Below are 56486 nucleotides of genomic sequence, written 5' to 3' on the forward strand. Positions count from 1 at the left end.
CGAGACGCGCGAGGTACTGATCGCCTCGCTCGCGATGCTCCGCAACAAGCACGCCGACCTGCCGTCCCGCAAGCACGGCAACCCCCCGCAGTAGCCGCGGCCGCAACGGCGGCCCCGCCCCCGGCCCCCGCCCACGTGCCGCGACCATCTGCCCAGAAGACGGAGACATCCATGAACGCCACTCCCGCCGATTCGGTGCTGCGTGTCGAGAAGGGCCAGGCCGGCCCCGAGGAGCTGGCCGCGATCACCGCGGTCCTGCTCGCCCGGGCGGCCGCCCGGCCCGACGCGCCCGCTCGCAGGGGCCGCAGCACGGCCGGCTGGCGCCGGCTGGAGCGAACCCCCGGCTTCCGCGCCCCGCACAGCTGGCAGGGCTGAGAACGGCCGCTGAGGGCGTTCAGGGGCCCACCCGGGCCCCGCACGGCGAAGGCCCCGTACTCCTCCGAGGAGTACGGGGCCTTCGCCGTGCGGCGGCGGGGTCAGCGCAGGCGGGCCATCAGGGCGTGCTCGACCAGGGTGATCAGCGCGCTCTTGGCGTCCGCACGGTGCCGGGCGTCCGTCGTGAGGATCGGGGTGTCCGGCCCGATCTGGAGTGCTTCGCGTACTTCGTCGGGTGTGTAGGCCTGGTGTCCGTCGAAGCCGTTGAGGGCGATGACGAAGGGGAGGCCGCTGTTCTCGAAGTAGTCGACTGCGGGGAAGCAGTCGGCGAGGCGGCGGGTGTCGACGAGGACGACGGCGCCGATGGCGCCGCGGACCAGGTCGTCCCACATGAACCAGAAGCGGTCCTGTCCGGGGGTGCCGAACAGGTAGAGGATCAGGTCCTGGTCCAGGGTGATGCGTCCGAAGTCCATGGCCACCGTGGTGGTGGTCTTGTCCCCGGTGTGGGTCAGGTCGTCGATGCCCGCGGATGCGGACGTCATCACGGCTTCGGTGCGCAGCGGATTGATCTCCGAAACGGCACCGACAAACGTGGTCTTACCCACGCCGAAGCCCCCTGCCACCACGATTTTCGCCGAGGTAGTGGAGCGGGCCGCTCCGCCGCTAGAGCTTGCGAAGTCCACTGAGCACCCTTTCGAGCAGTGTCACATCTGGTTGGCCGCCGACGGTCTCGTCGCCGCCGGGCTGATGGATAGCGACGAGTCCGGCCTCGGCCAGGTCGGCGACGAGGATTCGGGCAACGCCGAGTGGGATCGAGAGAAGGGCCGAAATCTCGGCCACCGACTTGATCTCGATGCAGAGCCGGCAGATCCGCTGGTGCTCGGGCAACTGCCCTTGCAGCCGGGACGGATCCGCCGTGGTGCTGACCAGCGCCTCGATGGCGAGCTGGTACCGCGGCCGGGTCCGGCCGCCGGTCATGGCGTACGGACGGACCAGCGGGTTGTGCGCCTCGGGCTTCGCGGGCGCCGGGGCCTGCCGCTGGACGGGCTGGATGCGCGACGGCGGAGCCTTGTACCGCTGCTGGTCCTGCGGCTGGTAGTACGGCGGCTGCTGGTCCTGCGGCGGCTGGTAGTACGGCGGCTGCTGGTCCTGCGGCGGCTGGTAGTACGGCGGCTGCTGGTCCTGCGGCTGCTGGTGATGCGGCTGCTGGTAGTGCGGCTGTTGCTGCGGCCACCCGGACTCGGGTTGCCGGGGCCAGTCGTCCTCCTGCGAGCCTCGCTCGGACCGCTGGTATGGCTGGTACGGCTGATAAGGCTCTTGCGCGCCCTGGCCGCCGGGCGTGGAGAGGTCGTCGAAACGGTTGTCGCCCTGCTCCCCCGGAAGCTGACCGCCCTGGTACGGGTGTCCGCCTGTAGGTGCTGCCACGTTTCCTCCTCCGACTGCCGGTCGCCATCCCAGTGGTGCCACGCCACCGCACCTTATGGCGCGGTGACGAGAAACGCACTGTCTGTCTATTAGTTAAGAAGACTTCCCTGGAGTTCGGCACGGAGATCCGGGGTAAGAACACTTCCTGCACGGTCTACGAGAAGTGCCATTTCGTACCCAACCAGACCGATATCGGCGTCTGGGTGGGCGAGGACGGCGAGTGAAGATCCGTCAGAGATGGACATGAGGAAGAGGAATCCTCGCTCCATCTCCACAACGGTCTGATTTACGGCGCCGCCCTCGAAGATCCGGGAGGCACCCGCGGTGAGCGACGTCAGACCTGAGGCGACAGCCGCCAGCTGATCGGCGCGGTCCCGTGGGAAACCCTCGGACATCGCCAGCAGGAGTCCGTCGGCGGAGACCACCACCGTGTGCGACACCCCAGGGGTGTTGTCCACGAAGTTGGTGATCAACCAGTTCAGATTCTGCGCCGCCTGGCTCATCGGGCTCACACTAACGCTCCTGGTTGTAGGTATTACTCGTGTCCGTACCCGCGGTACGTCCCCGCAGGACACCACGGCGCAGGTTGCTCAACCTGCCCCGTATGTCCTCGGGGGCGCGGGAGACCTGTGGGCCGCCCTGCTGGGTCTGCTCCGCCGTGCCCTCGATCAGATTGGCCTTGGGTACACGCCGGGGGAGACCGGAGGGGGTGATTCCGCCCGCCTTCGGATCCCGCAGCTTCTCGGCCCGCTCCCAGCGCTCGTCGTTCGCCGAGCGCCAGCCGTCGGGGCCTTCCCTGTCGGCCTGCGCCGTCTGCGACGGGTCCTGCTGAGGCCGTTGCTGCTGCGCCGGCGCGGCAGGCTGATCGTTTCCGCGGCCGGTGGGCTGCCAGTGCTGCTGGCCCGCGCCGCGGCGCGGGAGACCCGCCTCGGTCAGGTCGTGACCGGGATTCGGAGTGGGCCCCGGACGGTCGAAGCCTACGTGTTCCTGCGTCGCGGCGGGAGCGCCCGGAACGGATCCGGCTCCGGGCTGTGCCAGGGGCTCGAAGGCCCCCTGGTAACCGCCCTGATCCGCCCATTCGTCCTGCTGGGAGTTGCCGTTCCGCGGGGCGAACTGGTCGGCGTACTGTTCCTGCAGACCGTCCGGAGCGGCGTACGCGGAGTCCGCATAGCCGTTGTTCTGCTGCGGACCCTGGTAGCCGTCGCCGTTGGCGTACGGGTCGTAGCCGCCCTCGTAGCCGGGCTGCGCGTACTCCTGCTGTCCCGGGGCGTACTGCTCGGGGGCGGGGGCGTGCTGCTCCTGGCCGTGCTGTCCCTGCGTGAACTGCTGCGGGGGGTAGCCCTGCGGCTGCCCGGCCCCGTCGTCCTGGAACGGCGGGGACTCGCCACCCGTCTGCGCCTCCAGCGCCGCCCGGCGCTCCTCGCGCATGAGCGAGCGGTTGACCGGGCTCAGCTGCGGGGAGTCCGCGACCGAGGTCTCGTAACGCGAGTCGTCGAAGCCGAGCTCCGCCGCCGTACGCACCCCGAGCTGCTGAGGCATCGGGTCGAACGCCTGCTGCTGCTCGGGCATGATCGAGGAGACGGTGAAGTCGTCCTGCGGCACACCCTCGCCCCCGCCACCATGGGTGATGGCGGCCGGCAGCATGACCAGCGACGTGGTCCCCGCCTGCTCGCCCGAGGGGCGCAGCTGGACCCGGATCTCGTGCCGGTCGGCCAGTCGGCCGACCACGAACAGGCCCATCCGCTGGGACACCGCGGCGTCCACCGTCGGCGGGTTGGCCAGCTTGTGGTTGATGTCCGCGAAGTTTTCGGCGGTGAGGCCGATGCCCTTGTCGTGGATCTCGACCATGACGCGTCCGTCGGGCAGCCGGGTCGCGGTGACCCGGACCTTGGTCTGCGGCGAGGAGAAGCTGGTGGCGTTCTCCAGCAGCTCGGCCAGCAGGTGCACGAGGTCGGTCACGGCCCGGCCGTGGATCTCGCTCTCCGGTACGCCGGTGAGCTCGATGCGCTCGTAGGACTCCACCTCGGAGGAGGCGGCCCGCAGCACGTCGACCAGCGGCACCGGCTGGTTCCAGCGGCGGCCGGGCTCCTCGCCCGCGAGGACGAGGAGGTTCTCGCCGTTCCGGCGCATACGGGTGGCCAGGTGGTCCAGCTTGAAGAGGGTCTCCAGCTGGTCCGGGTCGGCCTCGTTGTTCTCCAGATCGGTGATGAGGGTCAGCTGTCCCTCGATGAGCGACTGGTTGCGGCGCGACAGGTTGGTGAAGATCGCGTTGACGTTGCCGCGGAGCATGGCCTGCTCGGCAGCGAGCCGGACGGCCTCGCGGTGCACCTGGTCGAAGGCGCGGGCGACCTCGCCGATCTCGTCCTGGCTGTTGATCGGGATCGGCCGCACCCGGGTGTTCACCCGGCCCGGCTCGGTCCGCGACAGCTGGTCGACCAGCATCGGCAGCCCCTGCTCGGCGATGCCGAAGGCGGCCGTACGCAGCCGGCGCATCGAGCGGCTCATCTGGCGGGCCATGAGCCCGGCGATGATGAAGGCGGCCAGCAGCGAGATGATCACGATGGCGGCGTTGACGACGGCGTCGGTCCGGGCGTCCGCCGAGATCTCCGCCGCTTCGGTCACGGCCCTGTCCACCAGCTCGTTCTCGACCGTGGTGTAGCCGTCGAACTTCGCGGTGGCGGCGGCCATCCAGGTCTCGGGCGTGATGCCCTTGGCCTTCAGCTCGTCCGGCTGCTTGCCCTGTCCTATCTGCTGGGCCATGCCGTCGAAGACCGAACCGTCGACGCTCGGAGGCGCCACGAAGGGTTTGCCCGCGGCCTTGGCCTGCGCCTCGGCGGCCTTCAGCTGCTCGGCTCCCTCGGCGGCCTTGCCGGCCATGACTTCCCTGAGCCGGGCCGCGTCGGCCTCCGTACCGCCGGAGACGAACTCCCCGAGGGCGATCTGCTCGAGGTAGTTGTACGAGCTGAAAGCCGTGACCTGGCCGTTGAAGTTGCGCGCCTCCTGGCTCGGCCGCACCAGCAGGTGCATGCCTATAGAGCGCTGAAGCGATTCAGCAGCCTTGGCAAGCTCGATCGCGTACACCGTCCGGCCGTAGCTGGTGATGTTGCCGGTACCCAGGCCGAGCTCGTTGGAGAACTCCATCAACGAGTGCTGGACCTTGGTGTAGCCCTCTTCCGTCTTCACCGGGTCCATCGCCTCGGCGTAGGCGGTCTTGCGCAGCTCGGGGAGCAGGGGCTCCTCCACCTTGAACAGCTTCAGGCGGCGGTGGAGACCCTCCTTGTCCGGCATGTTCTGCACGGCGGCGTCGAACTTCGACGCGGCGCCGTCCGTGGTGGCGCGCACCTTCTCCACCTCGGCGGCGGTGCGCTTGTTGGACAGCAGGGGCTGAGCGGTGAGGTCACGCTCGTTCAGCAGCGCCTGTCCGTACGCCGCGGCCGCGCGGACGACCAGAGCGGTCTTCTCGGCCTCCTGGGCCTCGTTCCAGGTGTCGACCGACCCCTTCACCTGGAAGCCGCCCATGACCAGACCGACCAGGGCCGGGATCAGGAGGATCGCGTTCAGCCGGGTGGGCACCCGCCAGTTGCGCGGTGACAGCCGGCTGGTGCTGCCACCGGCCGGTTCCGCCTCGGACGACGTGTCTGCGGGCGGAGGCACCGCAGCGCGCGGCGGCGGCGTGAAGTTGCCCCGCTCCGAATGCGCCGCGGAGCCCTCGTTGCTTCGCCTCACTCGACCAACAACCTCTCGGCGTCGGCACCTACGTTGTGCCGGATTATCGTTCAGGGGCCGTACCACTGGCTAGTTCGAGGCATTGCAGCATGCGGACCGGGCGCGTTCCAAACAGTCGGAATGCGCGCTTCGGACCGGGGCAGGCGCCCGGCAAAACGGTCATAAAGAGCGAGCCCCGCCAAAAGGCGAGGCTCATGTGAGCGCAGCGGTACCGGCCGTGCGCGTCGGGTGTCGGTAAGGACCCAGATCTCTGTCGAAATGTTATGAACACGGGGGCGGATCGTGTCAAAGGACACAGGCCGCCCCCGCGCGCCTACAACAACTTCCGTAGATCACTACCGACTTGCGGCTACTTCAGCCGGGCCATCAGGGCGTGCTCGACCAGGGTGATCAGACCGCTCTTGGCGTCCGCGCGGTGCCGGGCGTCCGTCGTGATGATCGGGGCGTCGGGGCCGATCTGGAGTGCTTCGCGTACTTCGTCGGGTGTGTAGGGCTGGTGTCCGTCGAAGCCGTTGAGGGCGATGACGAAGGGGAGGCCGCTGTTCTCGAAGTAGTCGACTGCGGGGAAGCAGTCGGCGAGGCGGCGGGTGTCGACGAGGACGACGGCGCCGATGGCGCCGCGGACCAGGTCGTCCCACATGAACCAGAAGCGGTCCTGTCCGGGGGTGCCGAACAGGTAGAGGATCAGGTCCTGGTCCAGGGTGATGCGTCCGAAGTCCATGGCCACCGTGGTGGTGGTCTTGTCCCCGGTGTGGGTCAGGTCGTCGATGCCCGCGGATGCGGACGTCATCACGGCTTCGGTGCGCAGCGGATTGATCTCCGAAACGGCACCGACGAACGTGGTCTTACCCACGCCGAAGCCCCCTGCCACCACGATCTTCGCCGAGGTGGTGGCACGGGCCGTACCCGTACCGCCGCTAGAGCTTGCGAAGTCCACTGAGCACCCTTTCGAGCAGTGTCACATCCGGCGCGCCGCCGGCCTCTCCGTTGCCCGGCTGGTGGATGGCCACCATGCCGGCTTCCGCCAGGTCCGCCACGAGGATCCGCGCCACACCCAGAGGCATGGACAGCAGGGCCGACACCTCGGCCACTGACTTGACCTCGCGGCACAGGTGGCAGATCCGCTGGTGCTCGGGGAGCAGGGTCCCAAGGTGGGCAGGGTCCGCTGTGGTGCTGACCAGTGCCTCTATCGCGAGCTGATAGCGCGGCCGGGTCCGGCCGCCGGTCATGGCGTACGGACGGACCAGCGGCTGGTCACCTTCACTGTCGTACGACGCATGGTGCAGTGAGCCGTACGGATCAGGTGACGCGGGTGGCGGGGTCATAAATCCTCCGGGCGTGACAGCAGGGTGTCGGCTTGCCGTCTGAAGGTGGCCGGTGGGGAGCTGTGTCGGCCGGACGGGTGAGGGTTTTGAGTAGTACCTGGGGGGATCGTGTCAGGTGGCTGCCGCGTGGCCGTCTAGTGGAGCAGACTTCCTTGTAGTTCGGCACGGAGGTCAGGGGTGAGGACGGTCCCCGCACGGTCGACGAGGAGTGCCATCTCGTACCCGACCAGACCGATGTCCGCGTCGGGGTGGGCGAGGACGGCGAGTGAAGATCCGTCAGAGATGGACATGAGGAAGAGGAATCCCCGTTCCATCTCCACGACCGTCTGGCTCACGGCGCCGCCTTCGAAGATCCGGGAGGCACCCGCGGTCAGCGACGTCAGACCGGAGGCGACTGCCGCCAGCTGATCGGCGCGGTCGCGCGGGAAACCTTCGGACATCGCCAGCAGCAGGCCATCCGCGGAGACCACCACCGTGTGGGACACCCCTGGGGTGTTGTCCACGAAGTTGGTGATCAGCCAGTTCAGATTCTGCGCGGCCTGACTCATGGGGCTCAACTAACGCTCCTGCTGGTGAGTGGGGCCGAGTGGGAAACTGCCGGTAGACGAGCCGGTGTTGGCCTGTCGTCCCTGCTGGATGCCCCGGCGGAGATTGGTCAGACGGCCGCGTACGTCATCCGGCGCACGCGAAACCTGGGGTCCGGACTGATGATTCTGCTGCTGAGCAGTGCCCGGCACCAAATTGGCACGTGGGACACGGCGGGGCAGTCCGGAAGTGGTGATCCCGCCGGCGGCGGGCTTCTTGACCCGCTCCGCCTGCCGTACGAGTTCGTCGTTGGGTGAAGCGCGCCATGAACTGGTCGCGCCGGTGTCAGCCGCACCACGCCGTGGCATGGCCGGAGGCGGGGTGCCGTCGAAGGGCTGGGAGTCGGCCGGTTCCTGCGGCTCGGCAGCGGGCGGCTGCTGGCCGCCCTGCTGCACGCCGTGGAACCAGTTCGTCTCCAGCGTGTCGAACAGCGGCGTGCGCCCGTCACCGGGACCGGCCGGCGGCAGCGCCTCGGGCTGCTGCGGCAGCGCCGAGCGGCGCGGCGGCTCACCCGCGAAGAGGTCCGGCGGACGCGGTGCGCCGAATTCGGTGGTGTCGGGGTGGCGCGGTGCGGGCGCCTGCGGGCGCTGGGCGCCGAAGCCCTGGTCCTGCGGCATCGGGGCGTTGAAGTCGGGGCGGGCGAACTGTGCGGTGCTCGCCGGGCCCGGGGCATGCGGGACCTGAGGCGCCTGCGGTGCCTGCGGTGAGAAGTCCGGGCGGGCGAACTCCGCGGTGGCACCGGGGCCCTGACGGTCGTCCATCGGCGGGCTGAACGGCTGGTTCGGGCCGGAGGTCCCCGGCCGGGCGAACCGGCCGTTGTCGTGCTCCTCGTGCTCACGCGGAAGGTCCGGTTGCGTACGCCGGGGCGCACCCTGCTCCTCGACGCCCCAGCTCGTGTTCTGCGGGCGCTGCGGCTGCGGGTTGCCGCCGGGCAGCTCGGCACGGGGGCCGCCGGAGGGCGGCAGCTGGCGGCCGGGGCCGCCGGGCTGCTGCGGGCCGCCCTGGTTGCCCTGGGCCTGCTGCGGCTGTGAAGCACGGGGCGTGGGCTGGCCGGAGTGGCCGAAGAGGTTGGGCCGCCCCGAGTCCGTACCCGCCGAGGGGTCCTGCGGGGGGCGTGCCCCCGGACGGGCACCACCGGCGAAGGCACCGGCGAGGCCGCCGCCGTGACGCGGGCCATCGGGCCGGCCGGGCAGACCCGGACCCTGCCGGCTGTTGCCCGGCTGGCCGGGGCCCTGCTGGTTCCCCTGCTGCGGCTGGCGCGGTCCGCCGTCGCGCGAGGGCAGCGCGGCTCGGGGAGCCGAGCCCGCGCCGACCTGCCCGCGCGGCGCCGACGCACCCTGCCCCGTGTCGGGAGCCGACGCGGAACCGGCGAGTCCGGGACGCTGGCCGCCCGCGGCGGGAGCGCCACCGCCGAGGAGCCCGCCCGGGGCGCCGCCCTGCTGGCCCGGCTTCGGCGGCTGCTTGCCGCCGTGCGCGACCTCCATGGGCAGCATGACCAGTGCGGTCGTACCGCCGGAGTCGGAGGGCCGCAGCTGGATGCGGATGCCGTGACGCAAGGACAGCCGGCCGACCACGAACAGACCCATGCGACGGGACACCGAGACGTCCACGGTGGGCGGTGAGGCGAGCCGCTCGTTGATCGCGGCCAGGTCCTCGGGGGAGAGGCCGATACCGGTGTCGTGGATCTCTACGAGCACACGGCCGTCGGGCAGCGCGTGCCCGGTGACCCGGACCTTGGTCTGCGGTGAGGAGAACGACGTGGCGTTCTCCAGCAGCTCTGCGAGGAGGTGCACGAGGTCGTTGACGACGCGGCCGGCGACCTCGGTGGCGGGCACGGCGGACAGCTCGATGCGCTCGTACTGCTCCACCTCGGAGGCGGCGGCACGGAGCACGTCGACCAGAGGCACGGGCCGGGTCCAGCGGCGGCCGGGCTCCTCGCCCGCGAGGACGAGGAGGTTCTCGCCGTTCCGGCGCATACGGGTCGCGAGGTGGTCGAGCTTGAAGAGTGAGGACAGCTGGTCGGGGTCGGCCTCGCGGGACTCCAGCTCGGAGATGAGCGAGAGCTGGCGCTGGATGAGCCCCTGACTGCGGCGCGAGAGGTTGGTGAACATCGCGTTGACGTTGCCTCGCAGCAGCGCCTGCTCGGCGGCCAGACGGACGGCCTCGCGGTGCACGTCGTCGAAGGCCGCGGCCACCTGGCCGATCTCGTCCCGGGAGTGCACACCGACCGACTCGACGGAGGTGTCGACGTCCTGCGGGTCCGTCTCGGAGAGCTGCCTGACGAGCTCGGGCAGCCGGTCCTGGGCGACCCGGGTGGCGGTCTCCTGCAGCCGTCGCAGCGAGCGGATCATGGACCGTGCCACGACGAAGGCGCCGACCAGCGACACACCGAGGACGATGAGGATGACCGCACCGTTGAGGATCGCGTCGCGCCGCGACTCGTCACGGAGTTCGCGGGCCTTGCTCTCCATCTCGCCGAGGAGGGTTTCCTCGATGGTCTTCATCGCGTTGATCTTGTTGGAGCTCTGGTCGTACCAGTCCATGTACGTGCGGGTCTTGCCGCCGCTGCTGCCCTCCATGCCCAGCGGGCTGTCGAGCACCTTCTTCGCGTACATGTCGGCGGCGGTGATCTCGGGATTCCCGTTGTCCAGCGGTGCCAGCAGCTCGGCGGAGTTCTTGCCGGTGGACTCGTAGGTCGTCTCGAAGGTCTTGAGGGTCGTGTTCCCCTTGTTGAGCGCGTTGCGGCCGAACGCCTGGTCGTTGTCGCCCAGCTGCGTCTTCGTGCTGTCGCCGCCCGGCAGTGCCGCTGCGATGATGGCGCGCTCGACGGAGGCGTACTCCTTCGAGGACGAGAAGGCGGCGAGCGCACGCGTCCGCTTGATCATCTCCGGGTTGCTGGTGGCCTGCGCCATGTCCTGCGAAAGGCTCAGCAGCGAGGTGATCAGCTGGCTGTACTGGTCGACCGTGTTGAGACTCGGGCTGTCGCCGGCGTACGCGTCCTTACGGATGCTGGTGATGTTGCCCAGCTGGTTGCCGATCTGGCTGACGCTCGCGTGGATGCTGTCCAGCGCCGCGTCACCGGGGGAGTTGCCGATCTCGTCGGTGGCCTCGAAGAAGGCGTCCTTGGCGCGGTCGGTGCGCTCACGGGGCTGGGTGACCTTGTAGTCGGTGGCCTTCACGCCGTTCGACAGCGGGCCGGCCGACCTGTCGCGCTCCTCCTGGAGGGCGTTGGCGAGCGCGGTCGCCTTCTTGGTCATCTTGGTGAGCAGCTGCATGTGCTCCAGCTGGTCGATGTCGTTCATCGACTCGTTGATCCGCAGCCCGCCCAGGGTGGTCGCCGCGACCACGGGGAGAGCGAGCAGGGAGACCAGACGCGTGCTGATGCGCCAGTTACGCAGGGCCACGCGTGAGCCGGCGGTGGTGGGGACGGTCGGCTTGAGAGGGCTTGCGGCCTCCGCACTGCCGGAGCTCGTCGCGCCGGAGTGCTGTGCGCGGTCGCCGCCGTCACCGGCCGCACCGGGATTCTGGGCGTGCTGGGCCGAGGAACCGCGGTCGTTCCCACCGCGCGGTTCCTGGTCCGCCGGGGTTTCCCCTCGGCCCTGGCGGGGCTGGGGTGACCCCATGCCATCCCTCTTGAAACGTCCCTGCACTAGCGTCGCAACCTCTGGACCAGGCGTCCCTCCGCGCAGTCGCACGGCGTGACGGTGTCGGCGTCGTGGGGCGCTGGACGCGCCCCATGGTGGTCGTGAGTGACCGGCGTACTTCCCCCTCCCGCCGCCACTCGGCGCTGCGTTGCGCCCCTGCGCGTTGGGCCTGAAACCCGCGGCGGTGCGTGGAATTCCAGCACAGTGAAGGATCTCCAACAAGGCCCGCGTACCGGGCTGTGACCTGGATGACACGGTGTGATGGACGCGTAACAAGGCGTGGAGCGTGTTCGTGGTCAAACCGGGTGATAACGGGTTGGCTCCCGAGGGGTGCCGGGTGTCCCAGACGCCATGATCGGGAGCGGAATGACAGATTCAGTGACGTATTGTCTGATTTGCATACCGTGATCAACTGTCCATAATGCTCGATTTGTCGGCAACTTCGTGAGCAAACTCACATCATGATCGCTGCCTCATCTCGGCCGCGGTGGGGAATCGGATGTTTAGCCTGGCGCTTTACAGGGATAGCGAATCCGACAACCGGCGCACCTCCGGGCAGCGCCCCCAGCGGCAAAGGTCCATACGGCAGATGAAGACGACGATGACGTTCCGCAACATTGCCAACCCCCGGCGCACGACGCTCGTGGACCTCCAGGACGCCCAGGCGCTGCAGACGCCGGAGCTGCGGGAGCACACCGTCGACCTGCCCACGCAGACGGCCAACCCGCGCCGCACCATCCTCATGGAAGCCCCGGTCGCGGCGTCGAAGTAGCGGCCGCCCCTCGGCCTGGCGAGGCGATAACCTGGAGCGTCAGTCTTCAGCCAGCCAGCAAGTGAGGGGCGACAGCATCCCGTGCGCATCGCCAGGTTCTCCATCGACGGCAATGTCGCCTTCGGCGCGGTCGAGGGCGACAGCCCCGACAGCCTCGTCCTCGACATCATCAAGGGCATCCCGTACGCCGACTTCGAGCTCTCCGGGACCAAGGTCCCGCTGAAGAAGGTCCGGCTGCTGCCGCCCGTGCTTCCCAACAAGGTCGTGGCCATCGGCCGCAACTACGCGGAACACGCCGCCGAGCTCGGCAACGAGATCCCGGATGTCCCCATCACCTTCTTCAAGCCCACCACCTCGGTGATCGGGTCGGGCGACGCGATCGAGTACCCCTCCTTCTCCGACGACCTCCACCACGAGGCCGAGCTGGCCGTGGTGATCGGCCGCATGTGCCGCGAGGTTCCCCGTGAGCGTGTCAAGGACGTCATCTTCGGCTACACGTGCGCCAACGACGTCACCGCCCGCGACGTCCAGCAGCGCGAGAAGCAGTGGGCCCGGGCGAAGGGCTTCGACACCTCCTGCCCGCTCGGCCCCTGGGTGGAGACCGACGTCGACCCCGGCAATCTGGCCATCCAGGCCACCGTCAACGGCGAGCAGCGCCAGCTGGGCCGCACGAGCGACATGATCCGCTCCATCGAGGACCTGGTCGTCCACATCACGGAAGCCATGACGCTGCTTCCGGGCGACGTGATCCTCACCGGGACCCCCGCAGGGGTCGGGCCCCTGCACGTCGGCGACGAAGTCGCCATCACCATCGAAGGCATCGGCACTCTCACCAACAAGGTGATCAAGCGTGGTTAACGGACCCGTCCGCGTACGTTTCTGTCCCTCCCCGACCGGCAACCCCCACGTGGGCCTGGTCCGGACAGCTCTCTTCAACTGGGCCTTCGCCCGGCACCACCAGGGCACCCTGGTCTTCCGCATCGAGGACACCGACGCGGCCCGTGACTCCGAGGAGTCCTACGAGCAGCTGCTCGACTCGATGCGCTGGCTCGGCATGGACTGGGACGAGGGCCCCGAGATCGGCGGCCCGCACGCCCCGTACCGCCAGTCGCAGCGGATGGACCTCTACAAGGACGTCGCGGAGAAGCTCCTGGCCGCCGGGTACGCGTACCCGTGCTACTGCACCACCGAGGAGCTCGACACCCGCCGCGACGCCGCCCGCGCGGCCGGCAAGCCCTCGGGCTACGACGGTCACTGCCGTGACCTGAGCGATGAGCGCAAGGCCGCGTACGAGGCCGAGGGCCGCACCTCGATCGTCCGCTTCCGGATGCCCGACGAGGCGATCACCTTCACCGACCTGGTCCGCGGTGACATCACGGTGCAGCCGGAGAACGTCCCGGACTACGGCATCGTCCGTGCCAACGGCGCCCCGCTCTACACGCTCGTCAACCCGGTCGACGACGCGCTGATGGAGATCACCCACGTCCTGCGCGGCGAGGACCTGCTCTCGTCCACCCCGCGCCAGATCGCCCTCTACCGGGCGCTCATCGAGCTGGGCATCGCCAAGGACACCCCCGCCTTCGGCCATCTCCCGTACGTCATGGGGGAGGGCAACAAGAAGCTCTCCAAGCGTGACCCGCAGGCCTCGCTCAACCTCTACCGCGAGCGCGGCTTCCTGGCCGAGGGGCTGGTCAACTACCTGTCGCTCCTCGGCTGGTCGATCGCCGAGGACCGCGACATCTTCAACCGCGACGAGCTGGTGGCCGCGTTCGACATCGCGGACGTCAACGCCAACCCGGCACGCTTCGACCTGAAGAAGGCCGAGCACGTCAACGCCGAGCACCTGCGCATGCTCGACGTGAAGACCTTCACCGAGGCCTGCGGCCCGTGGCTGAAGGCCCCCTTCGCCCCCTGGGCGCCGGAGGCCTTCGACGCGGCGCAGTTCGCCGAGATCGCCCCGCACGCCCAGACGCGTGTGACGGTCCTCTCGGACATCACGGCCAACGTGGACTTCCTCTTCCTGGACGAGCCCGTCGAGGACGAGGCGTCCTGGGCGAAGGCCATGAAGGCGGGCTCCGACGCCCTGCTCGTCACGGCCCGCGCGAAGCTGCTCGCCGCCGAGTGGAACGCCGAGGCGCTCAAGGCCGCGGTCCTCGCCGCCGGTGAGGAGCACGGCCTGAAGCTCGGCAAGGCGCAGGCCCCGGTCCGCGTGGCCGTCACCGGCCGGACGGTCGGCCTGCCGCTCTTCGAGTCCCTGGAGATCCTGGGCCGCGAGAAGACGATCGCCCGCGTCGACGCGGCACTGGCGAAGCTCGCCGCGTAGCTGTTCCGCGCACGCCGGAGGCCGGGATCCCTTGGGGGTCCCGGCCTCCCGGCCGTTCACGGGACCTGCGGTGCCTCGCGTAGGCCGGCTCGCTGTCCCGGAACGGCGGTCGCTGCTCCGGCGCGCTTCCCGTCGGCGAACATCAGGCTGGAGGACTGCGCGGTGCGCCGGTCCGAGACCACGATGCCGCCGCGCCACTTGCCGCTGGGGTCCTGGTAGCGGAACTGGAGCTTCTTCAGACGCTCACCGAACTGTTCCCGCAGCGGTGCGTAGGCGTCGTCACAGTGCACGTTCCACGTGAGGTCGTTCAGGTAGGCGTGACAGGCGATCGGGAACAGCAGGGACGACACCACCAGATCCGCAACCTGCAACAAGGTGTGCGTGTCGCTGTGCCCGAAGACGGGGGACTCGATGATCCCCCCGGAGGCCGTCCCCGCCTGTGCGGTACTTGCGGGTGGTCACGCAGTGCACGTTGGGCGCGTTCTTCACCTTGGTGCGGCTGTCGAGGACCATCATGCCGCGCGAATGCTCGTGGGCCAGCTGAGCCTGAAACGTCTCGGTCAAGGAGCCCACGGAGGCCGGGTAGACACCGGATTCGTTGAAGGCGAGTCCCTCCTCCTTGATCCAGACGCGGGCGAGAAGCCGCGCGTCATGGCGTTCCAGTATGTCGAGCAGGGAGGAGATGAGCTCCATCGCGGCCCGGTGCCAGTTGTGGTTGCCGGCCCGTAGGTTCTTCCGGACGTCGGAGCCCTTGATCTCGTGCTGGATCAGCTCCGACAGATGCATGACGTGCTGCAACTGGGGCCGGTAGTGCTTCTTCACGTTGAGGAAGTCCCAGGTCAAGTCCCTGACCTGGGAACAGGGCACGGTGAACCCGCCGATGACGAGCACGGGCGGCGCATCCGGCTTGGCCGGGTCGAGCGTCTGCCCGTTGCCGGCCTCGTCGATGTAGCAGAGATGCACCGAAACCTGAAACACGTCTGTGGCCGCCCCCGAAGGGACGGCCACAGGGTCTGCGCAGCCATATGCGCGATGTTTTGTTTGCTGTCTCCGATGCTGCCAAGAGCGGGAGCGCAGGGTCAAGCTCATCGTCGCTCTGGGTTGACCGGGTTCAACCCTTTGGAGCGAAAGGGGCAGTTGCCGAGCCGGGCCAGACGAGGCACCCGATACTTCCGGGGCGCAGGGAGATCATGTGGGCGGCACGGTCGGGGGTGCGCAACGACATCCGGAACCCGCCGTCCACGGCGGTGACCTGGGCGCTCCCGTCGTCGTGCGCGAGGCCCCACGCGGCGACACGTGCGTCGTGCTCGCCGCCCGGCTCGCCGAACTGCAGGCCGAGGTTGCCGCAGCCAAGGCCGCGAACCAGAAGGTTCAGGACACCCACGACTATGACGAGGCCGCCACTCGCGATACGTTCATAGACCTCCTCCTCAAGGAGGCCGGCTGGGACCTGGCCCCCACAGGGGCCGACCCGGCGGGCAAGCTCACCGTCGAGCGCCCGGTGACCGGCATGCAGACCGCCTCCGGCAATGGCTTCGTCGACTACGTCCTGTGGGGCGTGGACGGCAAGCCCCTCGCCGTCGTCGAGGCCAAGCGCACAAGCCGCGACCCCCGCGACGGCCAGCAGCAGGCCAAGTTGTATGCGGACGCCCTCGCAGCCGAGTTCAACCGCCGCCCGGTGATCTTCTACACCAACGGCTACGAGACCTACCTCTGGGACGACGGCCTGGGCTACCCGCCCCGCCGGGTCCAGGGCTTCCTCACCCATGACCAGCTCCACTGGCATGTGCGGCAGCGCGCGGGCCGTCTCTCGCTGACGACCACTCCGGTGAACGAGAGGATCGCCGGACGCCCGTACCAGCTGCGCGCCATCAAGCGCGTCGGTGAGACGTACGAGCGCGACCGCCAGCGACAGGCCCTCCTCGTCATGGCGACCGGTACCGGCAAGACCCGTACCACCGTGGCCCTCGTCGACCAGCTGAAGAAGGCCGGCTGGGCCCAGCGTGTGCTGTTCCTCGCCGACCGCGAGGCCTTGGTCATCCAGACGATGAAGGCGTTCAAGGAGCACCTTCCGAACACTCCCGTCGCCAGTCTCCTGGACGACAAGTCCGCATCGGCGCACGTCTTCGTCTCCACCTACCAGACGATGATGAACCAGATCGACGTGACGGACAGTGCGGGACGCCGCCGCTTCGGTCCCGGCTACTTCGACCTCATCGTCATCGACGAGGCCCACCGTTCCGTCTATGCGAAGTACGGCGCCATCTTCCGCTACTTCGACTCGCTCCTCCTCGGGTTGACCGCGACTCCGAAGGACGAGATCGACCGCAACACCTACAAGCTGTTCCAGTTGGAAGACGGCGTCCCCACCGACTCCTACGGCTTGGATGAGGCGGTGGGCGAGGGTTACCTCGTGCCGCCGAAGGCCGTGAAAGTGCCCTTGAAGTTCATGGAGCACGGCATCCGCTATGACGACCTCTCCGAGGAGGAGAAGGCCGAATGGGATGCCAAGGAGTGGTCGGAGGACGGCGAGAAGCCGGACGCTGTCAGTCGCCATGAGATGAACACATCGCGGAGGACCTGCTCGGGAAGACCAATATCCCGGCCGTCGCCGACCAGCTTGAGCTGCTGGAGGCGGCAGCGGGCGAGGAGTGGTGGCAGGACGTCACCCTGCCGATGCTGGAAGACCTGCGCAGAAGGTTGCGAGGGCCGGCCGAGCTGGTTGACGCCAAGGCCAAGCGGAAGATCGTCTACACCGACTTCGAGGACGAGTTCGGCGAGATCCCCGAGGCGGAGATAAAGGACATGCCGACAGGCACGGACGAGCACAGGTTCCGCCAGAAGGCCCGCGCTTACTTGCTGCGTCACGAGAACCAGCCGGCCGTCCGCAAGCTGCGCCACAACGAGCAGATCACCGAGGACGACGTGGCCGGTCTGGAAGAGATCTTCCTCGCCGAAGCGGTGGCCTCACCCGAGGATCTGGACGAGGTGCGCGCGACGGGCGGGCTCGGTCTGTTCGTTCGCGCCCTGTGCGGACTCGACCGTCAGGCGGCTCAGAGAGCGCTCGAGCTCTTCATCGTGGGGAAGCAGCTGAGCGCCACACAACTGGACTTCATCACGCTGGTCATCGACGTGGTCACCAAGCGTGGCGTGCTCGATCTGGGAGACCTGTACGAGGTCGGCAGCCCCTTCCATGACTGCGCACCTGGCGGTCCGGACGATCTGTTCTCACCTGAGGAGATCGACGACTTGAAGATCATCTTTATCAGCCTGCAGAGCACCGCGAAGCCCGCCATGCTCGCCGCGTAGCTTTTCCGTGCACGCCCGAGGCCGGGTTCCCCTTGAGGGAGTTCCGGCCTCCGGCATCGGAGGGCCCCAGGACGGGTAGGTACGCCGCATGGTCATCCGCGCGGTCCTCTGGGACATCGACGACACGATCTTCGACTACTCCGGAGCCGACCGCATCGGCATGCGCAAGCATCTGGAGAACGAGGGCTTCCCCGAGGGATACGACTCCCTGGAGCGTGCCCTCGACGCCTGGAAAGCCATCACGGACGTGCAGTGGGCACGCTTCGCCGCCGGGGAGCTCGACTTCCAGGGGCAGCGCCGTGAGCGCGTACGCGCGTTTCTCGGACGGTGGCTGAGTGACGCCGAGGCCGATGACTGGTTCGGCCGGCACGCCGCCCATTACGAGGCCGCGTGGGCGCTCTTCCCGGACGCCGTGCCTGCCCTGGACCGGCTGGCGGGAAGCTTCCGCCACGCCGTCCTGTCCAACTCCAGCATCCACAACCAGGACCGCAAGCTGCGCGCCCTCGGGGTGCGGGACCGCTTCGAGGCCGTGGTGTGCGCCGTCGAGCTGGGCATCTCCAAGCCGGACGCGGGTGCTTTCCACGCCGCCTGTGAGGTGCTGGAGCTCGACCCGCCCGACGTGGCGTACGTGGGGAACGAACCCGACATCGACGCGGGCGGTGCGGTGGCCGCCGGGCTGACGGGAATCTGGCTGGACCGTGACGGGCAGGGCGGGCGTCCCGAACTCGTGCGGATCACCGGGCTGGATGAGCTGCCCGGCCTACTGGCCGGCCATACCCGTTTTGGAGCGCCGGACACCTTCAGGTAATGTTCTTCCTGCGCCGCCCGAGCGGGTTGAAAGATCCGGCCGGGAAGTGCAGACAGAAAACGAACCCTCAGGGGTTGCGTTTCATTGGGCTATGGTGTAATTGGCAACACTACGGTTTCTGGTACCGTCATTCTAGGTTCGAGTCCTGGTAGCCCAGCGCAAGACCGAAGTAGCAAGCCCCCGTTGTGTAGCGGCCTAGCACGCTGCCCTCTCACGGCAGTAGCGCCGGTTCGAATCCGGTCGGGGGTACAGATCCTTCCCGCGAGAACATCTGGGTCGCACCCACGTACTCGATGCAGGATCGCTAGGGCCCCCGTTGTGTAGCGGCCTAGCACGCTGCCCTCTCACGGCAGTAGCGCCGGTTCGAATCCGGTCGGGGGTACTTGTCACACCATGGGCTATGGTGTAATTGGCAACACTACGGTTTCTGGTACCGTCATTCTAGGTTCGAGTCCTGGTAGCCCAGCGCAAGTCAGCAGTAAACAAGCCCCCGTTGTGTAGCGGCCTAGCACGCTGCCCTCTCACGGCAGTAGCGCCGGTTCGAATCCGGTCGGGGGTACAACACAGCAGTACGGAAAGGCCCTTCGCTTCGGTGAGGGGCCTTCTTCGTGTGCCCGCAACACCATCCCCGGTGTGGGGCAGGTGACTTGGGCCGCCACGACGCTGGGGCGGCCGGAGGGGGAGGGCGGAGGCAGGAGCGGGTCAGCCCGTGCGGCGCAGCGCCTCGCTCAGTCTCGCGGCCGAGTCGATGATGGCCTGCGCGTGCATCCGGCCCGGGTGGCGGGTGAGCCGCTCGATCGGCCCGGAGACGGACACCGCGGCGACCACCCGGTTCGACGGTCCGCGGACCGGGGCCGAGACCGAGGCCACGCCCGGCTCGCGCTCACCGATCGACTGGGCCCAGCCTCGCCGCCGTACGCCCGAGAGGGCCGTCGCCGTGAAGCGGGCCCCTTGCAGGCCCCGGTGCAGACGTTCCGGCTCCTCCCAGGCCATCAGGATCTGTGCGGAGGAACCCGCCTTCATCGTGAGCGTGGAGCCGACCGGCACGGTGTCCCGCAGTCCGGACAGCCGCTCCGCCGCCGCTACGCAGATGCGCATGTCGCCTTGCCGGCGGTAGAGCTGCGCGCTCTCTCCGGTGATGTCGCGCAGATGTGTGAGTACGGGTCCGGCCGTTGCCAGGAGGCGGTCCTCGCCGGCCGCGGCCGCGAGCTCCGCGAGCCGGGGGCCGAGAATGAATCGGCCCTGCATGTCCCTCGCCACCATGCGGTGGTGTTCGAGTGCCACGGCCAGTCGGTGTGCCGTGGGCCGTGCGAGCCCTGTCGCCGCGACCAGCCCGGCGAGGGTGGCCGGACCGGACTCCAGGGCGCTCAATACCAGAGCTGCCTTGTCGAGAACGCCGACGCCGCTAGAGTTGTCCATACGACGATACTCGCGTCTCACTCTGTGAAACGCAAGTTCAATTTTCCCCGGAAGTTGCGAACCTGTACAGGCGGCCGTACAACGGCCCGCAGCCACCGCCTCGCTCGGGGGTCAGGGCGGCGGCAACTCGAAATCTCTAGTTGGGCCGGCGACGACGCCGGCCGGAGGGAAAGCGATGGGTAGGACACTCGCGGAGAAGGTCTGGGACGACCACGTCGTCCGGCGCGCCGATGGCGAGCCCGACCTTCTCTTCATCGATCTGCACCTGCTGCACGAGGTGACCAGCCCGCAGGCGTTCGACGGTCTGCGCCAGGCAGGCCGCCCGGTGCGGCGGCTCGACCTCACCATCGCGACCGAGGACCACAACACCCCCACCCTCGACATCGACAAGCCGATCGCCGATCCCGTCTCCCGCGCCCAGCTGGAGACCCTGCGCAAGAACTGCGCGGACTTCGGCGTCCGGCTGCACCCGCTGGGCGACGTCGAGCAGGGTGTCGTGCACGTGGTCGGCCCGCAGCTCGGGCTGACCCAGCCTGGCACCACGGTCGTCTGCGGTGACTCCCACACCTCCACCCACGGTGCTTTCGGAGCGCTGGCCTTCGGAATCGGCACCAGTCAGGTCGAGCACGTCCTGGCCACCCAGACGCTGCCGCTGGCCCGACCCAAGACCATGGCGATCACCGTCGAGGGCGAACTCCCCGACAGCGTCACCGCCAAGGACCTGATCCTGGCCATCATCGCCCGGATCGGCACCGGCGGCGGCCAGGGCTACATCCTCGAATACCGCGGCTCCGCCATCGAGAAGCTCTCGATGGAAGCCCGGATGACCATCTGCAACATGTCGATCGAGGCCGGCGCCCGCGCGGGCATGATCGCCCCCGACGAGACCACCTTCGCCTATCTGCGGGGCCGCGACCACGCCCCCGAGGGCGAGGACTGGGGCGCCGCGGTGGAGTACTGGAAGACGCTGCGCACCGACGACGACGCCGTCTTCGACGCCGAGGTCGTCATCGACGGCGCCGCACTGGCGCCGTTCGTCACCTGGGGCACCAACCCCGGTCAGGGCGCGCCGCTGTCGGCCAACGTCCCCGACCCGGCTTCGTACGAGGACGCCTCGGAGCGTTACGCCGCCGAAAAGGCCCTGGAATACATGGGGTTGACCGCCGGCCAGCCACTGCGCGAGATCAACGTGGACACGGTGTTCGTAGGTTCGTGCACCAACGGGCGCATCGAGGACCTGCGTAACGCGGCCTCGATCCTGGACGGCCGCAAAGTCGCCGACGGCGTACGGATGCTGGTCGTCCCGGGCTCCGTCAGGGTCGCCCTGCAGGCCGTCGAGGAGGGCCTGGACAAGGTCTTCACCACCGCCGGCGCCGAATGGCGGCACGCGGGCTGCTCGATGTGCCTCGGGATGAACCCCGACCAGCTGGCCCCCGGTGAGCGCTCCGCCTCCACCTCGAACCGGAACTTCGAGGGCAGGCAGGGCAAGGGCGGCCGCACCCACCTGGTCTCCCCGCAGGTCGCCGCCGCCACCGCCGTGCTGGGCCGTCTGGCCTCGCCCGCCGATCTGTCCGACGTCCGTACGCCCGCCGGAGTCTGAGAGTCATGGAAGCATTCACCGCACACACCGGCCGGGCCGTCCCGCTGCGTCGCAGCAACGTCGACACCGACCAGATCATCCCCGCTCACTGGCTGAAGAAGGTCACCCGTGACGGCTTCGAGGACGGGCTCTTCGAGGCCTGGCGCAGGGACGAGAACTTCGTCCTCAACCGCCCCGAGCGCAAGGGCGCCTCGGTGCTGGTCGCGGGTCCCGACTTCGGCACGGGCTCCTCGCGTGAGCACGCCGTCTGGGCCTTGCAGAACTTCGGCTTCAGGACGGTCATCTCCTCCCGCTTCGCAGACATCTTCCGGGGCAACTCCCTGAAGAACGGTCTGTTGACCGTCGTCCTCGACCAGCAGGTCGTCGACAGGCTCTGGGAGCTGACCGAGGCCGACCCCACGGCTGAGGTCACCGTCGACCTGGAGAAGCGACAGGTCCTCGCGGACGGCATCACGGCCGACTTCGAGCTCGACGAGAACGCCCGCTGGCGCCTGCTGAACGGGCTCGACGACATCAGCCTCACTCTTCAGAACGAAGCGGACATTGTGACTTACGAGGCGGCCAGGCCGTCCCACAAACCGCGTACGATTGACGCCTGAGCAGCGCTTTTCCCGAACTGCGCCCCCCGCCTCCCGGCAGGGGGCGCAGTCGCTTGTTGAGACCCCCTCGGGCGACAACTCGCCCCAGATGGCACAATCGGTGCATGGAACGCGACAGCCAACTCGAGCTCTATGGCCAAGTCGCCGACCGATTGAAAGAAGCGCACGCAAAGGTGCGCGCACTGCAAGTCCCGGAGGGCGTACGGATGGCGCTGTCCCGGAAGCTGCTGGTCGTCACGGCCGCGGCTAAGCACGATCTCCCAGGTGCGGCAAGGCGTCTGGACCGGTTGATGAAGGACCTCGATGAGGGCCGATTCCCCGAAGGTGACTGACTCTGCGGAGAGCGCAGCGGTCGACTTCGTTGCGGCACTAGGGTGATTAGCCCGTTTCGTGTTTGATTTGCGGTATACATCTGCCTAACGTGCGAAAAAGCCTGAACAGTTTCGTTCCGGCAATGTCTCCGAAGGGGAAGACGTGAACAAGGCGCAGCTCGTAGAAGCGATTGCCGACAAGGTCGGCGGCCGCCAGCAGGCCGCGGACGCCGTCGACGTGGTACTCGACGCGATCGTCCGTGCGGTCGTCGCGGGGGATCGTGTCTCGGTCACCGGCTTCGGCTCGTTCGAGAAGGTCGACCGCCCCGCCCGGTACGCCCGCAACCCGCAGACGGGCGAGCGCGTACGGGTCAAGAAGACCTCCGTGCCCCGTTTCCGTGCGGGACAGGGGTTCAAGGACCTGGTGAGCGGCTCCAAGAAGCTCCCGAAGAACGACGTGGCCGTGAAGAAGGCCCCCAAGGGCAGCCTCTCGGGCGGTTCTTCCACCCGCACGACGGCGAAGGCGGCAGCGAAGAAGGCCACTGCCAAGAAGGCCACCGCCGCCAAGAAGACCACGCCGGCCGCGAAGAAGACGGCCCCGGCCAGGAAGACCACCGCCAAGAAGGCCACCGCCACGGCCAAGAAGGCCACGCCGGCGAAGAAGGCGACCCCGGCGAAGAAGACGACGGCCACGAAGAAGACCGTCGCCGCCCAGACCGCGCCCGCCAAGAAGGCCACGGCGAAGAAGGCGCCCGCGAAGAAGACCACGGCACGCAAGACCACAGCCAAGAAGGTCACCGCACGCAAGAAGTGAGACCGAGCACAGCTCGTTCCTCATACGCGCCGGGCCGGGCTCCCCGAGGGGAGCCCGGCCCGCGGGCTGTTCTAGGGCCGTTCAGAGCGTCTGCAGCGTCACCAGGGTGATCCGCGGCGAAGCACCCTGGCTCTCTTCGGTCTCGATCCGCACCCGCTGTCCCGGGCGCAGCAGCCGCAGCCCTCCGGCGTCGAAGGCGGCTGCGTCGAATTCCACCGGGGTGCCGTCGTCGAGGAGCACGCTGCCGGTGCGGGTCTCGGGGTCGTACGTGAACGAGGTCGCCTGCATGCGCGGCAGCCTATCGGTCCGCGGCAGGCACCGCCGGGGCCGTCAGTTCCGCGGTGAACCGCCCCACCCCCAGCGCGAGAGCCGCGCCCAGATCGCCACCCGTGTCCACGTCCCTGCGGACCGAATCGAGGCCCGGCAGCGTGATCTCCAACGCCCCCGATGCCAGATGCCGCGCCCGCGATGCCCCGCCGAAGGCCGGCCGCAATTCCATTCCGGGAGACGCGGAAAGAAATGTGGTGCCGATTCCCTGCGCATCACTGACGAATGCGCGGGGATATACGGCAGAGAATTCGAGCACCCGCGCCAATTCGTCGGGACGCAGGGCGGGCAGATCCGCGTTCAACACGGCCACCGCCGCCTTCCCGCGTCGCGCCCGCACCCATCGCTCACCGTGCTCCAGCGCCGCGTTGAGCCCGGCCGCCGGGGTGTCCGCCACCGTGCGCGCGCCGAGCGCGGCCAGCGCCGCTCCGGCCACCGGGTCGTCCGTGACCACCACCACATCCCCCACCGCCCGGCAGGACAGCGCGGCCGACACGGTGTCCTGCGCGAATGCGAGGGCCAGGCGCGGACGCAGCTCTGCGCCCACCGCCCGACCGAGCCTGCTCTTGGCCCGTGCGAGCGGTTTCAGCGGGACGACCAGGGACCAGGGGCCGGTCGGGTCGGTGTTCGTGGCGATCTCCCCCTCCGTACGCATCAGCCCATATTCTCCCCTGCCGGTACGACAACCCGGGGGTCCGCCCCCACGGGTGAGGCGTACGGTGTTCTCCACACAGCAGGGCCCCGGGGCAGGACAGCACCGCCGCGAGCCGCCCAACAGCTCATTTCCTAGAGGAAGGCGTCCGAGTGCCCCGCCGCAGAATCGGCTTCTGGTACCGCCTGGCGGCGGTCATCGCGAAACCGCCCCTGGTGGTTCTGTTCAAGCGGGACTGGCGGGGAATGCAACACATTCCGGCCGATGGCGGATTCATCACCGCGGTCAATCACAACTCGTATCTGGACCCGCTGTCGTACGGGCATTTCCAGTACAACACCGGACGCGTGCCGCGGCTCCTCGCCAAGGCCGGACTCTTCAGGACGCCCTTTGTCGGCATGATCCTGCGCGGCACCGGGCAGATCCCCGTCTACCGCGAGACGACCAACGCACTCGACGCCTTCCGCGCCGCCGTCGCCGCGATCGAGCGTGGCGAATGCGTCGCCTTCTACCCGGAAGGCACGCTCACCCGCGACCCGGACATGTGGCCGATGGCCGGCAAGACCGGCGCCGCCCGGGTAGCGCTGATGACCAAGGCCCCGGTCATCCCCGTCGCCCAGTGGGGCGCCAACCTCGCGATGCCGCCCTACGCCGAGGAGAACAAACTCCAGTTGTTCCCCCGCAAGACCCTGCGGGTGCAGGCCGGCCCACCGGTCGACCTCTCCCGCTACTACGGCCTGGAGCCGACTCCCGACGTCCTGCGCCAGGCGACCGAGACCATCATGGCCGCGATCACCGCCCAGCTCGAGGAAGTGCGCGGCGAGAAGGCTCCCGCCGAGCTCTACGACCACCGCAAGGCCCGTGCTGAACAGCGGCGCAAGGCAGAAGGCAAGGGAAAGGGATCGACGTGACGCACCCCGTAAAGGCGGCCGTCTTCGGAACGGGCTCATGGGGTACGGCCTTCGCCGTGGTCCTCGCCGACGCAGGCTGCGAGGTCACGCTCTGGGGCCGTCGCGCCGAGGTGGCCGAGGCCGTCAACACGACCCGTACGAACCCGGAGTACCTGCCGGGCGTCGAGCTGCCCGACTCGGTCCGGGCCACGACCGACCCCGCCGAGGCGCTACGCGGCGCGGACTTCGCCGTCCTCGTGGTGCCTTCGCAGACCCTGCGCGCCAACCTCGCCGACTGGTCCCGGCATCTGGAACCCGGCACCGTGCTCGTCTCCCTGATGAAGGGCGTCGAACTCGGCACCGCCAAGCGGATGAGCGAGGTCATCCAGGACGTCACCGAGGTCACCCCGGACCGGATCGCCGTCATCACCGGCCCCAACCTCGCCAAGGAGATCGCCGAACGCCGCCCCGCCGCGGCCGTCGTCGCCTGCTCGGACGAGGACGTCGCCCGGCGCCTCCAGGCGGCCTGCCACACCCCGTACTTCCGGCCGTACACCAACACCGACGTGATCGGCTGCGAGCTCGGCGGCGCCGTGAAGAACGTCATCGGCCTCGCCGTGGGCATCGCCGACGGCATGGGCCTCGGCGACAACGCCAAGGGCTCGCTCATCACCCGCGGCCTCGCCGAGACGACCCGGCTGGGACTCGCCATGGGCGCCGACCCGCTCACCTTCTCCGGACTGGCCGGACTCGGCGACCTGGTGGCGACGTGCTCCTCGCCGCTCTCGCGCAACCACACCTTCGGTACCAACCTCGGGCGCGGGATGACGCTCCAGGAGACCGTCGCCGTCACGAGCCAGACCGCCGAGGGCGTCAAGTCCTGTGAATCCGTGCTCGATCTGGCACGCAGGCACGGCGTCGACATGCCGATCACCGAGACGGTCGTCGGCATCGTCCACGAGGGCAAGCCGCCGGTGGTCGCGCTCAAGGAGCTGATGTCGCGCAGTGCCAAGCCCGAGCGACGCTGACTCGAGCCCTACCAGCAGGTACGCTCATCGTGATATGAGCAGCCAGAACCTCCCCCAGAGCCCTGAGAGCCCCCGGAGCTCCGAGTCGGGCCGTAAGCCGCGTGTGGCCGTCGTGTTCGGCGGCCGGAGCTCCGAACACGGCATCTCGGTCGTCACGGCCGGTGCCGTCATGAGCGCCATCGACCGGACGAAGTACGACGTCCTGCCGATCGGCATCACCAGGGACGGACGTTGGGTCCTCACGTCCGACGACCCGGCCCGCATGGCCATCACGGACCGGCAGGTGCCCGACGTTGACCAGCTGGCCGAGTCCGCGCAGGGCGCCGTGACGCTCTCCGTCGACCCCGGCAACCGTGACGTCGTCGTGAGTGAACCCGGTTCGGTGCCCACGGTCCTGGGCGAGGTCGATGTCGTCTTCCCCATGCTGCACGGCCCCTACGGCGAGGACGGCACGCTCCAGGGGCTCCTGGAGCTCTCCGGTGTGCCCTACGTCGGCGCCGGCGTCCTGTCCTCGGCCGTCGGCCAGGACAAGGAGTACATGAAGCGGATGTTCACCTCCTTCGGGCTGCCGGTCGGCCCGTACGAGGTCGTCCGCCCCCGGGAATGGGAGTCGGACCGCCCCGCCGCCCGCAAGCGCATCATGGAGTTCGCGGCCGAACAGGGCTGGCCGCTCTTCATCAAGCCCGCCCGCGGCGGCTCCTCCATGGGCATCACCAAGGTCGACGACGCAGCCGGGCTCGACGAGGCGATCGAGGAGGCCCGCCGGCACGACCCCAAGTTCCTCGTGGAGTCCCTGCTGCGCGGCCGGGAGATCGAGTGCGGCGTGCTGGAGTTCGAGGACGGACCGCGCGCCAGCGTGCCCGCGGAGATCCCGCCCGTCACCGCGCACGACTTCTACGACTTCGAGGCGAAGTACATCGACTCGGCGGCCGGCCTGGTTCCCGCACCGCTCACCGACGAGCAGAACGCCGAGGTACGACGGCTCGCCGTCGCCGCCTTCGAGGCAGCCTCCTGCGAGGGCCTGGTGCGCGCCGACTTCTTCCTCACCGAGGACGGCACGTTCGTCATCAACGAGATCAACACCATGCCGGGATTCACCCCGATCTCCATGTTCCCCCGCATGTGGCAGGCGAGCGGTGTGGAGTACCCGGAGCTGGTGGACCGGCTGATCACGGCCGCACTGAACCGCTCCACCGGCCTGCGCTGACCTCTGAGGGCCGTCTTCGCGCGGGGACGGCCCTCAGAGGCTGTCGGGGACCGTCTTCTTCACCGGCTCGGCGAACGCGGACAACGGGGTGATGTCATGGGCGTACTCCGTCCCGAGCGTCACCTCGACATACGCCTTGCGGTAGGTGGTCGTGAACCGCGGGCCGACGTCATCGGGCTGCTCCAGCAGCCAGTTGACGCCGTCCGCGTCGACAGCTTCGGACTGGGTGTCGTCCATCTTCGCGGGCCGGGGGACGCCGCAGCGCAGTACGATCGCCCCGTCCCCCCAGCCGGCGGTCAGGTCCGAATCCGGCGAGGGATCACTCCGTTCCAGACCGGCGACGGTCCCCGGCAGTTCCTTGTGCAGCTTCCCGCAGTACTCGGCGGCCTCCGACGACGGCGTGGGAACCGCCGCCGAAGGGCCGGAGGAACAGCCTGCCGCCGCCAGGACGAACAGGGCGGCGGAAGGGGCGAGAACGCGGGATCCGGGGGTCCGGCGGCGGGTGCGAGTCACCGGACCAGCGTAGACAGGGGTCAGAGGTGGACGACCGGGCAGGTCAGGGTTCGCGTGATGCCGTCCACCTGCTGGACCTTGGCGACCACCATCCGGCCGAGTGCGTCGACCGTGTCGGCCTGCGCGCGCACCACCACGTCGTAGGGGCCTGTGACGTCCTCTGCCTGGATCACTCCCGGAAGTTTTGCGATGGTCTCGGCAACGGTCGACGCCTTGCCCACCTCGGTCTGGATAAGGATGTACGCCTGTACCACGGAACCTCCAGGGCGGCCACGAGGATCATGTGGGGGAAAGGGACGCCACGTTATCGCGTTGCCCCGGGCCGCGGGGAGACCTGCGGGCCGGTCGACGCCTACAGCGTGGAGTACGCACCACAGAAGTTGACGTATCTCTTGACGGTACCGACAGCAGTTGGGGCTCGCGACCGCAAGCCCACCGGTGCGGAAAGGGGACAGTGATGCCTGCACGTCCCGGGGCCACCGGCTCCCGTGGGTCGTCCGCCCATGGTCCGGGCCGCCGGCCGCTGAAGCAGCCCGGACAGGTGTCCGGTGCGATAGATGAGAGGTGAGACTCGGTGAAGGGAACCGTGGGCGAGTTGGGGGAGTTCGGGCTCATCAGAGAGCTCACTTCCAGGCTCACCACCACTCCGGCGGTACGGCTGGGACCCGGCGACGACGCCGCGGTCGTGGCCGCTCCTGACCGCAGAGTCGTGGCCAGTACGGACATCCTGCTGGAAGGGCGGCACTTCCGCCGAGACTGGTCGACCGCGTACGACGTCGGCCGCAAGGCCGCCGCCCAGAACCTCGCCGACATCGCGGCCATGGGCGCCGTGCCCACGGCGCTGCTGCTCGGCCTCGTCGTACCGGCCGACCTGCCCGTCACCTGGGCGGGCGAGCTGATGGACGGGCTGCGTGACGAATGCCAGGTCGCCGGCGCGGCCGTCGTCGGCGGCGACGTCGTCGGCGGCGACACCATCACCGTCGCGATCACCGCGCTCGGTGACCTGCGCAACCACGAACCCGTCACCCGGGCCGGCGCCCGGCCCGGCGACGTGGTGGCGGTCACCGGATGGCTCGGCTGGTCCGCGGCCGGATTCGCCGTGCTCTCCCGGGGGTTCCGCTCACCGCGTGCCTTCGTCGAGGCGCACCGGCGCCCCGAACCGCCGTACCACGCCGGCCCCGCGGCGGCCGGGCTGGGCGCCACGGCCATGACCGACGTCAGCGACGGGCTCGTCGCCGACCTCGGGCACATCGCCGAGGCCAGCAACGTTCGCATCGACCTGCGGTCCGGGCTCATCGACATCCCCTCGCAGATGTCCGACATCGGGCAGGCTGTCGGGGTCGACCCGATGCAGTGGGTGCTCACCGGGGGAGAGGACCACGCGATCGTGGCGACGTTCCCGTCCGATGTGAAGCTGCCCGCACGCTGGAAGGTCATCGGAGAGGTCCTCCACCCGTCGGCCCTGCCCCAGGTCACCGTCGACGGGGCGCCCTGGACGAGCAAGGCCGGCTGGGACCATTTCGGATCCATCGAGGACGCCCAGTAGATTCCGGGGCATGACCGCACCTGCCCCGATACCGCCCCGTGTCCTCACCGTCGCCGGATCCGACTCCGGCGGCGGTGCGGGTATCCAGGCCGACCTGAAGACGATGCTGGCCCTCGGCACTCACGGAATGAGCGTGCTGACCGCGGTGACCGCCCAGAACTCGCTGGGCGTACAGGGCGCCTGGGAGCTGCCGGTGGAAGCCGTACGCGCCCAGTACCGCAGTGTCGTCGACGACATCGGCGTCCAGGCGGTGAAGACCGGCATGCTGTCCTCCGCCGCGCTCGTCGACCTCGTCGCGGAACTCCTCGCGGGCACCGGCGCGCCCGTCGTCGTCGACCCCGTCGGGGTGTCCAAGCACGGGGACGCGCTGCTGGCCGCCGAGGCCCTCGACTCCGTACGTACGAAGCTGCTGCCCGTCGCCACGGTCGCCACCCCGAATCTCGACGAGGTGACCCAGCTCACCGGCCGCACCGTCACCGACGAACCGGGGATGCGCCGGGCGGCAGCCGAGATCCTCGCGTACGGACCGCGCTGGGTGGTGATCAAGGGCGGCCATCTGCCAGGCGAGGCCGTGGACCTCTTGACGGACGGCAGCGAGGAGCACTGGCTGCGCGCACCGAGGCACGACAACCGGCACACCCACGGCACGGGCTGCACCCTCGCCTCCGCCGTCGCCTGCGGACTCGCCCGCGGCCAGGACGTCCCGACGGCCGTGCGGGGCGCCAAGGAGTACGTCACCGGCGCGATCCGGGGCGGCTTCGCGCTGGGCGACGGGATCGGCCCCGTCGATCACGGCTGGCTCGTACGCCCGGCCCGCTGACGCGGAGCACAGCAAAAAGCCGGTCCACCGAGGTGGACCGGCTTTTTGGGCAACCGGAAGGCTGCGCTACGACGGGGACGTCAGCGCGCGACCTTGCCGGCCTTGATGCACGAGGTGCAGACGTTGAGCCGCTTCGGCGTCCGACCGACCACTGCACGCACGCGCTGGATGTTGGGATTCCAGCGACGGGACGTACGGCGGTGCGAGTGCGAAATGCTGTTGCCGAAGCTCGGCCCCTTGCCGCAAACGTCGCAGTTGGCAGCCACGGGTCACTCCAAAGACTTCAGATGCACTTACAGTGAATTCCGGCACGCCGGATTCATTTTACTGAAGTGGCGGTACCGGGGAATGGTCCGACTCTCGTCGGGCAACCGAAGCAGCATACAACGGCTGCTTCGGAGATACGAAACTACCACGGCTCTCCAGGCACTCCGTCCCGCACCTCTGCCCGGCGGGTCCGTGGACGAGGACTACCCTGCGGTGCAGCCAGCCCCCCACGGCCGTCCCCAAGGAGGACCAACGGTGCCGCAGTCCCCCGACGATCTCGACGCCGTCGCGGTGCGCACCTGGTGCTCACTGGCTCTCGAGGCCCTGGGCCGGGAGCGGGAGGCCATCGACGCCATCAACGTGTACCCGGTCGCCGACGGTGACACCGGCACCAACCTGTATCTCACCGTCGAGTCGGCGGCCGCCGCCGTCGAAGCGGTCTTCGCCGCCCATGAGACCGGCTCCACCGTGCCCGCCCCCACGGACGCCGTGCGGGCCATGGCGCACGGCGCGCTGATCGGCGCCCGTGGGAACTCCGGCACCATCCTGGCCCAGCTGCTGCGCGGCATGGCCTCGGTGCTGTCCGAGTCGGGTGACGCCCCTCACCTGCGGGCTGCGTTGAAGGAGGCCGCCGCAGCGGCACGGCTGGCCGTCGCCCATCCCGTCGAGGGCACGGTGCTCACCGTCGCCACCGCCGCCGCCGAGGCGGCGGCGGCCACGGACGGGAGCGCCGGCCTCACGGATGTGGCCGAGGCTGCGTACGAAGGGGCGCGCGCAGCCCTGGCCGCCACCCCCGGCCAGCTCGCCGTCCTCGGGCGCGCGGGCGTCGTGGACGCGGGCGGGCAGGGCCTGGTGACCGTGCTCGGCGCACTGCTGGAATCGGTCGGCGGACGGGCGCGGGAGCGCGCCGTCCTGCCCGCCCCCGACCTCCTGCCCCTGACCGGCGACTGCGCGGACGTAAACCCGGACGGCGGGCCGGCCTTCGAGGTCATCTATCTGCTGGAGGCTCCCGACGACGCGGTCGCCCGGCTGCGGAGCCGGCTGGACGCCCTGGGGGAATCCCTCGTCGTGGTCGGCGGAGACGGCCTGTGGAACGTCCACGTCCATGTCGACGACGCCGGGGCGGCCGTCGAGGCCGGGGTCGAGGCCGGCCGGCCCCACCGGATCCGGATCACCCACTTCGCCGCCGACCGGGGCCTGGCCCACCGGGAACCCGCCCAGCGCGCCGTCGTCGCCGTGGTATCCGGCGACGGGCTCGCCGGGCTGTGCACGGAGGCCGGAGCGACCACCGTGCTGGCACGCCCCGGTGAGCCACCCGCCAGCGGCGAACTCGTGGACGCCATCCGCCGGGCCCATGCCCGCGAAGTGGTCCTGCTGCCCAACGACGCACAGCTGCGCCACACAGCGGCCGCGGCCGCCGAACAGGCCAGGAGCGAAGGCATCCGCGTCGCCCTGGTCCCCACCCGCGCCGCGGTCCAGGGCATCGCCGCGCTCGCCGTGCACGAACCCGGCCGCAGCTTCGACGAGGACGTCGTCGCCATGACCTCGGCGGCCGGCGCCACCCGGTACGCCGAACTGGCCGTCGCCGAACGTCAGTCGTGGACCATGGCGGGAATCTGCCAGGCCGGCGACATCCTCGGCCTGATCGACGGGGACGTCGCCGTCATCGGTGCGGACGTACCCGGCACGGCCCGCACCGTCCTGGACCGGATGCTGTCGGCCGGCGGCGAACTCGTCACCCTGGTCCTGGGGGAGGACATGTCCGACGCCCTGGCCGACGAGCTGAGTGACCACGTCCGCGAGGGCTACCTGGCCGTCGACACGGTCGTCTACCGGGGCGGCCACCAGGCGGCACCCCTGCTGATCGGCGTCGAATGACACGTCGCGCGGCGCTGCGCCCGGCGACATCTGTCAGTGGCGTGGTGTGCAATGGACCGCGTGTCCGCTTTCGATGAACCTCTCAAGAAGCTGCTCGGCGGGGCCACCGCGAAGGTGATGGCCGAACACCTCGACCTGCACACGGTCGGGGATCTGCTGCACCACTACCCGCGGCGCTACGAGGAGCGGGGCCGTCTCACGGCGCTCACCGAGCTCCCGCTGGACGAGCACGTGACGGTGGTCGCACAGGTCGCCGACGCGCGGATCATGATGTTCAACAACGGCCGCGGAAAGCGGCTGGAGGTCACCCTCACCGACGGGAGCGGCAGACTCCAGCTGGTCTTCTTCGGCCACGGCGTCCACAAGCCCCACAAGGAGCTCCTCCCCGGCCGGCGGGCGATGTTCGCGGGCAAGGTCTCCGTGTTCAACAGGAAGATGCAGCTGGCCCACCCCACCTATCAACTCCTCGACGCGCGGGATGACGACGAGACGGCCGGGCCGACCGATGTGACCGAGGCCGTCGACGCCTTCGCGGGGCAGCTGCTGCCCATCTACCCGGCCTGCAAGCAGCTCGACTCCTGGCGGATCGCCAAGGCCGTCGACACGGTCCTGCCCAGCGCGCAGGAGGCAGTGGACCCACTGCCCGCCTCGCTGCGGGACGGGCGTGGATTCCTCCCCCTGCCCGAGGCGCTGCTCAGGATCCACCGCCCGCACACCAAGGCCGACATCGCCGCCGCGCGGGACCGGCTGCGCTGGGACGAGGCCTTCGTCCTCCAGGTCGCCCTCGCCCGCCGCCGTTACGCCGACACCCAGCTCCCGGCGGTGGCCCGCGGATCCGTACCCGACGGGTTGCTCGACGCCTTCGACGCCACACTTCCCTTCACCCTCACCGAGGGCCAGCAGAAGGTCACCGAGGAGATCTTCGGCGCCCTGGCGACGGAGCATCCCATGCACCGGCTGCTCCAGGGGGAGGTCGGCTCCGGCAAGACGCTGGTCGCGCTGCGGGCCATGCTCAGGGTCGTCGACGCGGGCGGCCAGGCGGCGATGCTCGCGCCCACCGAGGTGCTGGCCCAGCAGCACCACCGGTCGATCACCGAGATGATGGGTGAGCTGGCCGGGAACTGGGGGCTGTGGCGCGAAGCACCTCCTCAGAAGGGTGATGGCGGGCGCCGGGCGGGAATGCATGGCGGCTCCGACCTGGGCACGAAGGTCGTCCTGCTCACCGGCTCCATGGGCATGGCGGCCCGCCGGCAGGCGCTGCTCGACCTGGTCACGGGCGAGGCCGGGATCGTCATCGGCACCCATGCGCTGATCGAGGACAAGGTTCAGTTCCACGACCTGGGTCTGGTCGTCGTCGACGAACAGCACCGCTTCGGCGTGGAACAGCGCGACGCGCTCCGCTCCAAGGGGAAACAGCCGCCCCACCTGCTGGTGATGACGGCCACACCCATTCCCCGTACGGTCGCGATGACCGTCTTCGGCGACCTGGAGACCTCCGTCCTGGACCAGCTCCCCGCCGGCCGCTCGCCGATCGCCAGCCATGTCGTCCCCGCCAAGGACAAGCCGCACTTCCTCAGCCGCGCCTGGGAACGCGTACGCGAGGAGGTGGAGAACGGCCACCAGGCGTACGTGGTCTGTCCCCGCATCGGGGACGACGCCGACGAGGCCACGGAGAAGAAGGGGAAGAAGCAGGCCGCCTCCGAGGACGACGCCGAGAAGCGGCCACCGCTCGCCGTACTGGAGATCGCCGAACAGCTTCGCAAGGGCCCGCTCACCGGCCTCCGGATCGAGGTGCTGCACGGGAGGATGCACCCTGACGACAAGGACGACGTCATGCGCCGGTTCGCCGCCGGCCAGGTCGACGTCCTGGTCGCCACCACCGTCATCGAGGTCGGGGTGAACGTTCCCAACGCCACCGCGATGGTGATCATGGACGCGGACCGCTTCGGTGTCTCCCAGCTGCACCAGCTGAGAGGCCGCGTCGGGCGTGGCAGCGCCCCCGGCCTCTGCCTGCTGGTCAGCGAGGCCCACGAGGCGAGCCCCGCCCGGGCCAGGCTCTCCGCGGTCGCCGCCACCCTCGACGGCTTCGAGCTGTCCCGGATCGACCTGGAACAGCGGCGCGAGGGCGATGTCCTCGGTCAGGCCCAGTCCGGGGTCCGCTCCTCCCTGCGGGTGCTCAGCGTCATCGACGACGAGGAGGTCATCGCGGCAGCCCGCGCGGAGGCCGTCGGTGTCGTCGCGGACGATCCCGGGCTCGAGCGGCTGCCGGAGCTGCGCATCGCGCTGGACGCCCTGCTCGACAAGGACCGGGAGGAGTACCTCGACAAGGGGTGACCGGGCGGATCTCAGGCGACGCCATATCGTGGGGAGCACAGCACACGTCCCGTCCTGTGTGCTGCCCGCGACCCGAGGAACAGAAGCCCATGACCCGCGTGATCGCCGGCTCGGCCGGCGGACGCCGCCTGGCCGTCCCGCCCGGCACCGGCACCCGCCCCACCTCCGACCGTGCGCGCGAGGCCCTGTTCTCCACCTGGGAAGCGCTTCTGGGCACGCTCGACGGCATCCGTGTCGCCGATCTGTACGCCGGTTCCGGCGCCGTGGGTCTGGAGGCGCTCTCCCGCGGAGCGGCCCACGCGCTGCTCGTGGAGGCCGACGCCAAGGCAGCGCGCACCGTCCGTGACAACATCCGCACCCTCGGTCTGCCCGGCGCGGAATTCCGTGCGGGCAAAGCCGAACAGATCGTGACGGGACCGGCGCCCTCCGAGCCGTACGACGTGGTTTTCCTCGATCCGCCGTACGCCGTGACCGATGGCGATCTTGGGGAGATCCTCCTCACACTCCGTGCTCAGGGGTGGCTCACGGGCGACGCTCTCGTCACGGTGGAACGGAGCACCAGAGGCGGGGAATTCAACTGGCCCGACGGATTCGAGCCACAGCGGGCGCGTCGCTACGGCGAGGCCACGTTTTGGTACGGTCGCGCCGCCTCTACGTGCGAAGACGCACGATGACCGCACCGGAGAGCGAGGGAATCACGTTGCGCCGCGCCGTCTGTCCGGGGTCGTTCGACCCCATCACCAACGGGCATCTCGACATCATCGGACGAGCATCGAAGCTGTACGACGTCGTGCACGTCGCCGTGATGATCAACCAGTCCAAGAAGGGCCTGTTCACCGTCGACGAGCGGATCGAGATGATCCGCGAGGTCACGGCGGACTTCGGCAACGTGGAGGTCGAGTCCTTCCACGGCCTGCTGGTCGACTTCTGCAAGCAGCGTGACATCCCGGCGATCGTGAAGGGCCTGCGGGCCGTCAGCGACTTCGACTACGAGCTGCAGATGGCCCAGATGAACAACGGCCTCTCAGGGGTCGAGACGCTCTTCGTGCCGACGAACCCGACCTACAGTTTCCTGTCGTCCTCCCTGGTCAAGGAGGTCGCCACCTGGGGCGGCGACGTGGCGCACCTGCTGCCGCCCACCGTCCACGAGGCCCTGGCGGAACGTCTGCGTCAGCAGTGATGTGCTGACGGCCCGTCACCAGGTGTCGGACGGGAGGCGACTGGCCTTACAGTCGTCCCGTCCGTCTCCAACAGCAGCAAGAGAGTGGCGAGCACACGGTGGACGTGCAGAAGAAGCTCGACGAGATCGTCGAAACGGTCGGGAACGCCCGCTCCATGCCCATGTCGGCGTCCTGCGTGGTCAACCGGGCCGAACTGCTCGCGATGCTCGAGGAGCTGCGTGAGTCCCTGCCCAACTCGCTCGCCCACGCCGAGGAACTCATCGGCGGCCGTGAGCAGCTCGTCGAACAGGCCAGGCAGGAGGCCGAGCGGATCATCGAGTCGGCCCGCGCCGAACGCGGCTCGCTGATCTCCGGTACCGAGATCGCCCAGCGCTCCCAGGCGGAGGCGGACCGGATCCTGTCCGAGGCCCGCAGGGAGGCCGACGAGGTCCGCGGTGAGGCCGACGAGTACGTCGACAGCAAGCTCGCCAACTTCGAGGTCGTCCTCACCAAGACCATCGGCTCCGTCGACCGTGGCCGGGAGAAGCTTCTGGGCCGGGGCGAGGGCGGTGGCGTCGAGGGCTACGTGGACCCCGACTTCGCCGAGGCGCCGGAACGCAGCGCCGACCCCGAGACGCTCCGCCGACGTGCCGACGACTACGTGGACGCCAAGTTCGGCGCCTTCGAGGCCGTGCTCGCCAAGACGCTGGAGGCCGTCGGCCGGGGCCGCCAGAAGCTGCACGGCCGGGTTGCCACCGACGACCTCGGCGCGCACATGGCTGCCCAGGACGCCGCGGGCAGCCACCAGCGCACCAGCGACGAGGACCACTGGGCCGGTCTGGCCGAGCTCTCCGCCCCCGAGCCGCTCCGGAGCCCTCAGCAGCCCTCCTACCAGGAGCCCGCGCAGCCGGACTACACGCCGGCGGCCGACTACCAGGCCCCCGCACCGAACGGCTTCCCGGCGCAGGCCCAGCCCGAGCCGCAGTACGCGCAGACGTACGGCTACCAGGACCCGCAGCAGCCCCAGGACGGCTACGGCTACCCGCAGCAGCCCGACCCGTACGCCGGCTACCAGCAGCAGGCGTACGACCCGAACCAGCAGCAGGAGTACGGCTGGCCGCAGCAGGCCCAGGCCCCGGCGCAGCAGGGAGACAACGCGCTCGACGAGACCAGCCTCTTCGACACGAGCATGATCGACCTGGAACAGCTGCGGCGCTACGAACAGGGCCGCTGACCGGAGCGGTCCGTACCGGATTGGGAGCTGGGCGGTACGTCCAGTATCCTGGCTCTTCGGTCGCGTGTATGTCCGTGATCCCGGCTGCCCTCTTTCCTCCCGGACAGGGGCGGCCCACCCGAAGCCGCACCACGCACATGATTTTCGAAAGCAGGAAAAGCCCTGAACGGCCACCTCGACCACCGAAACCCCCTCGTGTTCGATACGCGCGAGCTGGGTCGGCGTCCCGGTGCCATGAAGCGGCTGACCCGCACGGTGGAAGCCCCTGGTACGCCGGTCCTCGGGATCGACGGGGTCATCGGCGTGCCGGAGAAGGCGCCGGTGGCGCTGGACCTCCGCCTCGAATCCGTCATGGAAGGGGTGCTTGTCACAGGCACCGCCCGTGCGACGGCCGAGGGGGAGTGCGTAAGGTGTCTGGAGCCGCTGGCCATCGAGGTCGAAGCGGATTTCCAGGAGATGTTCTCGTACCCTGACGCCGATGACCGGAACCGCAGCAGGACCGCGGACCCGGTCGACGACGCCGAGGACGACGAGGACAGGTTCTTTCTCGAGGACGACTCGTTCGACCTCGAGCCTGTGCTGCGTGACGCGGTGGTGCTCGCACTGCCGCTGCAGCCGGTGTGCAAGGAGACCTGTGCCGGTCTGTGTTCCGAATGCGGAATCAGGCTGGACGAGAATCCGGGCCATCACCACGACGTCGCCGACATACGTTGGGCGGCACTGCAAGGACTCGCCGAGACCGTTCAGGACGGCGAGAAGGACAACATGGGCGGCGCCGAACCGGGCGTCGACGAGAAGCAGGAGAAGTAGCCGTGGCTGTTCCGAAGCGGAAGATGTCGCGCAGCAACACGCGCCACCGCCGGTCGCAGTGGAAGGCTGCGGTCCCCACCCTGGTTTCGTGCGAGCGTTGCCAGGAGCCGAAGCTCCAGCACATTGCGTGCCCGAGCTGCGGCACCTACAACAAGCGCCAGGTCCTCGAGGTCTGAGCGGCTGGTGAGAGGCCCGATGTCTGAGTTGTCCAGCGCCAAGAAGCAGGCAGACAACATCAACACAGCCTCGTCCCACACGCTTCTGGAAGGGCGGCTCGGGTATCACCTCGAGTCCGCCCTTCTGGTGCGTGCGCTGACCCACCGTTCGTACGCATACGAGAACGGCGGTCTGCCCACCAACGAGCGGCTCGAATTCCTCGGGGATTCGGTGCTCGGCCTGGTGGTCACGGACACGCTGTACCGCACCCACCCCGACCTGCCCGAAGGCCAGCTGGCCAAATTGCGGGCCGCGGTGGTCAACTCGCGTGCACTTGCGGAAGTGGGCCGCGGCCTCGAACTCGGTTCCTTCATCCGGCTCGGCCGCGGTGAAGAGGGCACGGGTGGCCGGGACAAGGCTTCCATCCTCGCCGACACCCTTGAAGCGGTGCTCGGCGCCGTCTATCTCGACCAGGGCCTCAGCGCGGCCTCGGAGCTGGTCCACCGGCTCTTCGACCCGCTGATCGACAGGTCCTCCAACCTCGGAGCCGGCCTGGACTGGAAGACCAGTCTCCAGGAGCTCACCGCGAGCGAGAGCCTCGGAGTCCCCGAGTACCTCGTCACGGAGACCGGCCCCGATCACGAGAAGACCTTTACTGCTGCTGCTCGCGTCGGTGGTGTCTCGTACGGCACCGGCACCGGCCGTAGCAAGAAGGAAGCGGAGCAGCAGGCGGCGGAGTCCGCCTGGCGCGAGATCAGCGCCGCCGCGGAAGCACGGGAGGCCGCGGGCACGTCCGCGCCCGGCGGAGGGGTCGCCGACCTCCCTGCCGACCCGTCGCCGCACTCAGACGCCGCTCCGGCCTGAATGATCCGAGAACCCCTCGGTGCCTTGACGGCACCGGGGGGTTCTCGCTGTCCCGTCACGTTTCGAAGGAGTGCCCGCCGTGCCCGAACTGCCCGAGGTCGAAGTCGTGCGGCGGGGTCTGGAGCGCTGGACCGCCGGGCGCACCGTCGAGGACGTCGAGGTCCTGCATCCGCGTGCGGTCCGCCGGCATCTCGCGGGCGGCGGCGACTTCGCGGCCCGGCTCCGTGGCCTGCGCTTCGGCACGGCGATGCGTCGCGGCAAGTACCTCTGGGTCCCCCTCGACGAGACGGAGTCCTCACTCCTGGGCCACCTCGGCATGAGCGGTCAGCTGCTCGTACAGCCCGAGGACGCCGTCGACGAGAAGCACCTGCGGATCAGGATCCGCTTCGAAGACGCGCTCGGCACCGAGCTGCGCTTCGTCGACCAGCGCACCTTCGGCGGGCTGTCGCTGCACCGGACCACCCCCGAAGGCCTGCCCGACGTCATCGCCCACATCGCGCGCGATCCCCTCGACCCGGCCTTCGACGACACGGCCTTCCACCTGGCGCTGCGCCTGCGCCGTACGACGGTCAAGCGCGCGCTGCTCGACCAGTCCCTGATCAGCGGCGTCGGCAACATCTACGCCGACGAGGCGCTCTGGCGCAGTCGGCTGCACTACGAGCGGCCGACCGCGACCCTGACCCGCCCGAGGACGACGGAGCTGCTCGGTCATGTCCGGGACGTGATGCGGGAGGCCCTCGACCAGGGCGGCACCAGCTTCGACAGCCTGTACGTCAATGTCAACGGGGAGTCCGGCTACTTCGACCGGTCGCTCGACGCGTACGGACGCGAGGACGAACCCTGCCACCGCTGCGGTACACCGATGCGGCGGCGGCCATGGATGAACCGCTCCAGCTACTTCTGCCCGCGCTGCCAGCGTCCGCCGCGGATCTCCTGAGGTTTCGCTCAGGCTTCGCGTGCGGCGTCGTACCGGCTCCGGGCCTCGAAGACCGCGGGCATCCGCCCCTCGACGAGCTGGATCAGGTCCATCAGCCTGCCCGCGACCTCACGGCCGAGCGCCGTCAGTTCGTAGTCGACGCGCGGCGGATTGGTCAGCTGGGCCGCCCGGTGCACCAGGCCGTCCCGCTCCAGCGCGTGCAGTGTCTGGGAGAGCATCTTCTCGCTGACACCGTCGACCCGGCGGCGCAGTTCGTTGAAGCGGGCGCCGCTCTCGTACAGCGCGCCCAGGGTCAGGCTGCCCCAGCGGCCGGTGACGTGTTCCAGGGTGCCGCGTGAGGGGCACCGCCGTGAGAAGACGTCGAACGGCGACTGGTCGCCGTCCCGTACGAACTCTGTTTCCGTCCTACCCATGCACGCCAGCTTACGCCTGCGCAGCGCTCACTTCAGGTGAGCGCTGCGCAGGAGAAAGCGTAGGAGGGGGTCGGCGAGGGATCAGAAGCCGAAGTTCTGCGTCCACCAGGGTCCGCCGGATCCGAGGTGGACTCCCACGCCGAGCGTTTCGTAATCGCAGTTGAGAATGTTTGCGCGGTGGCCGTCGCTGTTCATCCAGGAGTCCATCACGGCCTGCGCGTCGGCCTGTCCGCGGGCGATGTTCTCGCCCCCCAGACCCTGCACCCCGGCTGCGGCAGCACGGTCCCACGGGGTCGCCCCGTCGGGGTCGGTGTGGCCGAAGAAGTCGCGGGCGGCCATGTCCTCGCTGAAGTCCTGGGCGAGCGCGGTCAGCGAGGCGCTGGTGGTGACAGGGCTGCAGCCGACCTTCGCCCTCTCCTGATTGACCAGGGCGAGCACAGCGGCCTGAGCGGTGGTGGCGGACGGGCTCGCCGGGGCCGGAGCCTTTTGGCTCGGCGCGGACGACGAGGACTTCGGAGCGGCCGGGGTCTTGGCCGCCGGGCTGGACGACGTGCTCTTCTTCGGCGCCGGTGCAGGTGCCTTCGTTCGTTCCGGTGCCTTCGTCGCCTTCTTCGAGGCGGAGGCGGACGGCTTCTCGCTCGCCTTCTCGCTCGGGGAGGCCGAGGGAGACCTCGAGGGCGCGGCGGAACGGCCGGAGCCCCGGTCGGCCTCGGCGGACGCGGAAGCCGAGGTGCGGCCGGTGGGGTCGGCGGACGACTCGCCCTGGGTCAGCAGGTCGGGAGCACCGCCCGCGTGGACCTGGTCGGCGGCCCCGCCGCCGCTGACGTTGTAGCTGTCGCCGCCGGGCAGCAGGCCGGAGGCCACAGCGACGGCTCCGACGGCCACGGCCGCGGACACGCCCAGAAGCCCGGCGCGCACGGGTATACCGGCCCGCTTCTTCCGGCGTGCACCGCGGCGCCCGCCCTCCGCGTGCTCGGCGTGCTCCGCGTGCTGCTCAGCGGCGGGGGCCGCGCCTGCGCGTCGATGCCGTCCCATGCGCTGTGCCTTCCTCGTACTCCGGGCGTCGTTTCGACGGCACCGTGTTGAAGATCAAACTCACCCGTTCGGGTGAGGCTATTGCGAGGGGACCTTACGCCATGGCGGATTGGGGCGGCGTGCTCCTTGGCCGATCGGCCGGTTAGCGTTCGGGCATGAACGAAGACGCACGGCTCGTCGTATGGGTACGCGGTCGAGTACAGCAAGTAGGGTTCCGCTGGTTCACCAGGGAAAATGCTTTGGAGATCGGAAACATCACCGGCTTCGCCCTCAATCTCGACGACGGCCGGGTGCAGGTGGTGGCCGAGGGGCCGCGTGACAATTGCCACCGCCTGCTCGACTGGCTCGGCTCCGCCGACACACCCGGCCGCGTCGACGGCGTCACTGAGATCTGGGACACGCCCCGCGGCGGATATGAGGGATTCTCGATTCGCTGAACCCGGTCGGGGAAAAGCGCCGGATCCGCTGGGTGCGCGAGGGGTGGCGAGAGGTGACCGGGAGGGGCGGAGAGTGCCTCACACCCGAAATGACCTGCGAAAGAAGCCGGCGCCCGGACATGGTTGCCAAGAAGGGCGCGTCGTGCCAGGCTGCGGCATTGACGAAGATCTCCACGCCCCTCGGGGACCCGCAGGAGAGTCGCGCCGCATGATCGTCAGGCCGCGCGCCCCGGGTCATCCGGCCTCGTGGCGTGTGATCGTGTTGACCGTCAAACTTTTTGGTGAGACGCTGAAAACCCCGCGCACCTTAGCTGTTCGGCAGAGCTGGTGACAGCAGAACAGCAGTGAATCCACAGCACTGTCGAGCACCGCGGGTGCGATTCCCTCACGACCCACACCGCATCGGTCGGTCACTCAGTGTGGAGGACCTTTCATCATGGCAAAGGCGCTTCTCGGTTACGTCGGCGGTTCCGACCCGCGACTCCTCGCCGAGATGCGACGGCTTCAGAAGCGCGTCCAGGACCTGGAATCCGAGCTCGTACGGATCCAGGACGAGAACGACGCGCTCAACGCCGCCGCTCAGCACCAGGAGTCGCTGCTCGACAGCATCGACATCGACGTACCCCAGGCGGAGCCCGCGCTGACCTGACCCCAAGGCCCTGCCGGGGCCGGTCGGGCCGCACGCCAGCCGCTCGGGATCAACCATCGAAGTCTTCGTCACGGATCGTCGTCCGGAACACCGAGGATTGCTCGTGATCCGGTGCGTTCGCGATCCGTTACGCAAGGTTGTGTTCGAATGACTGCGCAGCAGCACTGTGCAGGATTTACCAGGGACGCTTCGGCGTCCCTTCTTTTCTTTCCCGCTGGGACGCCCCGGCCTATCGCCCTTCGCTTACCGTCTGATGTGCCCTGCACCTTCATCGGTGAAACCGAGAGTGAAAGGTAGAGTCCGGCGGCGTGCACCTCAAGGCCCTGACCCTCCGCGGTTTCAAATCGTTCGCCTCCGCCACGACCTTGCGGTTCGAACCGGGGATCACCTGCGTCGTCGGTCCCAATGGTTCGGGCAAATCCAATGTGGTGGACGCGCTCTCCTGGGTCATGGGCGAGCAGGGGGTCAAATCCCTGCGTGGCGGCAAGATGGAAGACGTGATCTTCGCCGGCACCACGGGAAGACCGCCGCTGGGCCGTGCGGAAGTGTCGCTGACCATCGACAATTCCGATGGCGTGCTGCCCATCGAGTACGCCGAAGTGACGATTACCCGCATCATGTTCCGCAACGGCGGCAGCGAATACCAGATCAATGGCGACACCTGCCGGCTGCTCGACATCCAGGAACTCCTCTCGGACTCCGGTATCGGCCGCGAGATGCACGTCATCGTCGGCCAGGGCCGGCTGGACTCGGTCCTGCACGCCGATCCCACGGGGCGCCGCGCCTTCATCGAAGAGGCGGCAGGTGTGCTCAAGCACCGTAAGCGCAAGGAAAAGGCGCTTCGGAAGCTGGAGGCGATGGGTGCCAACCTCGCCCGTGTCCAGGACCTCACCGACGAACTGCGACGCCAGCTCAAACCGCTGGGCCGGCAAGCCGCCGTGGCTCGCCGGGCCGCTGTCATCCAGGCCGACCTGCGGGACGCCCGGCTGCGGCTTCTCGCCGACGACCTGGCGCGGCTGCGGGAGGCGCTGCGCGGCGAGATCGCCGACGAGGCCGCCCTCAAGCGGCGCAGGGAAGGGGCGGAGGCCGGGCTCAAGGCGGCGCTCGCCCGCGAGGCCGACCTGGAGGACGAGGTACGCCGGCTGGCGCCGCGGCTGCAGAGGGCCCAGCAGACCTGGTACGAACTCTCGCAGCTGGCCGAGCGTGTGCGGGGGACGATCTCGCTCGCCGACGCCCGGGTGAAGAGCGCCACCGCCGCGCCGGAGGAGGAGCGGCGCGGACGGGACCCGGAGGACATGGAGCGTGAGGCCGCCCGGATCCGCGAGCAGGAGGCGGAGCTGGAGGCGGCACTCGGAGCGGCGGAGTACGCCCTGGAGGACACCACCGCGCACCGGGCCGAACTGGAGCGGGAGCTGGCCTCCGAGGAGCGCAGGCTCCGGGACGCGGCCCGGGCCGTCGCCGACCGGCGTGAAGGGCTCGCCCGGCTCACCGGGCAGGTCAACGCCGCTCGCAGCCGGGCGGGTTCGGCCCAGGCCGAGATCGACCGGCTGGCCGCTTCGCGGGACGAGGCGCGGGAGCGGGCGGTCGCGGCCCAGGAGGAGTACGAGCAGCTGAAGGCCGAGGTCGAAGGCCTGGACGCGGGCGACGTGGAGCTCACGGAGCTGCACGAGGCGGCCAGGCAGGAGCTCACCGGAGCGGAAACAACCCTGGGCGCGGCTCGCGAGGCGGTCACCGCGGCGGAACGCAGCCGCGCGGCGGTATCCGCCCGGCACGAGGCACTGTCGCTGGGTCTGCGGCGCAAGGACGGCACCGGGGTGCTGCTCGGTGCGGGGGACCGGCTCCCCGGGCTGCTCGGACCGGTTGCGGAGCTGATCACGGTGGCCCCGGGACACGAGGTCGCGGTGGCCGCCGCACTGGGAGTGACCGCCGACGCCGTCGCGGTGACCGATCCCGCCACGGCAGCCGACGCCATCCGTCTGCTGCGTAAGCAGGACGCGGGGCGTGCCGCGCTGGTGCCGGGGGGCACGCGGGCCGGGCAGGTCCCCGCGCAGGGCCAGGCTACCGAGCAGCTGCCGAAACCCGTCGGCGCCACTGCCGGCCAGGTTCCGGGGCAGGCGTCAGGGACGGAGCGGGGCCCCACGGCCGTCACGGTCACCGGCATCTCCGGCGTGGGTCCCGCAGCGGCCGCCACCGGGGAATGCGCCGCGCCCGCCGTCGCCGGCCTGCTGCAGGGGCCCGCCGAACTGATGGCGGCCGTACGGCGGCTGGTGCGTGACATGGTCGTCGTCGGCACCCTGGAGGACGCCGAGGAACTGGTCGCCGCCCACCCCGGGCTGACCGCCGTCACCGCCGAGGGCGATGTGCTGGGCGCCCACTTCGCCCACGGCGGATCCGCCGGGGCGCCCAGCCTGCTGGAGGTCCAGGCCTCCGTCGACGAGGCCGCCGCCGAGCTGGCCGAGCTCGCCGTCCGCTGCGAGGAACTCGCCTCGGCCCAGCGCGCCGCGGCCGCACGGCGCGCCGAGGGCGCCGCCCGGGTGGAGGAGCTGGGGGAGCGTCGCCGGGCCGCCGAGCGGGAGAAGTCCGGGGTGGCGCAGCAGCTCGGCCGGCTGGCAGGGCAGGCTCGCGGCGCCGCCGGGGAGGCCGAGCGGATGACCGCTGCCGCCGCCCGGGCGCAGGAGGCGCTGGAGCGGGCCACCGAGGAGGCCGAGGAACTGGCGGAACGACTGCTGGTCGCCGAGGAGACCCCGGTCGAGGAGGAGCCCGACACCTCCGTACGGGACCGGCTCGCCGCCGACGGCGCCAACGCACGGCAGACCGAGATGGAGGCCCGCCTCCAGGCCCGTACCCACGAGGAACGGGTCAAGGCGCTCGCCGGACGGGCCGACGCCCTGGACCGCGCGGCCCGCGCCGAGCGCGAGGCGCGCACCCGTGCCGAGAAGCGCCGCGCCCGGCTGCGCCACGAGGCCGCCGTGGCCACCGCCGTGGCGTCGGGCGCCCGGCAGTTGCTCGCCCACGTCGAGGTCTCGGTTGTACGGGCGGACGAGGAACGCACCAGGGCCGAAGCCGCGAAGGCCGAGCGCGAGCGGGACCTCACGGCCGAACGCGGCCGCGGCCGTGACCTCAAGAGCGAGCTCGACCGGCTCACCGACTCGGTGCACCGGGGAGAGGTGCTCGGGGCTGAGAAGCGGCTGCGTATAGAGCAGGTGGAGGCCAGGGCACTGGAGGAGTTCGGTGTCGAGCCGGCCGGCCTGGCCGCCGAGTACGGACCCGAACAGCTGGTGCCGCCGCCCCCCGCCGTTGAGGGCGAGGAGCTTCCGGCGGATCCGGAGCATCTGCGCAACCAGCCGAAGCCGTTCGTCAGGGCCGAGCAGGAAAAGCGGCTGGAGGCGGCCGAACGGGCCTATCAGCAACTCGGGAAGGTGAATCCTCTCGCCCTCGAGGAGTTCTCGGCGCTGGAGGAACGGCACACGTTCCTCTCCGAGCAGCTCGAGGACCTGAAGAAGACCCGGGCCGATCTGATGCAGGTGATCAAGGAGGTCGACGAGCGGGTCGAGCAGGTGTTCACAGAGGCCTTCCGGGACACCGCGCGCGAGTTCGAGGGCGTCTTCTCCCGGCTCTTCCCGGGCGGCGAAGGCCGCCTCGTCCTCACCGACCCGGACAACATGCTGACGACCGGCCTCGACGTGGAGGCGCGCCCGCCGGGCAAGAAGGTCAAGCGGCTCTCGCTGCTGTCCGGTGGCGAGCGATCCCTCACGGCTGTTGCCCTGCTGGTGTCCATCTTCAAGGCCCGGCCGAGTCCGTTCTATGTCATGGACGAGGTCGAGGCGGCACTCGACGACACCAACCTGCAGCGTCTGATCCAGATCATGGAGGAACTCCAGGAGAGTTCCCAGCTCATCGTGATCACGCATCAGAAGCGGACCATGGAGGTCGCCGACGCGCTGTACGGCGTGTCGATGCAGGGCGACGGGGTCTCCAAGGTGATCAGCCAGCGGCTCCGCTGAGCTCTCCCCACTTCCACTGACGGGCAGTCACATCTTCTTTACCTAATCTTCAAGGCTTCAACGCACCTTTTGGGTGTTCCTGGGTACTTGTGAGGGGCCTCTTCAGTTGATCCCTGTATTGACTTCGAAACTTGAACGAATAACCTCAGCAATGTTGTTTTTACCTTCAAGTGGTGGTCGGCTAGAAGTTGTGCGCCACTAGGAGGGCTCACCCCCACGCCTGACGTTGCGGCCAGGTACCAGGAGTTCATGTGACCAGCACAGCGCGCGGACCGGAGTCCGGAGCCCGGGAGGCCCACCCGGACCACCTCGGCCATGTCATCTTCATCACCGCAGCCGCAGCGATGGGCGGCTTCCTCTTCGGCTACGACAGCTCCGTGATCAACGGCGCCGTCGAGGCCATCCGGCACCGCTACGACATCGGGTCGGGGACGCTGGCGCAGGTCATCGCCATCGCCCTGATCGGCTGCGCCATCGGTGCGGCCACGGCGGGACGTATCGCCGACCGGATCGGCCGTATCCGCTGCATGCAGATCGCCTCGGTCCTCTTCACCGTCAGCGCGGTCGGATCCGCGCTGCCGTTCGCCCTCTGGGACCTCGCCATGTGGCGGGTCATCGGCGGCTTCGCGATCGGCATGGCCTCGGTCATCGGCCCGGCCTACATCGCCGAGGTCTCGCCGCCCGCCTACAGGGGCCGTCTCGGCTCCTTCCAGCAGGCGGCCATCGTCATCGGCATCGCCATCTCGCAGCTGGTCAACTACGGCATCCTGCAGCTCGCCGACGGCGACCAGCGCGGCGAGATCGGTGGCTTCGAGGCCTGGCAGTGGATGCTCGGCGTGATGGTCGTCCCGGCCATCCTGTACGGCCTGCTGTCCTTCGCGATCCCCGAGTCGCCGCGCTTCCTGATCTCCGTCGGGAAGAGGGACCGGGCCCGGAAGATCCTCGAAGAGGTCGAGGGCAAGAACGTCGACCTCGACGCGCGTGTGAACGAGATCGAGACGGCCATGCGCCGTGAGCACAAGTCCAGGTTCAGCGACCTGCTCGGAAGCCGCTTCGGCTTCCTGCCGATCGTCTGGGTCGGTATCGGTCTGTCGGTCTTCCAGCAGCTCGTCGGCATCAACGTCGCGTTCTACTACTCGGCGACGCTGTGGCAGTCCGTCGGCATCGACCCGTCCGGCTCGTTCTTCTACTCGTTCACCACGTCGATCATCAACATCATCGGCACCGTGATCGCCATGGTCCTGGTGGACCGGGTGGGCCGCAGGCCGCTCGCACTCGTCGGATCCGCCGGTATGGCCATCGCCCTGGCCTTCGAGGCCTGGGCCTTCTCCGCGGACCTGATCGACGGCAAGCTGCCCAACACCCAGGGCGTCGTGGCCCTGGTGGCGGCCCACGTCTTCGTGCTCTTCTTCGCCCTGTCGTGGGGTGTCGTGGTCTGGGTCTTCCTCGGTGAGATGTTCCCGAACCGGATCCGCGCCGCGGCGCTCGGTGTCGCCGCTTCCGCGCAGTGGATCGCCAACTGGGCGATCACCGCGAGCTTCCCGAGCCTGGCCGACTGGAACCTGTCGGGCACCTACATCATCTACACCTGCTTCGCCGTGCTCTCGATCCCCTTCGTGCTCAAGTTCGTGAAGGAGACCAAGGGCAAGGCGCTGGAGGAGATGGGCTGATCCCCGCTGCCCCTCTCCTCGACCCGCTGCCCCGGTCCGGCCCATGCCGGCCCGGGGCAGCGTTCTGCTGTGCCGCCTTCCTTCCGGCGGCGGGACGTCGGAACCGGACCGGTGCGCCGCCCCGGCCCGTCGCCGGCCGCGGCAGCGCCGCGTACACCCCCGCCGCGACGAGGATCGTGATGCCCCGGCCCAGCCCGTGATGCCCGATCCAGGTGGTGCCGAGCGCGCCGGTGAACCGCCCCGCGTCGGTGCACAGCAGCCCCGGCTCCGGGAAAGAGATCGCCGCGCTGTCCGAACACCGCCGTGGACAGTGCCATGCCGGGCGCGCCGCCGCGCTTGCCCGCGATCGACACGAGGCCGGCCAGCCCGGACGAGAGCACGGGGGAAGCCGCGGTTCTCCACGGGCAGCAGCGAACCTTTACCACCAAACGTGGCATACCGCCTCAGCGGTCCGCGCCCGTCGTCCTCCGCAACCGCGCCGGACCACGGTCGTGGCCGATACTGGACGTGTTATGGAAATCGTCATCCTTGCTGTAGTCATCGCCCTGGTCGCGGTCGGCCTGATCAGCGGGCTCGTGGTCAGCAGCCGCAAGAAGAAGCAGCTGCCGCCCCCGGCGCCGTCGAGCACGCCGACCATCACTCCGCCCGCCGAGCCCCGTGTCGGCGAGGAAGCCGAGACGCCGCGCGACGAAGCGCGGCGCCCCATCGAGGAGGTCGGTCTTCCCGGCGCCGGGACTCCCGTCGAGGAGACTCCGGTCGTCGTCGAGCCGGAAGTCCCCGAGCTCGAAGTCCCCGAACCCACCGCCGGCCGTCTGGTGCGGCTCCGCGCCAGACTCGCCCGTTCGCAGAACTCTCTGGGCAAGGGGCTGCTCGCGCTCCTGTCCCGCGACAACCTCGACGAGGACACCTGGGAGGAGATCGAGGACACGCTCCTCACCGCCGATGTCGGCGTCGCCCCCACGCAGGAGCTGGTGGAGCGGCTCCGCGAGCGGGTCCGTGTCCTGGGCACCCGTACGCCCGACGAGCTGCGCACCCTGTTGCGCGAGGAGCTCGTCACCCTGCTCGGTCCCGACCTCGACCGTGCGGTGAAGACGGAGGGTGGCGACGCGACGCCCGGTGTCGTGATGGTCGTCGGGGTCAACGGCACCGGCAAGACGACCACGACGGGCAAACTCGCCCGGGTGCTCGTCGCCGACGGCCGCAGCGTCGTGCTCGGCGCCGCTGACACCTTCCGTGCCGCCGCCGCCGACCAGCTCCAGACCTGGGGCGAGCGAGTCGGCGCCCGTACGGTGCGCGGTCCCGAGGGCGGCGACCCGGCGTCGATCGCGTTCGACGCGGTGAAGGAAGGCATCGCCGAGGGCGCCGACGTGGTGCTCATCGACACCGCGGGCCGCCTGCACACCAAGACCGGCCTCATGGACGAGCTCGGCAAGGTCAAGCGGGTCGTCGAGAAGCACGGGCCGCTCGACGAGATCCTGCTCGTCCTCGACGCCACCACCGGGCAGAACGGTCTCGTCCAGGCGCGCGTCTTCGCCGAGGTGGTCGACATCACCGGCATCGTCCTCACCAAGCTGGACGGCACCGCCAAGGGCGGCATCGTCATCGCCGTCCAGCGTGAGCTGGGCGTCCCCGTGAAGCTCATCGGTCTCGGTGAGGGCCCGGACGACCTGGCACCGTTCGAGCCGGGCGCCTTCGTCGACGCGCTGATCGGCGACTGACCGGCGACCGACCGGCGTGTCCGCGCGGACGTGGGAAGGGCGGTGGACCCGAGAGGGGTTCACCGCCCTCCGGCGTTCAGCACCGGTGGCATATGTAGGCGAGGACGCCCAGCAGCAGTCTGGCCTGCGGGGGAGCGGCGGCAGTGTCCGGCGCCGGCGGACGCAGCCAGCGGACGGGGCCCAGGCCTCCGAGGTCCGACGGGGGAGCGGTCACGTACGCGCCGCGGCCCAGGGCCCGCAGATCCAGATCCGCGTCGTCCCAGCCCATGCGGTAGAGCAGCCCGGGCAGGCCCGCCGCGGCCCCAGGGGCGACGAAGAACTGCGTACGGCCGGCCGGCGTCACCGTAACCGGGCCCAGCGGCATCCCCATCCGCTCCATCCGCACCAGCGCGCACCGGCCCGCGGCCTCGGCGACATCGAGTACGTCGAAGGTCCGGCCGGCGGGAAGCAGCATCGAGGCGCCCGGAACCTCGGCCCAGGCGTCCGCGGCCATGCCGAGTGTGGCGCCCGGCGGCACCTCACGGGCGAGGTCCAGCGGATGCGCGCCGGGGGAGGCGCACGCGGTGTCGCCGCACGAGCAGACGCCTGCCGCGGCGCGGGCGCCCGGAGTCACCGCCCAGCCCCAGAGTCCTGTGTACTCGGCCACCGCGGTCGCCCCGGCCGTACGGCGGTGGCGCCGCGTGCCGGACCGCATCTCCCGGATGCCGCCGATCGTGAAGCCCATGCCCCCTCCAACGGGTGCGACTCACCGGTGGTTACGACCCGGAGTCCTCAGTTCCCGACGTACTCCGCGCGCCGTCGATCTGCCGGCGCGCGAGGCGGCGTCGCAGGGGCGTGCGGTGTGTGCGGCGTGCCCCTGAATGCTTCACTCCGCTCGCAGCCGATCACGGCCTGTCAAGTGAATCGTGGACTGCTTCGAACGGGTTCACCCGAAGGGGTGGCGAATGGTGGCGTTTCCGCAACGCCCCTCGCCGGAGCGGTGATCGTGGGATTACTGTGGGTACTCGAACCTGCAATTGCATGTGCAGTTGAGTATGCCTCGGGCAATCCGCTGATCCCTTCGATGGCGGGCGACGCCCGTACGCACAGCGCCGAGGCGCGGCATTCTGATAGAGGTTCGCGCGACAGGTTTCAGCGGGATGGGGGCGTTCCAGTGAGTGGCAGCGGCGCGGGCGAGACGAATGCCGGAAAGCGCCCCAACGGGCAATTAGGGTCGTGGTTCGTGCGGAGCGGCTGGTCGAAGGGCGAGCTCGCCCGCCAGGTGAACCGGCGGGCACGCCAGCTGGGGGCCCACCACATCAGCACCGACACCTCCCGGGTCCGCCGCTGGCTCGACGGCGAACAGCCCCGGGAGCCGATCCCGCGCATCCTCTCCGACCTCTTCTCCGAGCGCTTCGGCACGGTCGTCTCCGTCGAGGACCTCGGACTCCGCGCCGCCCACCAGGCACCCTCGGTGTCGGGGGTCGACCTGCCCTGGGCCGGGCCGCAGACCGTCGCGCTGCTCAGCGAGTTCTCCCGCAGCGACCTCATGCTGGCCCGGCGCGGCTTCCTCGGCAGTTCCCTCGCCCTGGCCGCCGGTCCCACCCTGATCGAGCCCATGCAGCGCTGGCTGGTGCCCGTCACCCCCGGGCAGCCGGAGCAGGAGCTGCCGCCCGCTGAGAGCCGGCCCTCGCGCCTCTCGGGCCCCGAGCTGGACCTGCTGGAATCCACCACGGCGATGTTCCGTCAGTGGGACGCCCAGTGCGGCGGCGGCCTGCGCCGTAAAGCTGTCGTCGGCCAGCTCCACGAAGTCACCGACCTGCTCCAGGAACCACAGCCGGGGGCCACTGCCAAGCGTCTGTTCCGCTGCGCGGCCGAACTGGCCGAGCTCGCGGGCTGGATGAGCTACGACGTGGGCCTCCAGCCCACCGCCCAGAAGTACTTCGTGCTCGCGCTGCACGCCTCCAAGGAGGCCGGTGACAAGCCTCTGGGTTCGTACATCCTCTCCAGCATGAGCCGTCAGATGATCCACCTCGGCCGGCCCGACGACGCTCTCGAACTCATCCATCTCGCCCAGTACGGCAGCCGCGACTGCGCCACCGCGCGGACCCAGGCCATGCTGTATGCGATGGAGGCGCGCGCCTACGCCGGCATGGGGCAGCCGAGCAAGTGCAAGCGAGCGGTCCGGATGGCGGAGGACACCTTCGCCGACGCGGTCCTCGACGACGAGCCCGAGCCCGACTGGATCCGCTTCTTCTCCGACGCCGAACTGCACGGCGAGAACGCCCACTCCTACCGTGACCTGGCCTATGTCGCCGGCCGCAGCCCCACCTACGCCTCCCTCGCCGAGCCCGTCATGGCCCGTGCCGTCGAGCTCTTCGGCGAGGACGACGAGCACCGGAGGTCGTACGCGCTCAATCTGATCGGCATGGCCACCGTGCATCTCCTCAAGCGCGAACCGGAGGAGTCGACCGTCTCCGCCACCAGAGCCCTCAAGGTCGCCAAGAAGGTCAGGTCGGAGCGCGTCAACACCAGGCTCCGTAAGACCGTCGACACCGCTGCCAGGGACTTCGGGGACGTTCCCGAGGTCGCCCGGCTCACCGCCCGGCTCGCCGAGCAGCTCCCGGAGACCGCTGAAGCGGTCTGACCGGGCCCACCGTCACCGGCCGCGCCGGCCGCCCCGTACACCCGACTCGGCTCCCCCATCGCCAGGTCAGCGGGTCGCCGTCGTGGCCGGTTCGCGTGTCCGGGCGTTACGACCGCACCGTATGCGGCGCAGGCGGCATGGTAGGCAGCACACCGGGTCCGACGCTCCCGGTTCATCGGTACGTAACACGTGGGGCTCCTTCGTCACTGCGGTGAAACACCGTGCGGCATCCGTGGAAACCGCGCTGCGCGAATCTCATGGCGCATAACCGGCCCGCACCTTTTCACCGTGGTCCCGCACCCCCGCACGTGGCCGCACCGACGACGAGGAGACGCCGATGCCCCCAGGCATCACGACGCTTGCCGCAGACGCCCCGGAGCTGTCTGCCGCCAACACAGGGTTCATGCTCATCTGCTCCGCGCTGGTGATGCTCATGACCCCGGCTCTGGCCTTCTTCTACGGAGGCATGGTCCGCGTCAAGAGCACCCTGAACATGCTGATGATGAGCTTCATCAGCCTCGGGATCGTCACGGTCCTGTGGGTCCTCTACGGATTCAGCCTCGCCTTCGGCACCGACATCGGCTCCGTCATCGGCTGGAGCTCGGACTTCGTCGGCCTGAGCGGGATCGGCGTCACCGAACTCTGGCCCGACTACACGATCCCGGTGTACGTCTTCGCGGTCTTCCAGATGATGTTCGCCATCCTCACCCCGGCCCTGATCAGCGGTGCCCTCGCCGACCGCGTCAAGTTCACCTCCTGGGCCCTGTTCATCGCCCTGTGGGTGACCGTCGTCTACTTCCCGGTCGCGCACTGGGTCTGGGGCGCCGGCGGCTGGCTCTTCGAGCTGGGTGTCATCGACTTCGCCGGCGGTACCGCCGTCCACATCAACGCCGGCGCCGCGGCCCTCGGCGTCATCCTCGTCATCGGCAAGCGGGTCGGCTTCAAGAAGGACCCGATGCGGCCGCACAGCCTGCCGCTCGTCATGCTCGGTGCCGCCCTCCTGTGGTTCGGCTGGTTCGGCTTCAACGCCGGCTCGTGGCTCGGCAACGACGACGGTGTCGGTGCCGTCATGTTCGTGAACACGCAGGTCGCCACCGGTGCGGCGGTCCTCGGCTGGCTCGCCTACGAGAAGATCCGCCACGGCTCCTTCACCACCCTGGGTGCCGCGTCCGGCGCAGTCGCGGGCCTCGTCGCCATCACCCCCGCGGGCGGCTCGGTCAGCCCGCTGGGCGCCATCGCGATCGGCGTCATTTCCGGTGTGCTGTGCGCCATGGCCGTCGGCCTCAAGTACAAGTTCGGTTACGACGACTCCCTGGACGTCATCGGTGTCCACCTCGTGGGTGGCGTCATCGGCTCCCTCCTCGTGGGCTTCTTCGCCACCGGCGGTGTGCAGTCCGACGCCAAGGGTCTCTTCTACGGCGGCGGTCTCGACCAACTCGGCAAGCAGGCCGTCGGCGTCTTCGCGGTCCTCGCGTACTCCCTGGTCGTCTCCGCGGCGCTGGCGTTCATCCTGGACAAAACGATCGGGATGCGGGTCAGTGAGGACGACGAGGTCTCCGGCATCGACCAGGTCGAGCACGCCGAGACGGCGTACGACTTCAGCGGCGCCGGCGGCGGCGCGGTCTCGCGCACCACGCCCCCGGGCCCCGGCACCACGGCAGCCCCGACGAACAAGAAGGTGGACGCATGAAGCTCATCACCGCAGTCGTGAAGCCGCACAGGCTGGACGAGATCAAGGAGGCCCTCCAGGCCTTCGGCGTCCAGGGCCTCACGGTCACGGAGGCCAGCGGGTACGGGCGGCAGCGCGGACACACCGAGGTCTACCGGGGCGCCGAGTACACCGTCGACCTCGTACCGAAGATCCGTATCGAGGTCCTCGTCGAGGACGAGGACGCCGAACAGCTCATCGACGTGGTCGTCAAGGCCGCCCGGACGGGCAAGATCGGTGACGGCAAGGTGTGGAGCGTCCCGGTCGAGACCGCGATCCGCGTACGAACCGGGGAACGCGGCCCGGACGCACTCTGACCGACGGTTTCCGTGAACGGAAAGGCAGCTGGGTGACGAGCACAGAAGTGACCACCGGATCCGAGGACGCGGGACCCAGCGGCTATGCGGCGGCCCGGCTGCGCCTCCTCCAGGAGGAGGCGCGGTCCGGGCCGGCGCGCCGTGCCGCGCTGGCCCGGCTCACCGACGACTGGCTCACCGGGCTGTTCACCGCGGCGGCCGAGCGGGCGGGCGTCCGGGGCGCGGCCCTCGTCGCCGTCGGCGGATACGGGCGGGGCGAACTCTCCCCCCGCAGCGACCTCGACCTCCTGCTCCTGCACGACGGCACCGCCGACGCCGGAGCCGTCGCCGCCCTCGCCGACGGGATCTGGTACCCCGTCTGGGACCTCGGCCTCGCCCTCGACCATTCCGTACGCACTCCCGGCGAAGCGAGCAGGACCGCGGGGGAAGACCTGAAGGTCCAGCTCGGACTGCTCGACGCGCGCCCCGTCGCCGGGGACCTGGGCCTCGTCGCCGGCCTGCGGACCGGGATCCTGGCCGACTGGCGCAACCAGGCACCCAAACGCCTCCCCGCTCTCGACGAGCTGTGCCGTGAGCGGGCCGAACGTATGGGCGAGCTCCAGTTCCTCCTGGAACCCGATCTCAAGGAGGCCCGTGGCGGTCTCCGGGACGCGACCGCCCTGCGCGCCGTCGCCGCCTCATGGGTCGCCGACGCCCCGCGCGAAGGGCTGGCGGAAGCCCGCCGTACGCTCCTCGACGCCCGCGACGCCCTTCACCTCACCACCGGACGGGCCACCGACCGCCTCGCCCTGCAGGAGCAGGACCAGGTCGCCGGTGCCCTCGGTCTCCTCGACGCGGACGCCCTGCTGCGCCAGGTGTACGAGGCCGCCCGCACCGTCGCGTACGCCACCGACGTCACCTGGCGCGAGGTCAACCGCGTTCTCCGGGCCCGCTCCGTACGGCCACGGCTGCGCACGATCCTCGGCGGCGCCAAGGCCGCACCGGAACGCACCCCCCTCGCCGACGGCGTCGTCGAGGCCGACGGCGAAGTCGTCCTCGCGCGTACTGCCCGCCCGGAACGCGACGCCGTACTCACCCTCAGGGCCGCCGCCGCCGCGGCGGAGGCCGGGCTCCCGCTCTCCCGTCACCTCGTGCGTCACCTGAGCACCGCGGCCCAGCCGATGCCCGTGCCCTGGCCCGCCCAGGCCCGCGAGGAGCTCGTCACCCTGCTCGGCGCCGGCGAATCCACCGTCGGAGTCTGGGAGGCCCTCGAAGCGGAAGGCATCATCACCCGACTGCTGCCCGACTGGGAGCGGGTCCACTGCCGGCCGCAGCGCAACCCCGTCCACACCTGGACCGTCGACCGGCACCTCGTCGAAACAGCCGTCCGGGCCTCCCACCTCACCCGCCGTGTCGGCCGTCCCGACCTCCTCCTGATCGCCGCCCTGCTCCACGACATCGGCAAGGGCTGGCCCGGGGACCACTCCGTCGCGGGTGAGGTCATCGCCCGGGACATGGCCGCACGCATCGGCTTCGACAAGCAGGACGTGGGCGTCGTCGCCACGCTCGTACGCCACCATCTGCTGCTCGTCGAGACCGCCACCCGGCGCGACCTCGACGACCCCGCGACGGTCCGTTCCGTCGCCGTGGCCGTAGGCAGCGCCTCCACCCTGGAACTGCTGCACGCGCTCACCGAGGCCGACGCACTGGCCACCGGTCCCGCAGCCTGGAGCTCCTGGCGGGCCTCCCTCGTGACCGACCTGGTCAAACGCGTCGCGGCGCTCCTGGCAGGCGAGGAACCCCCCGCACCGGAGCCGATCGCTCCGAGTGCCGAGCAGGAACGCCTCGCCGTCGAGGCCCTGCGTACCGGCGAGCCCGTCCTCTCCTTGCGCACCCGGGCCGAGCCGGCCTCCGAGGACGGCGCACCCGAGCCCGTCGGCGTCGAACTCCTCATCGCGCTGCCCGACCGCCCCGGCGTCCTGCCCGCGGCGGCCGGGGTCCTCGCCCTGCACCGCCTCACCGTGCGCGCCGCCGACCTGCGCGCCGTCGAGCTCCCCACCGAGCTGGGCGAGACGGCCGGTCTGCTGGTACTCAGCTGGCGTGTCGCGGCCGAGTACGGCTCACTCCCGCAGGCCGCCCGGCTGCGCACCGACCTGGTACGTGCCCTGGACGGCTCCCTGAACATCCGGGCCAGGCTCGCCGAACGCGAGGCGGCCTATCCACGGCGGCGCGGAGTGAAGGCCCCGCCCCCCAGGGTGTCCGTGGCGGCGGA

The 56486-nt window shown here is 69.7% G+C and carries 53 protein-coding genes, 5 tRNA genes and 1 pseudogene (1 of these 59 running past the window's edge); 39 read left to right on the plus strand and 20 right to left on the minus strand.

The features are described 5' to 3' along the window. Positions 1–171 precede the first annotated feature (171 nt). Positions 172–375, plus strand: coding sequence for an acyl-CoA carboxylase subunit epsilon (locus ACWD04_RS22340; protein ID WP_451134520.1), 204 nt, complete (start codon positions 172–174; stop codon positions 373–375). Positions 376–476: 101 nt separating this feature from the next. On the opposite strand, the gene ACWD04_RS22345 is transcribed toward ACWD04_RS22340, so the two are convergent. The 8 genes from ACWD04_RS22345 to ACWD04_RS22380 form a co-directional block, all read right to left on the minus strand. Beyond that, a complete protein-coding gene (locus tag ACWD04_RS22345) occupies positions 477–1058 on the minus strand; it encodes a GTP-binding protein (RefSeq protein WP_356332557.1) in 582 nt (193 codons plus the stop codon). Beyond that, positions 1039–1800, minus strand: coding sequence for a DUF742 domain-containing protein (locus ACWD04_RS22350; RefSeq protein WP_451134523.1), 762 nt, complete (start codon positions 1798–1800; stop codon positions 1039–1041). The genes ACWD04_RS22345 and ACWD04_RS22350 overlap by 20 nt, the downstream gene beginning before the upstream one ends. 89 nt (positions 1801–1889) lie before the next feature. Then, positions 1890–2303 carry a roadblock/LC7 domain-containing protein gene (locus ACWD04_RS22355; protein WP_030125847.1) on the minus strand — a complete coding sequence of 138 codons (414 nt, stop codon included), beginning with the start codon at positions 2301–2303 and terminating at the stop codon, positions 1890–1892. A gap of 10 nt (positions 2304–2313) precedes the next feature. Then, positions 2314–5526, minus strand: a complete 3213-nt coding sequence (locus ACWD04_RS22360) for a nitrate- and nitrite sensing domain-containing protein (protein WP_451134525.1) — start codon at positions 5524–5526, stop codon at positions 2314–2316. A 349-nt stretch (positions 5527–5875) separates the two neighbouring features. After that, positions 5876–6463, minus strand: coding sequence for a GTP-binding protein (locus ACWD04_RS22365; protein ID WP_351276111.1), 588 nt, complete (start codon positions 6461–6463; stop codon positions 5876–5878). Continuing rightward, positions 6444–6851, minus strand: a complete 408-nt coding sequence (locus ACWD04_RS22370; RefSeq protein ID WP_451134527.1) for a DUF742 domain-containing protein — start codon at positions 6849–6851, stop codon at positions 6444–6446. The genes ACWD04_RS22365 and ACWD04_RS22370 overlap by 20 nt, the downstream gene beginning before the upstream one ends. Positions 6852–6985: 134 nt before the next feature. Continuing rightward, positions 6986–7399 (minus strand): roadblock/LC7 domain-containing protein, encoded by a 414-nt coding sequence (locus ACWD04_RS22375; RefSeq protein ID WP_006127850.1) that lies wholly within the window; start codon positions 7397–7399, stop codon positions 6986–6988. A gap of 9 nt (positions 7400–7408) precedes the next feature. Next, positions 7409–11059 (minus strand): nitrate- and nitrite sensing domain-containing protein, encoded by a 3651-nt coding sequence (locus ACWD04_RS22380; protein WP_451134529.1) that lies wholly within the window; start codon positions 11057–11059, stop codon positions 7409–7411. Between the two features lie 610 nt (positions 11060–11669). Here ACWD04_RS22380 and ACWD04_RS22385 point away from each other — a divergent pair. The 3 genes from ACWD04_RS22385 to gltX all read left to right on the plus strand — a co-directional run bounded on the left by ACWD04_RS22385 (position 11670) and on the right by gltX (position 14175). Next, positions 11670–11852, plus strand: coding sequence for a hypothetical protein (locus ACWD04_RS22385; protein ID WP_451134531.1), 183 nt, complete (start codon positions 11670–11672; stop codon positions 11850–11852). Between the two features lie 81 nt (positions 11853–11933). Next, a complete protein-coding gene (locus tag ACWD04_RS22390) occupies positions 11934–12710 on the plus strand; it encodes a fumarylacetoacetate hydrolase family protein (protein ID WP_451134533.1) in 777 nt (258 codons plus the stop codon). After that, on the plus strand, positions 12703–14175 hold the full coding sequence (gene gltX / locus ACWD04_RS22395) for a glutamate--tRNA ligase (protein ID WP_451134535.1): 1473 nt from the start codon (positions 12703–12705) through the stop codon (positions 14173–14175). Before ACWD04_RS22390 ends, gltX begins: the two co-directional genes overlap by 8 nt. Before the next feature lie 56 nt (positions 14176–14231). On the opposite strand, the gene ACWD04_RS22400 is transcribed toward gltX, so the two are convergent. Both ACWD04_RS22400 and ACWD04_RS22405 read right to left on the minus strand, forming a co-directional pair. After that, on the minus strand, positions 14232–14465 hold the full coding sequence (locus ACWD04_RS22400; protein ID WP_451134537.1) for a hypothetical protein: 234 nt from the start codon (positions 14463–14465) through the stop codon (positions 14232–14234). Next, on the minus strand, positions 14455–15264 hold the full coding sequence (locus tag ACWD04_RS22405; RefSeq protein ID WP_451134539.1) for a DUF3800 domain-containing protein: 810 nt from the start codon (positions 15262–15264) through the stop codon (positions 14455–14457). Before ACWD04_RS22405 ends, ACWD04_RS22400 begins: the two co-directional genes overlap by 11 nt. A gap of 103 nt (positions 15265–15367) precedes the next feature. Between ACWD04_RS22405 and ACWD04_RS22410 the strand changes: the two genes are divergently transcribed. The 8 genes from ACWD04_RS22410 to ACWD04_RS22445 all read left to right on the plus strand — a co-directional run bounded on the left by ACWD04_RS22410 (position 15368) and on the right by ACWD04_RS22445 (position 18851). Further along, a complete protein-coding gene (locus ACWD04_RS22410) occupies positions 15368–16975 on the plus strand; it encodes a DEAD/DEAH box helicase family protein (protein ID WP_451134541.1) in 1608 nt (535 codons plus the stop codon). Continuing rightward, positions 16876–17484 (plus strand): type I restriction-modification enzyme R subunit C-terminal domain-containing protein, encoded by a 609-nt coding sequence (locus ACWD04_RS22415; protein WP_451134543.1) that lies wholly within the window; start codon positions 16876–16878, stop codon positions 17482–17484. Before ACWD04_RS22410 ends, ACWD04_RS22415 begins: the two co-directional genes overlap by 100 nt. An 88-nt stretch (positions 17485–17572) precedes the next feature. Then, on the plus strand, positions 17573–18292 hold the full coding sequence (locus ACWD04_RS22420; RefSeq protein WP_451134545.1) for an HAD family hydrolase: 720 nt from the start codon (positions 17573–17575) through the stop codon (positions 18290–18292). Between the two features lie 85 nt (positions 18293–18377). Next, positions 18378–18449 (plus strand) — tRNA-Gln (locus tag ACWD04_RS22425). A 19-nt stretch (positions 18450–18468) separates the two neighbouring features. Beyond that, positions 18469–18541: transfer RNA gene (locus ACWD04_RS22430), tRNA-Glu, on the plus strand. A gap of 60 nt (positions 18542–18601) precedes the next feature. Continuing rightward, a tRNA-Glu gene (locus tag ACWD04_RS22435) sits at positions 18602–18674 on the plus strand. Between the two features lie 12 nt (positions 18675–18686). After that, positions 18687–18758 (plus strand) — tRNA-Gln (locus ACWD04_RS22440). A 20-nt stretch (positions 18759–18778) separates the two neighbouring features. Then, positions 18779–18851: transfer RNA gene (locus ACWD04_RS22445), tRNA-Glu, on the plus strand. 143 nt (positions 18852–18994) lie between these two features. Here ACWD04_RS22445 and ndgR read toward each other — a convergent pair. Beyond that, positions 18995–19711, minus strand: coding sequence for an IclR family transcriptional regulator NdgR (gene ndgR, locus ACWD04_RS22450; RefSeq protein WP_033303994.1), 717 nt, complete (start codon positions 19709–19711; stop codon positions 18995–18997). Between the two features lie 175 nt (positions 19712–19886). Between ndgR and leuC the strand changes: the two genes are divergently transcribed. The 4 genes from leuC to ACWD04_RS22470 all read left to right on the plus strand — a co-directional run bounded on the left by leuC (position 19887) and on the right by ACWD04_RS22470 (position 23035). After that, entirely contained in the window at positions 19887–21311 is a 1425-nt protein-coding gene (gene leuC / locus ACWD04_RS22455; protein ID WP_451134547.1) for a 3-isopropylmalate dehydratase large subunit, read from the plus strand. Positions 21312–21316: 5 nt separating this feature from the next. After that, complete coding sequence (leuD, locus tag ACWD04_RS22460; protein WP_451134549.1) at positions 21317–21910, plus strand: 3-isopropylmalate dehydratase small subunit; 594 nt, start codon at positions 21317–21319, stop codon at positions 21908–21910. Between the two features lie 104 nt (positions 21911–22014). Next, positions 22015–22242 carry an SCO5555 family protein gene (locus tag ACWD04_RS22465; protein ID WP_031100634.1) on the plus strand — a complete coding sequence of 76 codons (228 nt, stop codon included), beginning with the start codon at positions 22015–22017 and terminating at the stop codon, positions 22240–22242. Between the two features lie 142 nt (positions 22243–22384). Continuing rightward, the gene (locus ACWD04_RS22470) at positions 22385–23035 is read left to right on the plus strand and encodes an HU family DNA-binding protein (RefSeq protein WP_451134552.1); all 651 of its coding nucleotides are present in this window, start codon (positions 22385–22387) and stop codon (positions 23033–23035) included. An 81-nt stretch (positions 23036–23116) separates the two neighbouring features. Here ACWD04_RS22470 and ACWD04_RS22475 read toward each other — a convergent pair whose 3' ends face one another. Both ACWD04_RS22475 and cofC read right to left on the minus strand, forming a co-directional pair. After that, a complete protein-coding gene (locus tag ACWD04_RS22475; protein ID WP_451134554.1) occupies positions 23117–23323 on the minus strand; it encodes a hypothetical protein in 207 nt (68 codons plus the stop codon). A 10-nt stretch (positions 23324–23333) separates the two neighbouring features. Beyond that, entirely contained in the window at positions 23334–24017 is a 684-nt protein-coding gene (gene cofC / locus ACWD04_RS22480; RefSeq protein ID WP_451134556.1) for a 2-phospho-L-lactate guanylyltransferase, read from the minus strand. Positions 24018–24166: 149 nt separating this feature from the next. Here cofC and ACWD04_RS22485 point away from each other — a divergent pair, with 149 nt between their 5' ends. The 3 genes from ACWD04_RS22485 to ACWD04_RS22495 are packed head-to-tail and all read left to right on the plus strand — an operon-like array spanning position 24167 to position 27139. Beyond that, complete coding sequence (locus ACWD04_RS22485) at positions 24167–24925, plus strand: lysophospholipid acyltransferase family protein (protein WP_451134558.1); 759 nt, start codon at positions 24167–24169, stop codon at positions 24923–24925. Continuing rightward, complete coding sequence (locus tag ACWD04_RS22490; RefSeq protein WP_451134560.1) at positions 24922–25932, plus strand: NAD(P)H-dependent glycerol-3-phosphate dehydrogenase; 1011 nt, start codon at positions 24922–24924, stop codon at positions 25930–25932. The genes ACWD04_RS22485 and ACWD04_RS22490 overlap by 4 nt, the downstream gene beginning before the upstream one ends. A gap of 34 nt (positions 25933–25966) precedes the next feature. After that, positions 25967–27139, plus strand: a complete 1173-nt coding sequence (locus ACWD04_RS22495) for a D-alanine--D-alanine ligase family protein (protein ID WP_451134562.1) — start codon at positions 25967–25969, stop codon at positions 27137–27139. 33 nt (positions 27140–27172) lie between these two features. Here the strand turns inward: ACWD04_RS22495 and ACWD04_RS22500 are convergent, their stop codons facing one another. After that, a complete protein-coding gene (locus tag ACWD04_RS22500) occupies positions 27173–27652 on the minus strand; it encodes a DUF3515 domain-containing protein (protein ID WP_451134564.1) in 480 nt (159 codons plus the stop codon). Positions 27653–27672: 20 nt separating this feature from the next. Further along, a complete protein-coding gene (locus ACWD04_RS22505; protein ID WP_104789405.1) occupies positions 27673–27906 on the minus strand; it encodes an Lrp/AsnC family transcriptional regulator in 234 nt (77 codons plus the stop codon). A gap of 320 nt (positions 27907–28226) precedes the next feature. On the opposite strand from ACWD04_RS22505, the gene ACWD04_RS22510 reads away from it, so the two are divergent. Both ACWD04_RS22510 and thiD read left to right on the plus strand, forming a co-directional pair. Then, positions 28227–29198 carry a thiamine-phosphate kinase gene (locus ACWD04_RS22510; protein WP_451134566.1) on the plus strand — a complete coding sequence of 324 codons (972 nt, stop codon included), beginning with the start codon at positions 28227–28229 and terminating at the stop codon, positions 29196–29198. A gap of 10 nt (positions 29199–29208) precedes the next feature. After that, the gene (gene thiD / locus ACWD04_RS22515) at positions 29209–30018 is read left to right on the plus strand and encodes a bifunctional hydroxymethylpyrimidine kinase/phosphomethylpyrimidine kinase (RefSeq protein WP_451134568.1); all 810 of its coding nucleotides are present in this window, start codon (positions 29209–29211) and stop codon (positions 30016–30018) included. A gap of 80 nt (positions 30019–30098) precedes the next feature. Here thiD and rpmB read toward each other — a convergent pair whose 3' ends face one another. Next, the gene (rpmB, locus tag ACWD04_RS22520; protein WP_003965989.1) at positions 30099–30284 is read right to left on the minus strand and encodes a 50S ribosomal protein L28; all 186 of its coding nucleotides are present in this window, start codon (positions 30282–30284) and stop codon (positions 30099–30101) included. Between the two features lie 256 nt (positions 30285–30540). Between rpmB and ACWD04_RS22525 the strand changes: the two genes are divergently transcribed. From ACWD04_RS22525 to mutM, 9 genes are all read left to right on the plus strand, one after another. Beyond that, entirely contained in the window at positions 30541–32163 is a 1623-nt protein-coding gene (locus tag ACWD04_RS22525; RefSeq protein ID WP_451134571.1) for a DAK2 domain-containing protein, read from the plus strand. Positions 32164–32214: 51 nt separating this feature from the next. Beyond that, a complete protein-coding gene (gene recG, locus ACWD04_RS22530; RefSeq protein ID WP_451134573.1) occupies positions 32215–34497 on the plus strand; it encodes an ATP-dependent DNA helicase RecG in 2283 nt (760 codons plus the stop codon). Positions 34498–34586: 89 nt separating this feature from the next. After that, positions 34587–35171: a 16S rRNA (guanine(966)-N(2))-methyltransferase RsmD gene (gene rsmD / locus ACWD04_RS22535; RefSeq protein WP_389194130.1), complete on the plus strand. Its 585-nt coding sequence runs from the start codon at positions 34587–34589 to the stop codon at positions 35169–35171. Positions 35172–35197: 26 nt separating this feature from the next. Next, complete coding sequence (gene coaD, locus ACWD04_RS22540) at positions 35198–35677, plus strand: pantetheine-phosphate adenylyltransferase (RefSeq protein WP_389194262.1); 480 nt, start codon at positions 35198–35200, stop codon at positions 35675–35677. A gap of 98 nt (positions 35678–35775) precedes the next feature. Then, complete coding sequence (locus tag ACWD04_RS22545) at positions 35776–36891, plus strand: cell division initiation protein (protein ID WP_451134575.1); 1116 nt, start codon at positions 35776–35778, stop codon at positions 36889–36891. 195 nt (positions 36892–37086) lie between these two features. Then, the gene (locus tag ACWD04_RS22550) at positions 37087–37701 is read left to right on the plus strand and encodes a YceD family protein (RefSeq protein WP_451134577.1); all 615 of its coding nucleotides are present in this window, start codon (positions 37087–37089) and stop codon (positions 37699–37701) included. Positions 37702–37703: 2 nt separating this feature from the next. Continuing rightward, positions 37704–37877 (plus strand): 50S ribosomal protein L32, encoded by a 174-nt coding sequence (rpmF, locus tag ACWD04_RS22555; protein ID WP_003965982.1) that lies wholly within the window; start codon positions 37704–37706, stop codon positions 37875–37877. A 19-nt stretch (positions 37878–37896) separates the two neighbouring features. After that, a complete protein-coding gene (gene rnc, locus ACWD04_RS22560) occupies positions 37897–38721 on the plus strand; it encodes a ribonuclease III (RefSeq protein WP_451134579.1) in 825 nt (274 codons plus the stop codon). A 79-nt stretch (positions 38722–38800) separates the two neighbouring features. Next, positions 38801–39658: a bifunctional DNA-formamidopyrimidine glycosylase/DNA-(apurinic or apyrimidinic site) lyase gene (gene mutM, locus ACWD04_RS22565; protein ID WP_451134581.1), complete on the plus strand. Its 858-nt coding sequence runs from the start codon at positions 38801–38803 to the stop codon at positions 39656–39658. Between the two features lie 8 nt (positions 39659–39666). Here mutM and ACWD04_RS22570 read toward each other — a convergent pair whose 3' ends face one another. Then, complete coding sequence (locus ACWD04_RS22570) at positions 39667–40071, minus strand: winged helix-turn-helix transcriptional regulator (protein WP_451134583.1); 405 nt, start codon at positions 40069–40071, stop codon at positions 39667–39669. A gap of 81 nt (positions 40072–40152) precedes the next feature. Further along, on the minus strand, positions 40153–41106 hold the full coding sequence (locus ACWD04_RS22575; protein ID WP_451134585.1) for a CAP domain-containing protein: 954 nt from the start codon (positions 41104–41106) through the stop codon (positions 40153–40155). 155 nt (positions 41107–41261) lie between these two features. Between ACWD04_RS22575 and ACWD04_RS22580 the strand changes: the two genes are divergently transcribed. The 4 genes from ACWD04_RS22580 (at position 41262) to ACWD04_RS22595 (ending at position 47866) form a co-directional block, all read left to right on the plus strand. After that, on the plus strand, positions 41262–41543 hold the full coding sequence (locus ACWD04_RS22580; RefSeq protein ID WP_451134587.1) for an acylphosphatase: 282 nt from the start codon (positions 41262–41264) through the stop codon (positions 41541–41543). Positions 41544–41979: 436 nt separating this feature from the next. Continuing rightward, complete coding sequence (locus ACWD04_RS22585) at positions 41980–42192, plus strand: hypothetical protein (RefSeq protein ID WP_033304037.1); 213 nt, start codon at positions 41980–41982, stop codon at positions 42190–42192. A gap of 308 nt (positions 42193–42500) precedes the next feature. Further along, a complete protein-coding gene (locus ACWD04_RS22590; RefSeq protein ID WP_451134589.1) occupies positions 42501–46196 on the plus strand; it encodes an AAA family ATPase in 3696 nt (1231 codons plus the stop codon). 251 nt (positions 46197–46447) lie between these two features. Then, on the plus strand, positions 46448–47866 hold the full coding sequence (locus tag ACWD04_RS22595; protein ID WP_451134591.1) for a sugar porter family MFS transporter: 1419 nt from the start codon (positions 46448–46450) through the stop codon (positions 47864–47866). A gap of 239 nt (positions 47867–48105) precedes the next feature. Here the strand turns inward: ACWD04_RS22595 and ACWD04_RS22600 are convergent. Next, positions 48106–48255, minus strand: a pseudogene (locus ACWD04_RS22600) (cytosine permease); the annotation flags it as partial. 123 nt (positions 48256–48378) lie between these two features. On the opposite strand from ACWD04_RS22600, the gene ftsY reads away from it, so the two are divergent. Next, positions 48379–49584, plus strand: coding sequence for a signal recognition particle-docking protein FtsY (gene ftsY, locus ACWD04_RS22605; RefSeq protein WP_451134593.1), 1206 nt, complete (start codon positions 48379–48381; stop codon positions 49582–49584). Between the two features lie 76 nt (positions 49585–49660). On the opposite strand, the gene ACWD04_RS22610 is transcribed toward ftsY, so the two are convergent. Then, a complete protein-coding gene (locus tag ACWD04_RS22610) occupies positions 49661–50308 on the minus strand; it encodes a bifunctional DNA primase/polymerase (protein ID WP_451134595.1) in 648 nt (215 codons plus the stop codon). Positions 50309–50737: 429 nt separating this feature from the next. On the opposite strand from ACWD04_RS22610, the gene nsdA reads away from it, so the two are divergent. The 4 genes from nsdA to ACWD04_RS22630 all read left to right on the plus strand — a co-directional run. Then, on the plus strand, positions 50738–52210 hold the full coding sequence (gene nsdA / locus ACWD04_RS22615; RefSeq protein WP_451134597.1) for a transcriptional repressor NsdA: 1473 nt from the start codon (positions 50738–50740) through the stop codon (positions 52208–52210). 337 nt (positions 52211–52547) lie between these two features. After that, a complete protein-coding gene (locus ACWD04_RS22620) occupies positions 52548–53900 on the plus strand; it encodes an ammonium transporter (RefSeq protein ID WP_451134599.1) in 1353 nt (450 codons plus the stop codon). Then, entirely contained in the window at positions 53897–54235 is a 339-nt protein-coding gene (locus tag ACWD04_RS22625; protein WP_014048583.1) for a P-II family nitrogen regulator, read from the plus strand. Before ACWD04_RS22620 ends, ACWD04_RS22625 begins: the two co-directional genes overlap by 4 nt. A gap of 32 nt (positions 54236–54267) precedes the next feature. Beyond that, positions 54268–56486, plus strand: partial view of a [protein-PII] uridylyltransferase gene (locus ACWD04_RS22630; RefSeq protein WP_451134601.1) — the 5' portion only. It continues 232 nt past the right edge of the window; only the first 2219 of its 2451 coding nucleotides appear in the window; the start codon lies at positions 54268–54270; its stop codon lies beyond the right edge, outside the window.

The organism is Streptomyces sp. NPDC002911 (assembly GCF_053591835.1).

Excerpts from the sequence above, each read along its gene's own strand:
- ACWD04_RS22340 (WP_451134520.1), top strand. The coding sequence starts at position 172 with ATGAACGCCACTCCCGCCGATTCGGTGCTGCGTGTCGAGAAGGGCCAG.
- ACWD04_RS22355 (WP_030125847.1), bottom strand. The coding sequence starts at position 2,303 with ATGAGCCAGGCGGCGCAGAATCTGAACTGGTTGATCACCAACTTCGTG.
- ACWD04_RS22370 (WP_451134527.1), bottom strand. The coding sequence starts at position 6,851 with ATGACCCCGCCACCCGCGTCACCTGATCCGTACGGCTCACTGCACCAT.
- ACWD04_RS22375 (WP_006127850.1), bottom strand. The coding sequence starts at position 7,399 with ATGAGTCAGGCCGCGCAGAATCTGAACTGGCTGATCACCAACTTCGTG.
- ACWD04_RS22380 (WP_451134529.1), bottom strand. The coding sequence starts at position 11,059 with ATGGGGTCACCCCAGCCCCGCCAGGGCCGAGGGGAAACCCCGGCGGAC.
- ACWD04_RS22385 (WP_451134531.1), top strand. The coding sequence starts at position 11,670 with ATGAAGACGACGATGACGTTCCGCAACATTGCCAACCCCCGGCGCACG.
- ACWD04_RS22405 (WP_451134539.1), bottom strand. The coding sequence starts at position 15,264 with ATGAGCTTGACCCTGCGCTCCCGCTCTTGGCAGCATCGGAGACAGCAA.
- ACWD04_RS22420 (WP_451134545.1), top strand. The coding sequence starts at position 17,573 with ATGGTCATCCGCGCGGTCCTCTGGGACATCGACGACACGATCTTCGAC.
- ndgR (WP_033303994.1), bottom strand. The coding sequence starts at position 19,711 with ATGGACAACTCTAGCGGCGTCGGCGTTCTCGACAAGGCAGCTCTGGTA.
- leuC (WP_451134547.1), top strand. The coding sequence starts at position 19,887 with ATGGGTAGGACACTCGCGGAGAAGGTCTGGGACGACCACGTCGTCCGG.
- leuD (WP_451134549.1), top strand. The coding sequence starts at position 21,317 with ATGGAAGCATTCACCGCACACACCGGCCGGGCCGTCCCGCTGCGTCGC.
- ACWD04_RS22465 (WP_031100634.1), top strand. The coding sequence starts at position 22,015 with ATGGAACGCGACAGCCAACTCGAGCTCTATGGCCAAGTCGCCGACCGA.
- ACWD04_RS22475 (WP_451134554.1), bottom strand. The coding sequence starts at position 23,323 with ATGCAGGCGACCTCGTTCACGTACGACCCCGAGACCCGCACCGGCAGC.
- cofC (WP_451134556.1), bottom strand. The coding sequence starts at position 24,017 with ATGCGTACGGAGGGGGAGATCGCCACGAACACCGACCCGACCGGCCCC.
- ACWD04_RS22495 (WP_451134562.1), top strand. The coding sequence starts at position 25,967 with ATGAGCAGCCAGAACCTCCCCCAGAGCCCTGAGAGCCCCCGGAGCTCC.
- thiD (WP_451134568.1), top strand. The coding sequence starts at position 29,209 with ATGACCGCACCTGCCCCGATACCGCCCCGTGTCCTCACCGTCGCCGGA.
- recG (WP_451134573.1), top strand. The coding sequence starts at position 32,215 with ATGGACCGCGTGTCCGCTTTCGATGAACCTCTCAAGAAGCTGCTCGGC.
- rsmD (WP_389194130.1), top strand. The coding sequence starts at position 34,587 with ATGACCCGCGTGATCGCCGGCTCGGCCGGCGGACGCCGCCTGGCCGTC.
- rnc (WP_451134579.1), top strand. The coding sequence starts at position 37,897 with ATGTCTGAGTTGTCCAGCGCCAAGAAGCAGGCAGACAACATCAACACA.
- ACWD04_RS22570 (WP_451134583.1), bottom strand. The coding sequence starts at position 40,071 with ATGGGTAGGACGGAAACAGAGTTCGTACGGGACGGCGACCAGTCGCCG.
- ACWD04_RS22575 (WP_451134585.1), bottom strand. The coding sequence starts at position 41,106 with ATGGGACGGCATCGACGCGCAGGCGCGGCCCCCGCCGCTGAGCAGCAC.
- ACWD04_RS22580 (WP_451134587.1), top strand. The coding sequence starts at position 41,262 with ATGAACGAAGACGCACGGCTCGTCGTATGGGTACGCGGTCGAGTACAG.
- ACWD04_RS22585 (WP_033304037.1), top strand. The coding sequence starts at position 41,980 with ATGGCAAAGGCGCTTCTCGGTTACGTCGGCGGTTCCGACCCGCGACTC.
- ftsY (WP_451134593.1), top strand. The coding sequence starts at position 48,379 with ATGGAAATCGTCATCCTTGCTGTAGTCATCGCCCTGGTCGCGGTCGGC.
- ACWD04_RS22610 (WP_451134595.1), bottom strand. The coding sequence starts at position 50,308 with ATGGGCTTCACGATCGGCGGCATCCGGGAGATGCGGTCCGGCACGCGG.
- ACWD04_RS22620 (WP_451134599.1), top strand. The coding sequence starts at position 52,548 with ATGCCCCCAGGCATCACGACGCTTGCCGCAGACGCCCCGGAGCTGTCT.
- ACWD04_RS22625 (WP_014048583.1), top strand. The coding sequence starts at position 53,897 with ATGAAGCTCATCACCGCAGTCGTGAAGCCGCACAGGCTGGACGAGATC.